Source organism: Streptomyces sp. NPDC048277 (genome assembly GCF_040652235.1).
Lineage (GTDB): Bacteria > Actinomycetota > Actinomycetes > Streptomycetales > Streptomycetaceae > Streptomyces.
This window is the reverse complement of the sequence record NZ_JBEZLQ010000033.1, coordinates 1-56291: the sequence shown is the minus strand read 5'-3', so window position 1 is coordinate 56291 and position 56291 is coordinate 1. Positions and strand designations below refer to the sequence as shown.

At 69.7% G+C, this 56291-nt stretch carries 54 protein-coding genes, 3 pseudogenes and 1 riboswitch (1 of these 58 running past the window's edge); of the genes and pseudogenes, 28 read left to right on the top strand and 29 right to left on the bottom strand.

Features of this window, described 5'->3' with window-relative positions; all coding sequences use genetic code 11:
• Positions 1–1712, bottom strand: partial view of a CHAT domain-containing protein gene (locus AB0D85_RS45015; RefSeq protein ID WP_362334764.1) — the beginning only. It extends 2680 nt beyond the left edge of the window; the window shows 1712 of its 4392 coding nt (coding positions 1–1712); its start codon is at positions 1710–1712; its stop codon lies beyond the left edge, outside the window.
• Between the two features lie 68 nt (positions 1713–1780).
• Here AB0D85_RS45015 and AB0D85_RS45010 point away from each other — a divergent pair, with 68 nt between their 5' ends.
• The 3 genes from AB0D85_RS45010 to AB0D85_RS45000 all read left to right on the top strand — a co-directional run bounded on the left by AB0D85_RS45010 (position 1781) and on the right by AB0D85_RS45000 (position 6267).
• Complete coding sequence (locus AB0D85_RS45010; RefSeq protein WP_362334761.1) at positions 1781–2170, top strand: hypothetical protein; 390 nt, start codon at positions 1781–1783, stop codon at positions 2168–2170.
• 5 nt (positions 2171–2175) lie between these two features.
• Positions 2176–3120 (top strand): hypothetical protein, encoded by a 945-nt coding sequence (locus AB0D85_RS45005; RefSeq protein ID WP_362334758.1) that lies wholly within the window; start codon positions 2176–2178, stop codon positions 3118–3120.
• Positions 3121–3342: 222 nt separating this feature from the next.
• Complete coding sequence (locus AB0D85_RS45000; protein ID WP_362334934.1) at positions 3343–6267, top strand: BTAD domain-containing putative transcriptional regulator; 2925 nt, start codon at positions 3343–3345, stop codon at positions 6265–6267.
• A gap of 131 nt (positions 6268–6398) precedes the next feature.
• Here the strand turns inward: AB0D85_RS45000 and AB0D85_RS44995 are convergent, their stop codons facing one another.
• On the bottom strand, positions 6399–7199 hold the full coding sequence (locus tag AB0D85_RS44995; RefSeq protein ID WP_362334755.1) for a PE-PPE domain-containing protein: 801 nt from the start codon (positions 7197–7199) through the stop codon (positions 6399–6401).
• Positions 7200–7437: 238 nt separating this feature from the next.
• Between AB0D85_RS44995 and AB0D85_RS44990 the strand changes: the two genes are divergently transcribed.
• A complete protein-coding gene (locus AB0D85_RS44990; protein ID WP_362334752.1) occupies positions 7438–7881 on the top strand; it encodes a cytidine deaminase in 444 nt (147 codons plus the stop codon).
• A gap of 85 nt (positions 7882–7966) precedes the next feature.
• Here AB0D85_RS44990 and AB0D85_RS44985 read toward each other — a convergent pair whose 3' ends face one another.
• The 3 genes from AB0D85_RS44985 to AB0D85_RS44975 form a co-directional block, all read right to left on the bottom strand.
• Positions 7967–9739, bottom strand: a complete 1773-nt coding sequence (locus AB0D85_RS44985; protein WP_362334749.1) for a TerD family protein — start codon at positions 9737–9739, stop codon at positions 7967–7969.
• Between the two features lie 224 nt (positions 9740–9963).
• Positions 9964–10410 (bottom strand): DUF3761 domain-containing protein, encoded by a 447-nt coding sequence (locus AB0D85_RS44980; protein ID WP_362334746.1) that lies wholly within the window; start codon positions 10408–10410, stop codon positions 9964–9966.
• A 299-nt stretch (positions 10411–10709) separates the two neighbouring features.
• The gene (locus tag AB0D85_RS44975; RefSeq protein WP_362334743.1) at positions 10710–10955 is read right to left on the bottom strand and encodes a hypothetical protein; all 246 of its coding nucleotides are present in this window, start codon (positions 10953–10955) and stop codon (positions 10710–10712) included.
• 462 nt (positions 10956–11417) lie between these two features.
• On the opposite strand from AB0D85_RS44975, the gene AB0D85_RS44970 reads away from it, so the two are divergent.
• On the top strand, positions 11418–11783 hold the full coding sequence (locus AB0D85_RS44970; protein WP_362334740.1) for a hypothetical protein: 366 nt from the start codon (positions 11418–11420) through the stop codon (positions 11781–11783).
• Positions 11784–11839: 56 nt separating this feature from the next.
• On the opposite strand, the gene AB0D85_RS44965 is transcribed toward AB0D85_RS44970, so the two are convergent.
• Positions 11840–12124: a phosphotransferase gene (locus tag AB0D85_RS44965; protein WP_362334737.1), complete on the bottom strand. Its 285-nt coding sequence runs from the start codon at positions 12122–12124 to the stop codon at positions 11840–11842.
• A gap of 114 nt (positions 12125–12238) precedes the next feature.
• Positions 12239–12416, top strand: a riboswitch (M-box (ykoK) riboswitch).
• A 289-nt stretch (positions 12417–12705) separates the two neighbouring features.
• On the opposite strand from AB0D85_RS44965, the gene AB0D85_RS44960 reads away from it, so the two are divergent.
• Together AB0D85_RS44960 and AB0D85_RS44955 are read left to right on the top strand one after the other, a co-directional pair.
• Positions 12706–14073, top strand: coding sequence for a CBS domain-containing protein (locus AB0D85_RS44960; RefSeq protein ID WP_362334734.1), 1368 nt, complete (start codon positions 12706–12708; stop codon positions 14071–14073).
• Positions 14070–15365, top strand: coding sequence for a divalent metal cation transporter (locus tag AB0D85_RS44955; protein ID WP_362334730.1), 1296 nt, complete (start codon positions 14070–14072; stop codon positions 15363–15365). Before AB0D85_RS44960 ends, AB0D85_RS44955 begins: the two co-directional genes overlap by 4 nt.
• A gap of 42 nt (positions 15366–15407) precedes the next feature.
• On the opposite strand, the gene AB0D85_RS44950 is transcribed toward AB0D85_RS44955, so the two are convergent.
• The 6 genes from AB0D85_RS44950 to AB0D85_RS44925 form a co-directional block, all read right to left on the bottom strand.
• Positions 15408–16634: a glycoside hydrolase family 43 protein gene (locus tag AB0D85_RS44950; protein ID WP_362334727.1), complete on the bottom strand. Its 1227-nt coding sequence runs from the start codon at positions 16632–16634 to the stop codon at positions 15408–15410.
• A 38-nt stretch (positions 16635–16672) separates the two neighbouring features.
• Positions 16673–18769 (bottom strand): hypothetical protein, encoded by a 2097-nt coding sequence (locus AB0D85_RS44945; protein WP_362334725.1) that lies wholly within the window; start codon positions 18767–18769, stop codon positions 16673–16675.
• A 31-nt stretch (positions 18770–18800) separates the two neighbouring features.
• Positions 18801–21251, bottom strand: coding sequence for a glycoside hydrolase family 2 TIM barrel-domain containing protein (locus tag AB0D85_RS44940; protein ID WP_362334722.1), 2451 nt, complete (start codon positions 21249–21251; stop codon positions 18801–18803).
• A 34-nt stretch (positions 21252–21285) separates the two neighbouring features.
• The gene (locus tag AB0D85_RS44935) at positions 21286–22764 is read right to left on the bottom strand and encodes an MFS transporter (protein WP_362334719.1); all 1479 of its coding nucleotides are present in this window, start codon (positions 22762–22764) and stop codon (positions 21286–21288) included.
• 201 nt (positions 22765–22965) lie between these two features.
• Positions 22966–23946: a LacI family DNA-binding transcriptional regulator gene (locus AB0D85_RS44930; protein ID WP_362334715.1), complete on the bottom strand. Its 981-nt coding sequence runs from the start codon at positions 23944–23946 to the stop codon at positions 22966–22968.
• A 146-nt stretch (positions 23947–24092) separates the two neighbouring features.
• Entirely contained in the window at positions 24093–26393 is a 2301-nt protein-coding gene (locus AB0D85_RS44925; protein ID WP_362334711.1) for a glycoside hydrolase family 3 C-terminal domain-containing protein, read from the bottom strand.
• A 586-nt stretch (positions 26394–26979) separates the two neighbouring features.
• Between AB0D85_RS44925 and AB0D85_RS44920 the strand changes: the two genes are divergently transcribed.
• From AB0D85_RS44920 to AB0D85_RS44910, 3 genes and pseudogenes are all read left to right on the top strand, one after another.
• Entirely contained in the window at positions 26980–27483 is a 504-nt protein-coding gene (locus AB0D85_RS44920) for a hypothetical protein (RefSeq protein ID WP_362334708.1), read from the top strand.
• Between the two features lie 33 nt (positions 27484–27516).
• Positions 27517–28223 (top strand): annotated as a pseudogene (locus tag AB0D85_RS44915) (transposase).
• A 369-nt stretch (positions 28224–28592) separates the two neighbouring features.
• Entirely contained in the window at positions 28593–29114 is a 522-nt protein-coding gene (locus AB0D85_RS44910) for an SMI1/KNR4 family protein (RefSeq protein WP_362334705.1), read from the top strand.
• A 246-nt stretch (positions 29115–29360) separates the two neighbouring features.
• Here the strand turns inward: AB0D85_RS44910 and AB0D85_RS44905 are convergent, their stop codons facing one another.
• The 4 genes from AB0D85_RS44905 to AB0D85_RS44890 form a co-directional block, all read right to left on the bottom strand.
• Entirely contained in the window at positions 29361–30176 is an 816-nt protein-coding gene (locus AB0D85_RS44905; protein WP_362334931.1) for a class I SAM-dependent methyltransferase, read from the bottom strand.
• Between the two features lie 223 nt (positions 30177–30399).
• Positions 30400–31056: an ATP-binding protein gene (locus tag AB0D85_RS44900; protein ID WP_362334702.1), complete on the bottom strand. Its 657-nt coding sequence runs from the start codon at positions 31054–31056 to the stop codon at positions 30400–30402.
• Between the two features lie 94 nt (positions 31057–31150).
• Positions 31151–31891: a hypothetical protein gene (locus AB0D85_RS44895; protein ID WP_362334699.1), complete on the bottom strand. Its 741-nt coding sequence runs from the start codon at positions 31889–31891 to the stop codon at positions 31151–31153.
• Between the two features lie 177 nt (positions 31892–32068).
• A complete protein-coding gene (locus tag AB0D85_RS44890; RefSeq protein ID WP_362334696.1) occupies positions 32069–32584 on the bottom strand; it encodes an SMI1/KNR4 family protein in 516 nt (171 codons plus the stop codon).
• 124 nt (positions 32585–32708) lie between these two features.
• Between AB0D85_RS44890 and AB0D85_RS44885 the strand changes: the two genes are divergently transcribed.
• The 8 genes from AB0D85_RS44885 (at position 32709) to istB (ending at position 38818) form a co-directional block, all read left to right on the top strand.
• The gene (locus AB0D85_RS44885) at positions 32709–32891 is read left to right on the top strand and encodes a hypothetical protein (protein ID WP_362334693.1); all 183 of its coding nucleotides are present in this window, start codon (positions 32709–32711) and stop codon (positions 32889–32891) included.
• Positions 32892–33053: 162 nt separating this feature from the next.
• Positions 33054–33926, top strand: a complete 873-nt coding sequence (locus AB0D85_RS44880; protein WP_362334689.1) for a hypothetical protein — start codon at positions 33054–33056, stop codon at positions 33924–33926.
• A gap of 117 nt (positions 33927–34043) precedes the next feature.
• Positions 34044–35117 (top strand): tyrosine-type recombinase/integrase, encoded by a 1074-nt coding sequence (locus AB0D85_RS44875; protein WP_362334686.1) that lies wholly within the window; start codon positions 34044–34046, stop codon positions 35115–35117.
• Positions 35114–35434: a helix-turn-helix transcriptional regulator gene (locus AB0D85_RS44870; protein WP_362334683.1), complete on the top strand. Its 321-nt coding sequence runs from the start codon at positions 35114–35116 to the stop codon at positions 35432–35434. The genes AB0D85_RS44875 and AB0D85_RS44870 overlap by 4 nt, the downstream gene beginning before the upstream one ends.
• Positions 35431–35955, top strand: a complete 525-nt coding sequence (locus tag AB0D85_RS44865) for a hypothetical protein (RefSeq protein WP_362334680.1) — start codon at positions 35431–35433, stop codon at positions 35953–35955. Before AB0D85_RS44870 ends, AB0D85_RS44865 begins: the two co-directional genes overlap by 4 nt.
• Positions 35956–36532: 577 nt before the next feature.
• Positions 36533–36979 (top strand): hypothetical protein, encoded by a 447-nt coding sequence (locus AB0D85_RS44860; protein ID WP_362334677.1) that lies wholly within the window; start codon positions 36533–36535, stop codon positions 36977–36979.
• Positions 36864–37997: a hypothetical protein gene (locus AB0D85_RS44855; protein ID WP_362334673.1), complete on the top strand. Its 1134-nt coding sequence runs from the start codon at positions 36864–36866 to the stop codon at positions 37995–37997. Before AB0D85_RS44860 ends, AB0D85_RS44855 begins: the two co-directional genes overlap by 116 nt.
• Complete coding sequence (istB, locus tag AB0D85_RS44850) at positions 37994–38818, top strand: IS21-like element helper ATPase IstB (protein ID WP_362334669.1); 825 nt, start codon at positions 37994–37996, stop codon at positions 38816–38818. Before AB0D85_RS44855 ends, istB begins: the two co-directional genes overlap by 4 nt.
• A 95-nt stretch (positions 38819–38913) precedes the next feature.
• On the opposite strand, the gene AB0D85_RS44845 is transcribed toward istB, so the two are convergent.
• From AB0D85_RS44845 to AB0D85_RS44835, 3 genes are all read right to left on the bottom strand, one after another.
• Entirely contained in the window at positions 38914–39282 is a 369-nt protein-coding gene (locus tag AB0D85_RS44845; protein ID WP_362334666.1) for a hypothetical protein, read from the bottom strand.
• Between the two features lie 119 nt (positions 39283–39401).
• Positions 39402–39833: an iron-sulfur cluster insertion protein ErpA gene (locus tag AB0D85_RS44840; protein ID WP_362334663.1), complete on the bottom strand. Its 432-nt coding sequence runs from the start codon at positions 39831–39833 to the stop codon at positions 39402–39404.
• A gap of 524 nt (positions 39834–40357) precedes the next feature.
• A complete protein-coding gene (locus tag AB0D85_RS44835; protein ID WP_362334660.1) occupies positions 40358–40897 on the bottom strand; it encodes a site-specific integrase in 540 nt (179 codons plus the stop codon).
• 151 nt (positions 40898–41048) lie between these two features.
• Between AB0D85_RS44835 and AB0D85_RS44830 the strand changes: the two genes are divergently transcribed.
• The gene (locus AB0D85_RS44830) at positions 41049–41531 is read left to right on the top strand and encodes a hypothetical protein (protein WP_362334657.1); all 483 of its coding nucleotides are present in this window, start codon (positions 41049–41051) and stop codon (positions 41529–41531) included.
• Here AB0D85_RS44830 and AB0D85_RS44825 read toward each other — a convergent pair.
• Both AB0D85_RS44825 and AB0D85_RS44820 read right to left on the bottom strand, forming a co-directional pair.
• A pseudogene (locus tag AB0D85_RS44825) lies at positions 41436–41627 on the bottom strand (RidA family protein); the annotation flags it as partial. The gene AB0D85_RS44830 and the pseudogene AB0D85_RS44825 sit on opposite strands and share 96 nt — an antisense overlap.
• 43 nt (positions 41628–41670) lie before the next feature.
• The gene (locus AB0D85_RS44820; protein WP_362334654.1) at positions 41671–42921 is read right to left on the bottom strand and encodes a MalY/PatB family protein; all 1251 of its coding nucleotides are present in this window, start codon (positions 42919–42921) and stop codon (positions 41671–41673) included.
• An 81-nt stretch (positions 42922–43002) separates the two neighbouring features.
• On the opposite strand from AB0D85_RS44820, the gene AB0D85_RS44815 reads away from it, so the two are divergent.
• Positions 43003–43515 (top strand): Lrp/AsnC family transcriptional regulator, encoded by a 513-nt coding sequence (locus AB0D85_RS44815; protein ID WP_362334651.1) that lies wholly within the window; start codon positions 43003–43005, stop codon positions 43513–43515.
• A 1-nt stretch (position 43516) separates the two neighbouring features.
• Here AB0D85_RS44815 and AB0D85_RS44810 read toward each other — a convergent pair whose 3' ends face one another.
• From AB0D85_RS44810 to AB0D85_RS44780, 7 genes and pseudogenes are all read right to left on the bottom strand, one after another.
• Positions 43517–43837: a sulfurtransferase TusA family protein gene (locus tag AB0D85_RS44810; RefSeq protein WP_362334648.1), complete on the bottom strand. Its 321-nt coding sequence runs from the start codon at positions 43835–43837 to the stop codon at positions 43517–43519.
• A 37-nt stretch (positions 43838–43874) separates the two neighbouring features.
• Positions 43875–44456, bottom strand: a pseudogene (locus tag AB0D85_RS44805) (carbonic anhydrase); the annotation flags it as partial.
• 12 nt (positions 44457–44468) lie between these two features.
• Positions 44469–44618, bottom strand: coding sequence for a carboxymuconolactone decarboxylase family protein (locus AB0D85_RS44800; protein WP_362334645.1), 150 nt, complete (start codon positions 44616–44618; stop codon positions 44469–44471).
• A gap of 107 nt (positions 44619–44725) precedes the next feature.
• Entirely contained in the window at positions 44726–45508 is a 783-nt protein-coding gene (locus tag AB0D85_RS44795; protein ID WP_362334642.1) for an SDR family oxidoreductase, read from the bottom strand.
• Positions 45509–45558: 50 nt separating this feature from the next.
• Complete coding sequence (locus AB0D85_RS44790; protein ID WP_362334639.1) at positions 45559–46092, bottom strand: DinB family protein; 534 nt, start codon at positions 46090–46092, stop codon at positions 45559–45561.
• Positions 46093–46173: 81 nt separating this feature from the next.
• A complete protein-coding gene (locus tag AB0D85_RS44785) occupies positions 46174–46455 on the bottom strand; it encodes a hypothetical protein (RefSeq protein WP_362334635.1) in 282 nt (93 codons plus the stop codon).
• Between the two features lie 123 nt (positions 46456–46578).
• Entirely contained in the window at positions 46579–47472 is an 894-nt protein-coding gene (locus tag AB0D85_RS44780) for a LysR family transcriptional regulator (protein WP_362334632.1), read from the bottom strand.
• Between the two features lie 125 nt (positions 47473–47597).
• Here AB0D85_RS44780 and AB0D85_RS44775 point away from each other — a divergent pair, with 125 nt between their 5' ends.
• From AB0D85_RS44775 to AB0D85_RS44760, 4 genes are all read left to right on the top strand, one after another.
• Complete coding sequence (locus AB0D85_RS44775; protein WP_362334629.1) at positions 47598–48626, top strand: alcohol dehydrogenase catalytic domain-containing protein; 1029 nt, start codon at positions 47598–47600, stop codon at positions 48624–48626.
• A gap of 143 nt (positions 48627–48769) precedes the next feature.
• Entirely contained in the window at positions 48770–49972 is a 1203-nt protein-coding gene (locus AB0D85_RS44770) for an FAD-dependent oxidoreductase (protein ID WP_362334626.1), read from the top strand.
• Positions 49973–50067: 95 nt separating this feature from the next.
• A complete protein-coding gene (locus tag AB0D85_RS44765; protein WP_362334622.1) occupies positions 50068–51390 on the top strand; it encodes an MFS transporter in 1323 nt (440 codons plus the stop codon).
• A 777-nt stretch (positions 51391–52167) separates the two neighbouring features.
• A complete protein-coding gene (locus AB0D85_RS44760; protein WP_362334620.1) occupies positions 52168–52656 on the top strand; it encodes a GNAT family N-acetyltransferase in 489 nt (162 codons plus the stop codon).
• Positions 52657–52911: 255 nt separating this feature from the next.
• Here the strand turns inward: AB0D85_RS44760 and AB0D85_RS44755 are convergent, their stop codons facing one another.
• Complete coding sequence (locus AB0D85_RS44755; RefSeq protein ID WP_362334617.1) at positions 52912–53331, bottom strand: hypothetical protein; 420 nt, start codon at positions 53329–53331, stop codon at positions 52912–52914.
• Between the two features lie 86 nt (positions 53332–53417).
• On the opposite strand from AB0D85_RS44755, the gene AB0D85_RS44750 reads away from it, so the two are divergent.
• From AB0D85_RS44750 to AB0D85_RS44735, 4 genes are all read left to right on the top strand, one after another.
• Positions 53418–54182 (top strand): helix-turn-helix domain-containing protein, encoded by a 765-nt coding sequence (locus tag AB0D85_RS44750; RefSeq protein WP_362334615.1) that lies wholly within the window; start codon positions 53418–53420, stop codon positions 54180–54182.
• Entirely contained in the window at positions 54179–54583 is a 405-nt protein-coding gene (locus AB0D85_RS44745; protein WP_362334613.1) for a hypothetical protein, read from the top strand. The genes AB0D85_RS44750 and AB0D85_RS44745 overlap by 4 nt, the downstream gene beginning before the upstream one ends.
• A 169-nt stretch (positions 54584–54752) precedes the next feature.
• Positions 54753–55304 (top strand): RICIN domain-containing protein, encoded by a 552-nt coding sequence (locus AB0D85_RS44740; RefSeq protein WP_362334610.1) that lies wholly within the window; start codon positions 54753–54755, stop codon positions 55302–55304.
• Between the two features lie 270 nt (positions 55305–55574).
• Positions 55575–56060, top strand: a complete 486-nt coding sequence (locus AB0D85_RS44735) for a ricin-type beta-trefoil lectin domain protein (protein WP_362334607.1) — start codon at positions 55575–55577, stop codon at positions 56058–56060.
• Positions 56061–56291 lie beyond the last annotated feature (231 nt).

The following is a 56291-nucleotide window of genomic DNA, read 5'->3' as shown; positions in this document are numbered from 1 at the left end:
GAGAGGTAGGGGCGGATCTGGTCGTCCTCGCCCGTGCCCGCGAGGAGCTCCCGGACGATCTCGATGTCGGCGTCGAGACTGCCGGCACCGTCCAGGCGGACATCGCCCATGCGGGTCAACCGCTCCACTGTCGCACGCAGTTCGCCGTCGGGGACGTCCCCCGTGGTGGCCGACATGACGGCGAGGGGCAGCGCGGCCTCGAACAGGCCCCGCCGCAGCAGGTCCGCCGCGAGGAACCCGGCCGGGGCAGCCGCCACCGCCTCCTCGGTCAGCTCCCCGGACTCCGCCGAGAGCAGCCCGGCCCGGTCCGGCGCAGTGTCGCGCAGTGCCTCGGCCCGCAGCCCGGTGAGCGCGGCCAGGACGGCGACGTAGGCGTGGCGGTTCGGCCGGTCCGCGGGGAGGGCGGCGAGTGTGGTGCGGTAGCGGGCGATCCGCTCGTCGGAGGCGTCGTCGGGTTCGAATCCGGCGGCCAGGTCGATGATTTCGAGGTCGATGTCGACCGGGCCGCCGGCGCGTGCGGCGCTCTCCCGGACCCGCTCCGCGAAGCTCCCGAGGATCGGCGCGACCCGTTCCAGAGCGGCCGGGTCCTCGCTCCGGCGCGCCTCGTCCAGCTGCCGGTAGGCGGCGAGCATGGCACGCTGGTCGTCGCTCAACGACCCGACGGAGTCCAGGAGTTCCATGGCCTCCACGGCCGCCGCCTCGTCCTCGCGCTCCGCCGCGAAGGCCATGAGCACCCGGCCGAGCGCGGTCGTCACCTCGGGATGCGCGGGGTGCCCGGCGGGGGTGGCCGCCAGGGCCGTACGCAGCCGTCGTACGGCGCAGGCGACCCGGCCCATGTCGTGCTCGGCGATGCCCGCCTCGGCGATGGCCGCGCCGACGACCAGGTCGCGTTCACCGGGCCAGGTGACGGGCTGGGCGTCGAGCATGCGCAGGAAGCGCAGCCCTTCGGCGGTCTCCGGGGTGAGCGCGCCGTCGGGCACCGCCGCGACCAGCCGTTCCACCACGTCGAGTCGAGGCGTACCGAGCAGCCGTGCGGCGTCGACCACCGTGCGCAGCGTGGCCGCGACGACGGCCCGCGCCCCGTCGGGGTCGAACATTCCCGGCTCGGCGGCGGCGAACCGCGTGCACACCTGCCTCCCGTACGTCGCGGCGGCGGCCAGCCCGTCCGGATCCGCCGCCGACTGGAAGCGGGTCAGGTGGAGGTCGTGGGCATGGACGGCCAACTCCACGAATCCCGCGTGGTCTTCGGCCTGTACGTACTCGAACGACGTGTCCGACCAGGCGATCGCGGCCTCAAGAGCGGCAGTCCGCTCCTCCTGCGACCCGTCACCGGCGACCTCGGCATGCGCCGCGCTCATCAGATACGCGAACCGTGCCTCGTGGGACGGATCGGCGGGGTCGAAGCCCTCCCGCAGGGCCTCGGGGAGCCCGGCACCCTCGGGCAGGCGCGGACACAGGAAGCCGAACGTGCCGAACACAAGGGTCAGGTTCTGCGCCGCGTCGGGGTCCTCGGCGCCCTGGTGACGGAACCAGAAGGTCCAGAAGACGGCCGCGACCGAGTCGAGATCGACCGGGTCCGCGGGCGCGGGCGCCGCCTCCCGCAGCAGGGCCAGTGCGTCGGCCACCGCGTCCTGATCGCGCAGGGGAGCGGGATCGCGGGCGTGCTGAGCCGTGACGAGACGTGCGGTGACTCGTTCCCGAAGCTCGGACATCGTTCTTTACATTAGTCTGACCTGCTGTCAGAGGGCAGTGGTTTTCGGGATGCTCAATGGAGGCCGCCGTGGGGGACGGTGCGAAAGCGCGCAGGGTGTACGAGGACGCCGTGGAATACCTGTGCCGCAATGTCGGGGAACTGCGCCCGCTGATCGCCTCCGCCGTCTGGGAGTCGGCCCTCCCGGTCGTACGGGACGCGGAACCGGCCGGCACCGAGTGGCGGGACGCCGTACGCGCCCTGCACGACGCGGTCGAGTCGGCCGGCATCCCGAACGGGCTCGGACTGCCCGCCACCATGGGCGTGGGCGACTGGCCCGGCGCCCCCACACCGCGGTCGACGGGCTGGGTCTGCCCCACCGGCCGCTGCGCCAGGGTCGAGCTACGGGACACAGCCGCCACCGAGACGCCGACCTGTGCGCTGGGCGGCGGCGACCCGATGCGCCTGGTGGGCGGCTGACGACGATGGGGCTCCTCGTCGAACTGCAGAAGCGGATACCCGACGGCTGGTTCCTACGGCGGCTGCTGCCCGCCGCGCTGTTCGTCGTGGTCGCGGTCGTCGGCGGCGGAGAGCTGGGCCACACCCACTGGAACGACATCGCCCTCGCCCGCGAACGGATCGCCGCCGCGCTCCGCATGAGCGGCGGCATGTCGTCGGACGCCGTCGCCTCGCTGGTGCTCTTCGCGGTGCCGGTGGTGGGGGCCGCGTTCGCGGTGCCGTACGCCGCGGCCGGGATCGGGGCGCTGGCGTCCGGGGCCTGGCCGTGGTGGCTGATGCCGGTGGGCCGGCGGCTGACGGCGTGGCGGATACGGCACTGGGCGGAGCCGGACGCGCTGGCCAGGGAGTCCGTACGGGCCCGTGCCGCGGGCCACGCCCTGCGCGCCGACCGGCTCGACGCGCGCGCCGCCCGTGACAGAACCGCCGGCCGGCCCGAGTCCCCGACCTGGTCGGGCGACCGGTTCCGGCTCACCGAGGCGAACATCAGAAGGGAGACGGGCGGCGACGTCGTACACGGCTGGACCGCACTGCTCCTCGGGGCCGCCGACTCACCCCGCGCCGCCCTGGCCGAGGCCCGCGATGCCTACGACGCGGCCTGCGAGTCCCTCGCCTGGAGCACGGCGTTCACGATCCTCGGCGCGTGGTGGTGGCCCGCGGCCCCGATCGGCGTCCTGCTCGGCCTGGCCTCCTGGCGTTCACTGCGGCACGCGGTACAGGCCCTGTGCCGCACGACGGAGGCGGCGTTCACCCTGCGGGAGCCGGGCGGGCCCGGCCAGTTGGGTCAGCCGGGCCAGTTGGGTCAGCCGGGTCAGCTGGGCCAGTCGGGTCCGTCGGGCGGGCCGGGCCAGCCGCGCGGGCCGGGTCCGTCGGGCGGGCCAGGCACGTCGGGTGAGCCGGCCACCCGGCCTTGACGTCGCTCCCCGGCTGACCTTCACGGCCCACCAGTCGGGTGGGCCCGGCCGCGCACGCCTCCATCGCCGTCCGACGGCCCGAACGGACGTGGCTCACGGACGACTTGGCACCCTCTGCCCATCCGTCCGGGCGGCGTGATGCCGTCGTACGCGTTCGGCGCGGATCTTGTGGCGGTCGCCGCAGGTGCGCGGAATCCCTCATAGGCTCCGCGCGTGCCGATCATGCGAGAGTTATCCACGGATGCACATCAACACCTCCGGTTCGCGCTGCTCGGCCCGCTCCAGGCGTGGCGCGGTGACACGTGTCTGGAGCTCGGGCGGATACGGGAACAGGCCCTCCTGGTCGCTCTGTTGCTACGACCGGGCAGGACGGTCAGCCGGCAGCAGCTGCTCGACGGCGTATGGGGTGCGGAGCCCCCTGGCACGGGCGACAAGGTGATCCCGGTCTATGTGCACCGGATACGCCGGAGCCTGGACGCACCGGGAAAGAGCTCGGCGGATTCCGTGATCGACACCGTCCGCGGCGGCTACCGCTTCGCCCCGGGCAGTGCGCGTGTGGACGTGGCGCGCTGGGAGGAGATCGCCGCCGAAGGGCGTGCGGCGAGGGAGGCCGGAGACCTGGACGCCGCGGTGGACGCGTGGTCCACGGCACTGGGACTGTTCCGCGGCGAGCCCTTGGCCGGAATCCCCGGACCGTTCGCGGAGTCGGAGCGGCTGCGGCTGGCCGAGCAGCGGCTCGGGCTGGTGCAGGACAAGGTGGACTGCCAGTTCCGGTCGGGACGACACACCGAGACGCTGGCCGAACTGTTCTCCCTGACCACGACCCACCCCAACAACGAGGCGCTGGCCGCCTTGCTCATGCGTGCCCTGCACGCCTGCCACCGGCAGGCCGACGCGCTGGACGTCTACACCGCGATGCGGCGTCGGCTGGTGGACGAGCAGGGAGTGGAGCCGGGCACCGCACTTCGACGGGTGCACGAGGCGGTCCTCCGCGGCGACGACACACCGGCACCGCGCACGCCACGGCCGGCTCGCCGGATGCGCCGAGTACGCCATGAACTCCCCGTCGAAATAGGCAACTTCATGGGACGGGACCGGGAGCTCGACCTTCTCGTCGCGCCCGCCGACACCCGGGTGGTGACCGTCCGGGCGGTGGACGGCATGGCCGGAGTCGGCAAGACCGCCCTGGCGGTGCGCGCGGCACGAGCGCTGCAGGACCGGTACCCCGACGGCTGCCTGTTCGCGGAGCTGCACGGGCACCGCGAGGACCGTGAGGAGGCGGGGTGGCAGCGGGTACTGCGCCGGCTGCTGCGGGTTGTCGGTGCCGGTGAGGGGGAGGACTCCGAGGATCCGGACGAGTTGGCCGCGTCATGGCGGGCGGCGACCGCTTCCCTTCGGCTGCTCCTCGTACTGGACGACGCCTCCCGCGCCGAGCAGGTACGGCCACTGCTGCCCGCTGGATGCGGCAGCCTGGTGTTGGTGACGAGCCGCCGGCGCCTGACGGGGCTGGACGCGGACCGCAGGGTCTCCCTGTCCCCTCTCGGCATCGACGAGGCGGCGGGACTGCTCACCCGTATCGTCGGCGGCGAGGGACACGACCGCGAGCGGGCGGCCGTCCGCGAACTGGCCACGCTGTGCGACCGGTTGCCGCTGGCGTTGCGTATCGTCGGGGCCCGGATCCAGGACCGCCCGCCCTGGGAGGTGGAAGCCCTGGTGGCGCGGCTGACCGACGACGAGCACCGGCTCGACGAGCTCGCCGTGGAGGACCGCAGCGTCGAAGCCGCGTTCCGGATCTCCTATGCCCAGCTCCCGGCCGTCGAGCAACGGGCCTTCCGCGCCCTGGGCGTGTCGCCCACCGTGCGGCTCGACCGGCTGACACTGGCCGCCCTGCTCGGCTCGGCGCCCGCCGACGCCGGGCACGCGCTGGAGAGCCTGGCCGACGCGAGCCTGGTACAACGGGTCACCGCCGACCGCTACCGGTTGCACGACCTGGTGGCGGACTACGCCCGCCGCGTCGCCGCCGCGTCCCCCGACGAGGTGGCGACGGCCCGCAGCGGAGTGTTCCTGCTGTACGTGGCCGCCGCCCGCCGCGCCAGCGACTGGGGCCCCTCGTCCTTCCCGACCGGCCCGCGGGGCACCGGATTCTTCGCGGACTGGGAGGAGGCCACGATCTGGCTGGACGCGGCGGGCGGCGAACTGGTCGACGTGATCGGCCAGGCGGTGGCCGCGGACCGGCTGGACGACGCCTGCTGGATCGCCGAGGGCCTGGTCGACTACCTCACCCGGCAGGGCCGGTTCCACGAGTGCCGCACCGCGCTGGAGACCGTGCTGCCGATGGTCGGTCAGGCCGCCGACCGCCGGATGGACTCCGCGCTGCGCACCGGCCTTGGCATTATGTACGGGCTGCAGGGCCGTTACCGGCAGGCCCGCACCTGGTTCACGGAGGCACTGGAGATCGGCCGCCGGGCCGACGACCCACGTGAGCAGGCCAGAGCCGCGGCCGGTCTCGGGACCTTCGCCAACCTGGAGGGGCGCATAGCCGAGTCCATGACCCATTTCGCCGAAGTCGCCCGCCTGGCCGGGCAGGCGCAACACGACGACTGGCTCACGGGCTCGGTCGCCACCCGTGTCGGCGACATCCACCACCAGCTCGGAGAGCACGACAAGGCGTACGACCGCTACCTGGAGGCGATCGCCCTCGCCGAGAAGACGGGCAGCCCCAGGCTCCACGGCAAGACGCTGCTCCGCCTCGGAAGCCTCCAACTCGACCTGGGCCGGCCCGCCGACGCCGTAGGCACCCTCGGCAAGGCCGAGGACCTGGCCCGGCGGCTCGGCGACGTCCCCCTCTACTCCGCCGTCCTCGGCAGGCTGGCCACAGCCGAGGCGGACCTGGGCAACCCGGAGGCGGCCGCCGAACTCCGCCGCCGCTCCCGCGCGGTACTCGACGAGCAGACCGGCACCGGGCCCGAGACCGCCGTACACCACCGCCTGCTCTGGCACGGCGCCGCGGCGGAGGACCTGGCCGGGGCACGCGACTTCTTCGACCGCGCTACGGCGCTGCCCGCGACGGATGCCAACCGCGCGAGGATCTCGCGCGCGTTGGACGACCTCGGCCGTCGGCGGGGTCCGGACGTGGGAGATGCGTAGGCCTGGTACGGAGTGAGTGGCGGCGGCCAGGTCCGGTCCGGGACGGAGGGGTGGTGGAGTGGTGGCGGTCCGGCCGAGATGTGTCCTCGGTCGGCCGGACCGCCGCTCCCCTCCGGGATCTGACAGGGCCCCTACCCGGGGGTCCCGTCAGAGTTCCGCCACTTGATCCCGTCACCGCCGTGCTCGGTGGCCAGGGTCTGGGTTATGACGTTGCCGGCCGTCGGGTACAGCGGGTGCAGCTTGAAGTAGCCACCCGCGTTCAGGAGGGACGCGTCGCAGATCGGGTCGCCGTGGATGCAGTACCGTGCGACCGGAATGCCGTTGAACTCCGCCGGACCTGCGCCCGCGGAAGTGAACCCGGGCACGCCCCAGCCCTTCGGGATCTGGGCCGCGAGACCGGTGCCGGGCTGCATCGGGTCGGCGTAGAGCATGCCGTCGACCTGGGAGAACGGGATGCCGGTGCCGCCGCCCGCGATGGTCTGGAGCACCTGGTCCGCGGCCTGTGCGCCCTGGGAGTAGCCGCTGATCGTGATGGTCGCGTCCGGGTGGTCGCGGTGGGTGTCCTCCGCCACCCTCAACGCCTCCTGGTAGCCCTGTTGCACGCTGGAGTCGTAGTTGGGGGCGGTGAGGGCTTCGGGGTGGAACTGCAGGGTGGTGAGGTCGAGGAGCGAGCCCGTGGTGCCGATGAACGGACCGGCGGTGGCCGGATAGCACACCAGGATCGCGGTGGAGCCGGGCGGGAGGGTCTTGTTCCCCTCGTTGTAGGAGGAGGTGGTGGTGGGACAGTCGGGAGTGGACGCCGTAGGACCGGTGCCGCCGATCTCGATGTAGTAGTGCTCCGCGTCGGCCGCGTGCGCCGCCGCGGGGAACGCGACGGCGGCGCCGGCCGTCAGCGCCGCCGCTATGGCCGCGGTGCGAACTGCTCGCGCCATCCTGCTTGTTGTCGACATTGCCTGAATCTCCCCCTGGGGTCGTGGATGTGCCCGGCAACGAACACAGCAGACGCTAGGCAGGGCCGTTCACATCGCGATGACATACCGATGACTGCGCTGGTGGCGCGGCTGTCGCGCACTGCTGCCGCGTCCGCTTCGACGACACGATCCTGCGCTGCTCCTCGACGACGATGAACGCGCGCGCAACGTCGCCCGACACAGCATGGAGGCAGACAAAATGACCACACATCCGCACCCCGTCGACCATGAACTCATCCAGGCCGCAGCCCAGGTCGCGCGCACTCGATGTCGCGGCGACAACCACACCATGGCGGCCGCGGGCCGCGCCCGGGACGGACAGATCGTCACCGCAGTGAACGCCTACCACTTCACCGGAGGCCCGTGTGCCGAGTTGGTCCTCATCGGCGCGGCGGCTGCCCAGGGCACTTATGAACTGGACACGATCGTTGCCGTCGGCGACCGCGACCGCGGGGTCGTTCCCCCGTGCGGCCGGTGTCGCCAAGTCCTTCTCGACTACTTCCCGTCTCTGAAGGTCATCGTCGGCGCAGGCGACCGCCTCCGGACCGTCTCCGTCACTGACCTGCTCCCCGAAAGCTACGTCTGGGCCGACCACCAACTCGACGCTGAACAAACCACGCCGACACCACGCAGCACGAGCTGACGCCAGGCAGCAACAGGGCGAAACGTCGCTTGGGGCGTTCCGCAGGCTGCGCAGCCCCGTTGCTCCCCGTCGGAGACCGTGGTGGCTATGTGACGTTGACGCCGTGAGCTCGGGCGAGTCCGTCGAGGCCGTCGGCCCAGCCCTGGCCGATGGCGCGGAGTTTCCAGATGTGCCGGCCGTTGGTGGTGTGTCGGTAGAACTCGGCGATGGCCATGGCGCGGACCTCGGGGTCGGCGGGTGGCTGGAAGGTCCAGGCGGCCCCGGTGACGCAGTCCATGTACAGGGCTGCGTGGCTGAGGGCGCCGCAGGCCAGGCCGGTGTCGACGTCCATGTTGACGGCGACTGTGACGCGCTGGATGTGGGCGGGCAGCGCGGTGAGGTGAAGGGAGGCGCGTTCGACGGTGTGGGGACCGTCGGGCTGCTTGCCCAGCAGACGGGCTGCGCCCTGCGCGGCAGCGGGCTGGTTGTAGAAGACGAAGTCCTCATCGCAGGTGACCCGGCCGTGGGCGTCGGTCAGGAAGAGCGTGAGGTCGGCGTCGGCGCCGGCGAAGCTGAAGGCGATGAGCAGCCCTTGGCAGGCCTCCTCGGGCAGCACCACGTTCTGTCCCGGCGCGAGCGCGAGCGCGGTCGCGGGGGCGCGGTTCGGTAGCACGGGGGTGTGGGGCGGCGCCGCAGGAGCGGGCGGGGGCGCCGTCAGGCATGTGGTCCGGGATTTCCACTCGGCCAAGGAATGGATCCGGTAGTGATCCGGTAGGGGAGCCGAGTACGCGTCAGGGGTGTTGGCGCGCAGGTCTCCGTCGAGGCCGGCCAGGCTCCCCTCGCCGGAACCGGCGTCGTCCTGGGCGTGGTCGAGAAGGCTTTGCAGGCCGGGCAGCCGACTGGTGTCCAGGGGTTTGACGGTGTTGGACAGGTTCCCGGAGGCGGTGGTGGTGACCGAACAGGCGACGTCCTGGCCGATGTCGAGGAACCGCAGCGCGTCGGTCGTCTCCCGCCAGGGGCCGGCTTCGATGGCCTGGCGCGGCCAGCGGCCGTAGGCCACGAATCCAAGACGCTGAGTGTTCGGCAGACGTGTGAGCACGGCCAGGTCAATGGCGGTGATCCCGGGCGCGACGGCGAAGGCTTCTTTGAGCGTGGCAACGATGTTCGACCCCATGGAGGTGAGCCACCACAGGGTGCGGTCCCGCTTGCTGAGGGTCTTGAGAGTGGGGCGCCCGCTGGGGGTGACTCCTGGCATCTGATCGGGCAGCGAGTCGATGTCCTGCTGCCGTATCACCACAGACAGGACAGCCCCGTCGACTCCCACCGCGCAGCCCGCGGCAGCGTTGTCGGAGAAGGCGTAGTTGACCGCCTCGCACACGGTCTCCTCGTCGTTGGCGACCAGGGCCTGCCACCATTGACCGGCCGCGGCGGTCAACTCGCCGTACACGGCGTGCAGTCGAGCCTCCTCGGCGGCCAGGTAGGCCGGGGCGTCCTCCTCGGCCCTGCGCCTGGCCGCGGCCCGCTCGGACCGGGCGAAGATCCCGAGCCCCGCGAGGTGATGGGCCTGTGCCTCTGCCAGGGCCCAGGCCAGGCTGAGCTGCGGGGGCCCGGGCACCACCGGTGGCGTGGCCGGGGTGAAGGACTGCAGGTGGACACTGGTCGTCTGCTGCCGCAGCTCCGTCAACCGGGCGATCGCCGCGTCCCGTTCCGCCTCCTGCTGGGCCCGCTCGGCCTGCCGACGAGCACGCTCCAACTGGGCCGCCGACGGGGCGACGGCCCGCGAGCGGGTCGTACTGGTGCGGCGGCGCCCTCCGCCCAGGGAACCGGAGGCAGAGAACGGGCCCGCGCCCGAAGCGACCCGCGTGCCGCCACTGCCCACGCTGACACGCGCAGCCCGGGGCCCCACGGAGGCGCGTACACCCCGGGTCGAGACCCGCACACTCATCCCCGGCACACCCACACGAAAGCCGAAACCCATGGTCCCTCTCCGCTCCTGCCTTCCTCACGCCAGGCACACTGCTCCCGACGTGACCACGCCGCTGCCCACTCGCGCGCGGGCTGCCCGACACGACTCATGAGGACTGGTGAGCCGACGGGCGCCTGCTACTTGTAGAAGACGGCGACACCGCCGTGATGGGAGCACGCGCCCTGGTGATGAGCGGCGTAGCTGTAGGTGCCGTCATTGCACAGGGCGGTGGCCCCTGCCGAATCGGCCGCGCCGCCGGAGCTCGACGAGCCACCCGATGACGAACCACCGCTGCCGCTGCCACTGCCCGAGGAGCCAGAACTCGACTCGTGCGTGGCCGCCGACGTCGGCTTGGCCGTCTTGGTCACGGTGACCGTGGGGGCAGGCGCCGCGGACTTCGTCACGGTGACCGTCGGGGCCGGCGCCGCCGACTTGATGGCGGTCGCCGTGACGGTGACCGAAGGGCGTGGCCCGGGACTGGCGGCGCTGGAACTGCCGCCACCGAACGCGGCACCGACCGTGAGCAGCACGAATCCGCCGACCCACACGCGCTTGCGCTTGTGCAGCGGACGTATGTCGGGCATACGGACAGGCTCAGGTGGACGGACAGCCCACGGCCCGGGCTGGTACTGGCTCACGCGATGATCCCCCCAAACGAACACCCGGACACGCGCCACGGGCAGGGGAGTACTTTACAAAACATCCCCACAATCTCCACAAGCCCCTTGGGCATCCTGAATGCCGGGTGATGACCGCGGTGACACTGCGGCGGCTGCCCAGGCCACCGCTGCCACAACTGCCGGCGCCGAGGCTGCCGGACCATCCGGCGCCGCGGACCAGCAGCTGGCCGGGGGAGCGGCGCTCAGCGAGCAGTGTGCCGACTTCAGCCGGTGTTCCCCGGCGCGGCGACACCGCCGGCGCTGCCGGGGATCGCGCGCTCCTGGGCACGAATCCTTGCGAGTTCGTCATAGAGCTGAGCCAAGGCTTCGGAGCGTTGGTCAGGAGGCAGGACGGCAACGCGGTCAACTCGATCGACGAGGCTGGTGTAGCGGGCCCGCATGCTGAGGTGCCAGCGCCAACGAGAACCGAAGTCGAGGGCACGCAGTAGTGCGATGAGGAACGTGGCCACGCCGGAGGCCGCGCGCGCCCATGGGGAGAAGCCGGACGGGAGGATGGTGGCGGCTGGTTGTCGCGGCCAGGGCGAGGCCCGTTCCCGCGTTGTGCCAGGCCGAGTCGATGCGCGCTGCGCGTGCATGCGGTCTTGCGGCCCTTTGCACCGTGGTACGAAGATTGCCCGCGGCCTGAACGAGCGCGCTTTCGTCGGCAGCAGTCATGCGGTCCCTCCCCGTGGACGGCGATGGATGTTGTGTCGGCAGTGGTCTCCGACATACCCAGTTCTGGCCTTACAGTGTCGGGCCGACTCGCCACCGAACTGCCCCCGGCGACCCTTGCCCGCACCCTCGGCGCCGACGTCACAGTCGCCGTCAAGTGACAGCGGGCCGCCGCCGACGACGGGAGCACCTACGCAACCGACGTCAGCCAGCGGCTGTCACGTCAGAACTTCGGAACCGACGAGAGGGAAGGCACGACGATGGGCACCTACGTGTCGATCAGAGGGTGGCTGGAGTGCGACGAGCCACAACTCGCCGCCATCCAGGAGATCATCGCCGCACACGACGACAGCCACTACACCAACGGATGGGGCTCACCCCGTCGGCACGTCAACTGGATCCACTACATCTTCTACGGCGCCGACATCCGTGAGTCGGCCCTCGACTGGTTCACCGACCAGATCCAAGCGATCGCCAAGATCCCCGCCTCCGACGCCGACGGAGACCTCGTCCGGGGCCTGTTCCTCGCCAGCCACGAAGTCGAGGGGATGACCGAATGGCAGGTCCGCGACGGTCAACTCTTCATCACACCGGCGCAGATCAGACACCGCTACCTTGACGATTAGCCCCAGGAATGGGACGAATTCCTCCGCCACTTCGAACGACGCAAGGTCGCCCCTGCTCACCGGTCCCGTCTGCCGGCGCGACGTGCGCCAGCCCGGTCAGGATGCCCCTCGGCGCGCCCGGCCAGGAAACCGCCGAGTGCCGCTGCCGACCCGAGGTCGTCGGGCTCCGATCGCGCCGCGATCGCGCCCGGGAGATACGGCACCACGCACCAGGACCACGGGTACTGAGCCGTAGGCCGCCCGACACGCACCGGTGCCGGCACAGGCAACGGCAGGCGGCAGGCGGCGGGCACGAGCACTGACCTTCGGGGTGCCGGAGAACTCCTGAATGCCGTACCCATATGCGGGCAGACCCGGCGCCCTCTTCAGTCACGGTGCCGTAGACCCCTGGTCAAGTGCCGGTCATGGATTGTGAGGGTGGGCCGACGGGGGAGTACCGTGGACGCGGATTTGATAAGACACCTCGTTCGGTGAGGCGTCTTCACGGACACAGGCCACTGATCCCACCCGTCGAGAGACGCTCCGGATCAGGACAGGTCTCCCCGGCCCAAGGGGTGACCCCAAGTGGCTTCCCCGTACCGCTACGGGGATTACGCCGTGGAGTGCCAAAGCTCTGACGAGTTGGGGTGTGCCGGGCGCAGTCGCCTGGTTCCCCCTGCCGTACGGCCGTGACCTCGTGCATGGCCGCGACCGGGAGGAGGCGAAATTGGACAGTAGTCCGGGCCATAGTCGGCCCCATTCCGTGTTGTCCTCGCCGTCCTTCCGCGGCCCGGGGCAGCCCGTCCTCTCCCACTGAGCCAACCCGCCCGGTCCCGTCGTAGGCCCGCCGGGCGTGGCGGACCCCCGTATGCCCGATTCCAGGGAGAGGCTGCTGTCCCGGCCGCCCGCTGCCCCGTCATCCCGGGGCAAGGGGGTGTTCACCATGTCCGTCAACACTCTGCTCATGTCCACCTCAGCCCGGCTGCGCGACCGCCGGGTCACCCTGGAGCGTCGCGCCACCGCCTCCAAAGCCGTCCGCACCTCACTCGTCTCGCTCGCCGGCCTGATCGGCGGCCCGGCCACCAACCAGGCCGGTGAAGAGGTCGGCCGGGTCGTCGACGTCGTGGCCCGGCTGTACGGCGAGGAGTCGTATCCGCCGGTCACCGGGCTGATCCTGCGCATCGGCCGACGCCACACCTTCCTCGCCGCCGACGCCGTCGGCAAGGTGCACGCCGGGCACGTACGACTGCGTACCGCCCGCGTCGACCTGCGCGACTTCGTCCGCCGCCCCGGCGAGGTGCTGCTGGCCCGCGACGTCCTGGACCACCAGCTCGTCGACGTGGACGGAGTGCAGGTCACCCGGGCCGCCGACCTCTACCTCGCACCCCTGGTGGACCGGGTGGTGCTGGTCGGCGTCGATGTCTCCCTGCCCACGCTGCTGCGCCGGCTCGGCCCGCGCCGCTGGCAGGCCCGCCCCACCCCGGAACGGGTGCTGGACTGGCAGGCGGTGGCCCCCTTCGCCGAACAGGCCACCGACGGCCCTCCCGAGGTACGGCTGCGCGCGTCCCGGACCGCGCTGCACCGGCTGCGCCCGGCCGACCTCGCCGACATCCTCGAAGACCTCGGCCGCAGCGAGCGCCAGCAGCTGCTGGACTGGCTGGAGCCGGAGCAGGCCGCAGACGCCCTGGAGGAGATGGAACCGGCCGAGCTGGAGAACCTGCTGCGCGAGGCCGCCCCCGAGCACGCCGCCCGGCTGGTCGACGAGATGGAACCGGACGAGGCCACCGACGCCCTGCGCGACCTCACCCCCGAGGAACGCGAGAACCTGCTGCGCCGGATGCCGACCGGCGAGGCGGCCGAACTGCGCCGCCTGCTGACCCACCGAGAGGGCACCGCGGGCGGCGCCATGACCACCCTGCTGGTCACCGCCCGCCGGGACGAGACCGTCGCCGAGGTACGAGGACGGCTCGCCGAACAGGCCGAGCACCGCACCGAGATCGACGCCGTCGCCGTCCTGGACGAGACGGGCCGGGTGGTCTGGGACATCCCCCTCTTCGACCTGGCCGTGGCGGAGGACACCACCCCGGTGGCCGACGTGGTGGCCTGGCTGGTCCAGTTCGGCCCGCCCGTGGTCGTAGCCCCCGACACCGCCCTGCCCGACGCCGCCGACCAGCTGGTCGCCGCCCGCGCCTCCTCCCTCCTGGTCGCGGACGAGAACGGCCGCCCGCTCGGCCGGATCCTCGCCGACGACCTGCTCGACGCGATGCTGCCCGAGCGCGGCCGCCTGCACTTCCGGAGGTTCCTCCAGTGACCCACGAGCCGGACACCATCACCGCCCCCACGGCTGCGGACACTCCGGCGGCGCGTCGCACCGGCTGGCGGCGCATCACCATGGTCGCGGCGGTCGCGGGCCCCGGCCTGGTCGCCGCGAACGCCGGGAACGACGCGGCGGGCATCGCCACCTACGCCTCGGCCGGCTCCCAGTTCGCCTACGGCACCCTCTTCTTCATGGTGCTGGTCACCATCGCCCTCGTGATGGTCCAGGAGATGGCCGTCCGCCTCGGCGCCTACACCGGCAAGGGCCTGGGCGCCCTGATCCGCGAGCAGTTCAGCCTGCGCCTGACCGCCCTCGCGGTCTTCTGCCTCCTGCTGGCCAACACCGGCCTGGTCGTCTCGGAGTTCGCGGGCATCGGCGCCGCCTTCGAACTCCTCGGCGTACCCAAGTGGGCCGTGATCCCGCCCGCCGCGATCCTGCTCTGGGCGCTCGTCCTCTTCGGCTCCTACCACTGGGCCGAACGCATCTTCCTCATCATGTCGCTGGCGTTCTTCGCCTACCCGGTCGCGATGATCCTCGGCCACCCGCACTGGGGTGACGTCGGCCACCACCTGATCGTCCCGCACGTCGAGCCCAGCAAGGACTTCATCCTGCTCGCGGTCGCGTTGATCGGGACGACGGTCAGCCCGTACATGCAGTTCTACGCCGCCGCGGGCGTCGTCGACCGGGGCGCCAAGCCCGCCGACTACCCCCTCATCCGCGCCGACGCGATCCTGGGCGCGGTCTTCGCCTGCGTCATCAGCCTGACGATCATCATCGCCACGGCGTCCGCCATCGGCGGCACCGGCCCGCTCAACTCCGCGGCCCAGGCCGCCGAGGCCCTCAAACCCGTCGCCGGCCAGAACGCCGAACTCCTCTTCGCCCTCGGCCTGATCGGCGCCTCCGCCCTGGCCGGCGCCGTGGTGCCCCTCTCCGCCAGCTACGCCATCGGGGAAGCCGCCGGCGTCGAACGCTCGGTCTCCCGCAGCTTCCGCGACGCACCCCTGTTCCTGGGCCTGTTCACCGCCCAGATCGTGCTCGGCGCCACCGTCGCCATGACCCCGGTCGACGTCATCCAGCTCCTCATCGGCACCCAGGTCCTCCAGGGCCTGATCAGCCCGATCGTCCTCGTCTACCTGCTGGTCCTGACCAACCGCCGCTCGGTCCTCGGCAGCGCCGCCAACAGCCCGCGCTACCGCGTCGCCGCCACCGCCGTGGTCGTGGGCGTCGCCGGCATGTCCACCATCCTGCTGGTCCAGACAGTGCTCGGCTGGTTCGGCCTGGCTTGAACCACCGAGGACCCACGCTGCCCCAGGCACTCAGCAGCACCATCAGCCAGATGTAGGAGCCTTCCGCCTGTCGGGAGTAGCCGGAACCCGCCGTTTCAGTGCCGGCGATGTCGGGGTGTCCTCGATCGTGATCGTGGTGTCGTGCTCCACGAGACGTCGTACGACGGCCCGTTCGTCGGGGGTGTTGTTGGGCTGGTGCAGGGTGAGGGCCAGGGACCCGTCGGCGAGCCGGAAGACCATTCCGTGGCCGCCGTCCGTCGGCCACAGGGCGTGCTCGTCCTGCGTCCACGGGCCGGTGATCCGTCCGGAGGCGGAGTGGGCGGGGCCCATCGCGTAGCCCTGCTCACCGTGACTGGACCAGAGCATGACGAGGTGGCCGCTGCTGAGGCGGAAGAGGAACGGCCCGTCCGTCACGTAGGCCGGGAACCGCTCCGACACCCCGGGCAGGGGGCGGGTCCAGGGGGCGTCGGACGCGTTGAAGAGGAAAACGGGTGTTCCGGTGGTGTGCCGCAGGTCCTCGCTGAGGCGCTGCGCGAAGACCGCCCCGTCGTGGATCTGGGTCCACTCGTGGCAGTACACGATCCAGGGCGCGCCGGACTCGTCGACGTGCAGGGTGCCGTCGAGGCACTGCCACTTGCGTGGGGTGACGGCTCCCTCGCTCCAGGGGCTGAACGGCCCTTGGGGCGTGTCGCCCACGAGGATCTGTGTGCCGCGGTAGCCGTCCGGAGCGGTGAAGGTGGCGAACATGTACCAGCGGTCCCGGTACTCGTGGACCTCCGGGGCCCAGAAGGAGCCCTCGCTCCAGAACCCGGCGGGCGGCCTGAACGCGGCGAACGGGCCTTCCCAGTGCAGGAGGTCGGTGCTGCGGTAGGTGTCGAAGCCGATACCGGGGCCGTCCCAGATGTTCGGGTCGGTGCTGCCGTAGAGGTGGTAGGTGGAGGTGGCCCGGTCGTGCAGGACGAACGGGTCGCGGATCTGGATCCGGTCGAGTGTCAGGCCCCGTCGCACGGGTTCCGGGACGGCCGTGGCCGGCTCCTCCCCGGTCACGAGCCGCCCGCCGTTTACCGAGCGGACCAGTCCGTCCACCAGGGGCTGCGAGATCTTGCCCTGGCTGAGTTCCACGAGCCGGTCCAGGGAGAACACCCGGGCCGGTCCGAGATGGGAGACGTCCTGGCCCAGCCGGGTGAGCAGTTCCCGGATCAGGGGGCCGCCGGTGGGGTCCTCCAGCCAGTCGCCCAGGGTGCTCCGGCCGGTCAGTGCTGTGCTCACGCGTCGTTCCTTGTCTGGGAGTTGGGGATACGCCCGGCTCACGGCCACGGAACGAAGCCCTCGTGCCGTACCGACCACCCCTCCGCGGGGAAGCCGGGACACGGGCCGTCCGCTCCGTCCCAGCCGGCCGCCATGAGGGAGACGGCCGTGAGGAGGGAGCCGTTGGAGGGGAGGTAGACCGGCAGGAGGCTGCCGATCTGGGGGGTGTGCCCGGTGGGGAGGTAGTGGTTCTTCGGGGTCTGCATGAGCAGGGCGTCCACGGCGAGGTCGGGGCGGCCGACGCGGGTCGCGGTCATCGCCATCACCGGGAAGTCCCAGCCCCAGGCGCTGTTCCACTCCCAGTCGTCCAGGACGTCCTGGAGCGTCGCGGTCATGACCGCCGGGTCGACGAGCGGGGTCTCCGGGACGAAGCCGAGGGCGCACAGCAGCGCGGGGTGGTCGTCGCGGCGCAGATACGGCTCGGTGGCGACGGCCGTGTACACGCCGTCGCGCCGGTGGGGGAGGGCCAGCCCGTCCTGGACGCGCTGCCACTGCTTGTCCCGTTCGCGTCCGGCCCGCTCGCGCCAGCGCTGGGCGATCTCCAACCCCCACCACCAGTAGGCGAGTTCGAAGGTCGGGTCCTCGGTGGTCGTCGCGTCGTAGAACTCCTGGGCGGGGACCAGCGGCGCCGGCAGGTGGTAGGTGCCGTCGCGTTCCTCGACGAAGGAGGCCATGAACGCGGCGGTGTCCTCTACGAGTTCGGCGAAACGCGACACCAGGTCGCTCTCGGGGCGGGCCCGGTGCAGCAGTTCGAGGAGGTAGAGGGGGTGGGGCTGCTGCCAGAGCAGGAACACCCCGATGTCCGAGGGGCTTTCGCGGCCGTCGGGGCCGGTCTGCTTGGGCCAGCGTGCCCCCTCGTAGCGTTGACGGCGGGCGGTGGCACGGGCCTCGGGAAGGATGGACAGGTACCAGTCGAGGCTGCGTTCGAGGAGTTCGGGGCGGCCCCAGGCGGCGAAGTGGGCCGCGTGCCACCAGTGCATCTCCAAGTGGTGCTTGCCGTGCCAGGAGTTGGTGATCAGCCCGGTCTCCTGCGGCGGCAGGGTGCCGGAGCAGTTGACCGCCGTGAGGTACTGCGAGAGCACCACCCGTCGCTCCAGCTCGGCGGCGCGCGGATCGGTGCTGCCGGTGAGGTCGATCGCGGCGCCGGAGGTCCAGAAGTCCTCCCACCATGCGGCCGAGCCCGCCGCGAGTGCGGTGAAGTCGCCTTCAGCGGACGGGACTTCGCCCTCGGGGGAGAAGGATGCGACGAGTTCGAGCGTGTCCGAGTCCGTGGTCAGCAGGTATTCGTGCGGGTTCTCCGTCGGTCGTACGACACCGGCCGACCAGGTGAGCCGGACGGTGTACGTGGTGTCGTCGAGGGTCCGGCGCAGGACGCACCCGGTGCCGGTGACCTGGTCGAGCTCGGTGCGGTGGCGCTCCGGCGAAGTCCAGTCGCTCGTCTGGAAGAAGCCGTCACTCGCGTAGGGGAAGCGGATCACCACGCCGGCCAGGCCGTCGGCGAGCAGTTCGGACTCGATCCGGAAGGCGACGCGGGCCCGGTGCGGGTCGGCGACGGTGGTGACCGCCGTCTCGTGGTCGGCGTAGGTGAAGCGGCTGCTGATCGTCCCGGTCCACAGGTCCAGGCACTGTTCGGTGTCCCGCAGGGCGTCGGGGCCGGTCTCGGGCTCGGCACCGGGGGCGGGGCGCAGCAGGAGGCCGACATGGCCGAGGTCGAGGCGTTGCGGGTTGGCGCTGAGCCAGGCTCCGGGGCGCATCTCCTCGGGCAGGTCGCCGCCCATCATCGCGGCGATCCCGAACCTGTCGGGGTAACTCACCTTCCCCCGGGCCGTGTTGTGCTCGGACATGGCGTCCGGGAGGGTGAAGCCCTCGGGGTTGGGCATGGCGTGCCAGCCCCAGGTGCTCATCGTCGCGGTGTTCACGGCGAGCCGGCGTTCCGCCATCGCGGCGCCCTGGTCGTGGTACGCCGGGAACGACTGCATGCCGGTGATGTCGCACGAGTAGGCGAAGTCGCCATTGCCGACGGTGAGGACGTGGGCGGCGTTCGACTCGGTCAGCCGGACGGTGTGCCGGCGGACCAGCGATTTCCTGTCGATCAACGGGTTTTCCTTATGCGACGGTGCTTGGGCTTCATTCGACGGTGATGATGGCTTCGACCGGCTCACAGCCCGGGGCGGTCGCCAGGACGCGGATCTTCCCGGTGCCGGTGGGTCGTACGACGGCCAGGGCGCGGCCCTCGTAGGTGCGCCGTTCGCTCGCGCCGAAGCGTTCCTCCGACGCGGGGGCGGCACTGCCGAAGCCGACCAGTTCCCCGGAGCCGGAGACCTCGACGGAGACCGGGCGGTCGGCGGCGGTGTGCAGGGTGCCGTCGGCGTCGGCGAGGGCGAAGGTGACGTAGGCGAGGTCGCCGCCGCTCGCCTGGATGACCGGACGGTCGGCCTCGGCGGTCAGCCGTACAGGACCGTTGGCCCACCGGAGGCTGGTGCGACCGGTCTCGACGCCGTCCCGGTAGGCGACGGCGACCAGCTCCCCGGGGACGTACACGACCTCGAACTCGGTACGGAAGCGGTGCTCCGCGCCGACCGGCCGACGGCCGAAGGAGTTGCCGTTGCCGAGGAGTTCGACCTCGTCGGCGTCGGAGTACACCTCGACGGTGATCGGTTTGCCCTCCCAGCCGGGCCAGGTCCAGCTCGCGATCGAGTCGCTCCAGGCCCAGGGGCCGCCGATGGGAGTCAGGCCGTGGTTCTCGGGGCGTCGGACGGCGATGTAGGGCTCGGTGCGCAGGCCGAAGACGATCTCGCGGTAGTAGGAGGCGGGCCGCCGGTGTCCGGTGATGTCGAGGTCGCCGCAGCCCGCGAGGAGGTGGGGGAAGGGGGCGGTGTGTTCGGGGCGCGGGTTCTCCGGCGTCGCGAACTGGGGGCGGCCGATGCCCACTTCGCCGAGGTAGTCCCAGCCGGTCCAGGTGAAGTCGCCGATGACGTGCCCGTGTTCCCGCACCAGCTTCCAGTTGCCGTCGATGCGGGTGGGGAAGGTCTCGGTGCCCAGGATGATCCGGTTCGGGAACAGTTCACGGTCGAGGGCGTAGCGGGCCTCGGCGTAGTTCATCCCGGCGACGTCCAGGACGGCGAAGGACTCGGCGGTGCGCCGGGTGACCAGGTCGGAGGCGCTGACGTAGTTGATCATGTCGCCCGCGTCGGCCATCTGGGAGTTGATTCCCCCGCCCGCCGCGGAGTCCTGGTTCTGCTGTGCACGCAGGGCGGCCAGTTCGGACATCACGGCGAGGAAGCCGTTGACGGCGTTGGTGACATAGCGCGTGGAATCGAGGGAACGGACCTTCTCGGCGAGTCTGCGTCCCCATGCGGCGCCGACCGCCGACCCGGTCTCGGGGATCTCGTTGCCGATCGAGTACATGATGACGCTGGGGTGGTTGTAGTCCTTGGCGACCATCGCCTCGACATCGCGCTCCCACCACTCGGGGAAGTGCAGGCTGTAGTCGAAGCCGTTCTTGGCGGACGTCCACACGTCGAAGGTCTCGTCGACCACGAGCATGCCGAGGCGGTCACATGCGTCGAGCATGGCCCGGCTCATCGGGTTGTGGGACATCCGGATCGCGTTGAAGCCGGCGTCCTTCAGGAGCTGCACCCGCCGCTCCTCGGCGCGGGCGTAAGTGGCCGCACCGAGCGGGCCGTTGTCGTGGTGGACGCACGCCCCGCGCAGTTTGACCGTACGGCCGTTGAGTCGCAGCCCCTGCTCGGGGTCGAGGCGGAGCGAGCGGATCCCGAACGCCGTGCCGTCGCTGTCCACCGGTTCGCCCTCGAAGCTCAACGCGACCTGGCAGCCGTACAGCCGGGGGCTGTCCACGTCCCACAGGCCCGGCTCCCGCACGTACAGACGGGAACGGACGACGGCGTCCTCGCCCGGCAGCACGGTGACCTTGGTGGCGTCGCCGGTCACGGTGTTCCCCGAGGAGTCGCGCAGGTTCACCGCGACGTCCAGGGTGCGGATCGCGATCGAGTCGTTGCACACCCGGGTGGCGACCTCGACCACCGCCCGCTCGCCCTCGACGTCGAGCGTGGTGACGCGGATGCCGTCCGGGACGATGCGCACCAGGTCGCCGGTGAGCATCCAGACGGGGCGGTAGACGCCGGCGCCGGTGTACCAGCGGGAGTCCTGGTGGGCGCGGGCCTCGACGCGGATCTCGTTGTCGGCGCCGTAGCGCAGGAAGGGGTCCGCGTCGACGATGAACTGTGAGTATCCGTAGGGACGTTGACCGGCGTAGTCGCCGTTGATGTGGACGGTGGCATCCCGGTAGACGCCCTCGAACTCGAACTGGACGCGTCTGCCGCGCAGGTCCTCCGGGACGAAGAACGTCTTGCGGTACTCGAAGACGCCACCGGGGAAGTAGGCGCCCGCACCTCCCTCCATGGTCACCTCGCCGTCCGGGGCGACCCGGTCCTGGCCGATCATCGCGTCGTGCGGGAGCGTGACCGGCTCGAACGGGGCCACGGGGCCGGACAGTTCGGCGAAGGGGTTGACCTTGCGCCGGGTCTGCCAGTCGTCGTTGAAGGAGGTGCGGATCATTGCCTGCCTTTGGTGTGTTCGGGAGAGGGGAGGTTCAGGCCGCCTGGCCTGCTTCGACCGCGTGGCCCGCTTCGGCCGCGTCGACGCGGTGGGCCTTGGGGATGAGCGCCACCAGCACGGCACCGAGGGCGCACGCTCCGGCGACCAGCAGGAAGCCGTTCGTGAAGCCGCCGTCGAGGTAGAACTGCGTGCCCTTCATGACGACGCCGTCCTGGGCCATCACCGTGAAGACCAGCTGGCTGACGATCACCTGGATCACGCTCTGGACCAGCCACTGGGAGCCGTTGGCGAGGGCCTGCTCCTCGGGTGCCACCGACTCGATGACCATGATCGGCAGCACGGAGACCACGAGGCCCATGCCCGGACCGGAGATCACGCCCAGAAGAACGAAGTGCCAGACCTCCGTGTGGAGTTGGGAGGCGACGGCGTATCCGGCGGTGGTCAGGGCGCCACCGACGGCGAGCAGGATCCGGGTGTCGACACGACGGGCGAGCCAACCGGTGAGGACCGCCGTGGCGATCACCAGGACGCTGATCGGTGACTGGACGGTGGCGCTCTTGGTGACGGACCAGCCCAGGCCGTCGGACATCGTCGGGATGTGCGGCATGAGGGTCAGGAGCATGGTGACGGTGCCGACGGCGAAGGTGGCGCCGGCGCCCACCGAGGTGGCCAGGAAGACGGTCCAGACCCGGCGGCGCCTGATCAGTGGCAGCGGGAGCAGCGGGTCGGCGGCGCGGGACTCGTAGGGGAGGAACAGCAGCACCGCGAGGGCGCCGAGGCCGATCCAGGTCAGGGTCCTGCCGCTGGACCAGCCCCAGGCGGAGCCCTCACCGATGCCGTAGACGATCGAGCTGAGCCCGCCGCCGAGCAGCAGTCCGCCGATCCAGTCCATCCGGCGGGCCGCTTCCCGGACCGGGCTCTCGGGCACGCACAGCAGCTGGAGCAGCAGGCACACGGTGGTGGAGGCGACGATGAACCACAGGGCGCCACGGAAGCCGTGGTGGTCGATCAGCCAGGCCGACAGGAACGGCCCGCCGAGGCCCACCAGGCCGATGCTGGCGGCCAGGACGCCGCTGGCCGTGCCGACCAGTCGGCGCGGGAAGATGTCGCGGGCCAGGGCGTAGGCGATGAACACCGTGGCCCCGTAGGCGCCGGCGAGGACGCGTCCGGCGATCAGCGTCGAGTAGTCGGTGGCGAAGGCGGCGATCGCGTCGCCGAGCAGACCGACGGCGGTGGCGACGACCAGGACGCGCTTCTTGCCGTACATCGCGGCGGCCTTCATGGCGAACGGCGTCAGGAAGGTGCCGAGCAGTGCGGAGCCCAGCGTGAACCACGCGATCTGCGTGGTGCGGAAGTGGACGGCCACCTCGGCCTGCGAGTTTCCGGCGAGCAGCCCCGCGACGGGGTTCAGCGCGACGGTCCACAGCAGGGCGACGAGCGCGAGGAGATGCCGGGAGGAGAAGCCTGTCTTCTCGGCCTGTGCGGTGCCGAGGGAGGTCTCGGTGGATGACATGGGGTGCCTTTCGCGGCTCTGTGAAACGTTTCAGTCGGAGCGTGACGGCTCGCTGTCGATGGGGAGTGGGGAAGGGGGTTCGGATTCTTTCGATCACTTTGGGTTAGTGATGCGCATCAGTGACGCGCGAAAGTAGAAAACATCAGTGCGCCCACGGCGGCAAGATGCCGGAAGGTAACGAGCTGATAACGCCGGTCGGTGTCAGGAGGAGAGGCGCTGGACCAGCCGCAGACTGGCACCGGGTCCGCCCAGGACCATGCGCCGGCCGGTCAGACCGGCCGCCACGGCCTCCGCACGGTGCTTGCCCGCCTCCTGGAGGTCGAAGTAGACCGTGGAGAGCGGGGGCGCCGCGAAGCGGGCCATGGGGATGTCGTCGGCCCCGACGATCGCGAGGTCGTCCGGCGCGGTCAGCTCCATCTGGCGCATGGCGGCGAGCAGGGCGATGGCGTGCTCGTCGTTGAACGCGCACACCCCGGTGACCTCCTCGTCCTGCCACCGCCTCACCACACGGGCCAGCGGGGCGATCTCCAGGTCGGCGGCGCCGAGCGCGAGCGGCGGCGCGATGCCCGCGTCCGCGCACGCCTCGGCCACGCCCTGGAGGCGTTCCTCGCCCATACGGCGGAATCGCGCGGGCGAGGGCAGCAGATAGCCGATCCGGCGGTGACCGCGGCCGATCAGATGCTCGGCCTGCATGCGGCCCAGCGGCGGCATGGCGGACAGGTGGGCGTCGGTCGGCGGCAGCACGACCCGCACCCCGAGTCCGTGCAGGGCCTCGACGGTCGCCTCGTCGAAGCCCTCGAACCCGAGCACCGCCGAGGCGCCGACGGTGGCGCACACGTCCGGCAAGGGTCGGCCGCGCTCGGCCTCCAGGTGGGTGACCAGGGTCAGGCCGTGCTCGGCGAGGGCGACGGTCAGCTCCTCCACGAAGCGGCTGATGCTCGGGCCGATGGGCAGATCGGGAATGGACAGCAGCACGATGTCGCTGCGGCCGGCGGCCAGCGCGCGGGCGGAGGCGTGCGGCCGGTACTGGAGACGTTCGGCGGCGGCCAGCACCCGCTTCCTGGTCTCCTCCGGGATCGTCTGCCCGGGCCGGTTGTTGAGCACGTAGCTGACGGTGGTGCGCGAGACACCGGCCGCCTCGGCGACATCGGCGCTGGTGATCCGTTTCGCGGGGCGTGTCATGACCCTCTGATCCGTCCGAACCGTCGGCGCGCCGGCGCGCGCGTCCCGCCCCTCGCGCCCTGCCCGCCACCTGCCGAGGTGTCGGCAGGCACCCCGATGATACGCGTCCCGCGACTCCGTCACTGACGCGCATCAGTCCAGGCGGCTCAGCGGCGGCCGACGACACGGGTGCGCTCCATCAGGCGCTCCAGCGTCCGGTCCAGGGCGCCGCCCTCGACCAGGCCCACGACCCTCTTCATCGGTACGTCCCGCACCGCCTGGAGCAGCTCCGGCCGGTCGCCCAGCTTGGAGCCCTGGTCCTCGGGGAGCGCGGCGGTCAGCTCCTGGAGGAGGGTGGAGCCGATGACGGGGTGGGCGATCCACTCGCCGAAGGTGGACTCCAGGGTCAGCTCCTGGGCCACGACGTCTCCGGCGAGGGAGACGGACGCCTCGGCGATCACTGTGGCCGCGTTCTCGCCGATCTGGACGAGGTACTCGCCGGGCGCGACCGCCCAGCCGCCGTCCTGGACGTCGTAGTGGGCGAAGGCGCGGCGGCCGAGGTCAAGGCCGATCGTCCGCGACTCGCCGGGTGCGAGGTGGACCTTGGTGAAGGCGCGCAGCTCGCGCGCGGGCCGTCGCACCGGTCCCGCCTTGGTGGCCACGTAGACCTGCACGACGTGCTTGCCCGCGCGGGCGCCGGTGTTGGTGACGGTGAGCGAGACGCGGGCCGAGTCGTCGCCGGTGGTCTCCACGGCCAGGTCGCCGACCGTGAAGGTGGTGTAGGACAGGCCGTGCCCGAACGGGTAGCGCACGGGTGCGCCCGTCGTCCCGTACCAGCGGTAGCCCACCATGACGCCCTCCCCGTAGCGGACATGGCCCTGCTCGCCGGGGAAGTTCACGAAGCTCGGGTTGTCCTCCAGGCGCAGCGGAATCGTCTCCGCGAGGCGGCCCGACGGGCTGGCCTCGCCGAACAGCAGGTCGGCGATCGCACCCCCGCCGCCCTGCCCGAGCAGAAACCCTTCCAGGATCGCGTCGACCTCGTCGTGCCAGCCCTCCAGCGAGACGATGCCGCCGTTGGACAGCACCACGACCGTACGGGCCGCCGCCGCGGCGACGGCACGGATCAGTTCGACCTGTACGGCCGGGAGGCGCAGGTCGTCCCGGTCGAACCCCTCGGACTCCGCGCTCTCCGCGAGCCCGGCGAAGACGACGGCCACGTCCGAGGAACGGGCGACGGCCACCGCGGCCTCCCGCAGCGCCACGGCGTCACCGGAACCGTCCGGCGTGAAGCCGGGCGCGAACTCCACCGTGCTGCCTTGCGCGGCGGCCAACTCCCGGATCGCGTCCAGCGCGTTGTCGAGCCGGGTCGGGTTGAGATGCGAGCTGCCGCCCGCCTGATAGCGTGGAGCGGCCGCGAACTCACCGACGACAGCGATCCGTTGAGCGGATGTGAGGGGCAGGGTGCTGTCGTCGTTCCTCAGCAGGACGGCGCACTCGGCCGCCAGTTCGCGGGCCAGCCGGTGGTGGGCGTCGGCGTCGAACCCGTCGAGCTCGTCGGATTTGTTGGTCTTGTCGGGCTCGTCGGACTTTTCGCCCGCGAGACCGGCCAGGGCCAGAATCCGTCGTACGGCCATGTCGACCACGCATTCGTCCAGCTCGCCGTCGCGCACGGCGTCCACGATGCGTCGGGCGTTCTCGGGGGAGGGACCGGGCATCTCCAGGTCCAGCCCCGCGCGCACGGACGCCACCGGGTCGTGGACCGCGCCCCAGTCGGACACCACCGCACCGGTGAACCCCCACTCCTCGCGCAGCACCTCGGTCAGCAGCCACCGGTTCTGCGCGGCGTGCACGCCGTTGACCTGGTTGTAGGCGGCCATCACCGTGGCCGGGGCGGCCTCGGTCACGATGTGCTCGAAGGCCGGCAGATAGATCTCGCGCAGCGTGCGCTCGTCGACGTCGGCGCTGACCCGCATCCGGTCGGTCTCCTGGTTGTTGACCGCGAAGTGTTTCAGCGAGGCGCCCACCCCCTGCTCCTGCTGGCCGCGCACGTGCGCCGCACCGAGGTGCCCGGACAGCAACGGGTCCTCGGAGTAGTACTCGAAGTTGCGCCCGCACAGCGGCGACCGCTTGATGTTCACACCGGGGCCGAGGACGACGTGGACGCCGAGCGCGCGGGCCTCGCGCCCGACCGCGGCCCCGATGCGGCGGGCGACCTCCGGGTCCCAGCTGCTGCCCACGGCCACCGCGGGCGGGAAGCAGGTGGAGGGCAGGCTCTCGTAGATCCCCATGTGGTCGAACTCCCCGACCTGGCGGCGGACTCCGTGCGGACCGTCGGTCAGGACGACGGAGGGGAGACCGACGTCCTCCAGCGGGTGAGTGGACCAGAAGTCCTGTCCCGACAGCAGTGCGGCTTTCTGCTCCAGGGACAGACGGGACAGGTCGATCTCAGGCATGTCGATCTCAGGCATGCGTGCATCCTTCGAGGTCATGGTGGCCGGGCCCCGGCGCGGATTGCGATGGCGGCTCTACTGACGCGCGTCAGTGGCGCGCGTCCGTGGACCCTAACCGGAGAACCGACGGTGAACAAGGCTGCCGGGCGGAGCTGGGCGGAGAGTCATCCGTGGGCCGTAGCCGAGGCTCCTCCCGCAGGAGGACGTGGGCGCGCCGGCTCGTGCAGGGACACTAGGGGGAGCGGCTCGGCCAGCGCGGGCCGGGGCGGCGGAAGCAGCAGCGGCAGCCAGGGCGGCGGCAACGGCTGCGGCCGTCGCCCTGGCCGCCGCGCGGCGATCCGCGCCCATGCCATCAAGATCACCGCGCCCACCGCCAAGTCGACCTTGAAGGCCCACTCGGGCTCGGCTGCTCAGGACTGTCCTGCAAATGCGTCTGGTATCGCTCCTGTGGCTCGTGATCGGCTGGGCGATCGAGGTGGTGATTCCGCAGGAGTCTGCCCCTGCTTCCTGGTCTGCCTCGGGCTGACCAGTTGGAAGCACTCGCCTCAGCAGCCGCCATCGGCTTCGATAGTCTGCGCCAGTGTCTGATGCTTCACTGAGATTCGTGATCGACGCCGATCACGGGCAGTTCTACGTCCAGGACCTTGACCCCTACGACGTGTGGATCGCCGAACACGCGACGGACCCGGACCTGGCACCCGCCGGCTGGACGAAAGAAGCGGTCTACGTCCATCGCATCGGCGTTGAACCGCACTCGATCTCCGTCGGCACAGCTCGGGACGACATGGTCGAGTCGCTGATCACCGTTCACACCTCCGCGCCGACGACGGATCCGACGGCCGAGCACATCGTGGAGACCGACCTTGACGCGCCAACCGGTCAGCTCACCATGTCCAGCCCTGGGACCGATCCCGGCGACGGGCCGAGCCTGACTGTTCCCGCTGGATTGCTACGTGTTCGGGTCTCCTACGTTCCAGCCGGACCACCGCCGTCCGACAGCAATGGCGGCCCCGGCGACCACTTCCTGTATCAGGTAGATCTCTGGCCATCCGACCGGGCTCGTGGACTTGTCATCGTCAAGCAGGGGCCAGAAATCTGGGCAGGATAGGTTCTCGTCAGAACGCTGACACCTGGGGGATCCATGTGAGGCTTCCGCCGTTTCGGCACGTTGGTGGCACAACTGCGGCACGAAGGAGCTGAGGCGGTCCGCGGAGGCCGGCCGTGGAGCCTGCCGCTGGAGGACCGGGTACTGCTGGTCGCGGCTTACAGGCGGACCAACTTGACGCTGCGGCAGCCCGTACCGCTGTTCGGCGCCTCAAAATCCGCGGCTGACCGCATCATCAGCCACCTCGGCCCCCTGCTCGCGCTCAAGCCCCGCAGGCGGTTCCGCAAGGGCACCGTGCTCATTGTGGACGGAACCCTGGTCCCCACCCGCGACCACACGGTGGCCGAGCAGTCGAAGAACTATCGCTACCTCACCAACCACCAGGTCGCCATCGACGCCGACACCCGGCTCGTCGTCGTGGTCGGCCGACCGTTGCCCGGAAACCGCAACGACTGCAAGGCGTGGGCACTGTCCGGAGCCAAGGACGCCGTCGGCCGCACCACCGCAAGTGCGGGCAGAACGACCTGCCCGCCTGGAAGCAAGAGCACAACACCTCCCACCGCCAGGCCAGCGCCCGTGTCGAGCACGCCTTCGCCCGCATGAAGACCTGCAAGATCCTCTGCGACTACCGCTTGAAGGACAACTGCGTCCATCACGCGATGAGTGGAATTGCCCGCCTGCACAACCTCGCCCTTGGCGGCCGTCTGTGTGTCCACCGGTGGCTGTGCCGGAGACGACGATGACGACGGGCGCAGGAGTGCGTGCGATGCCATCGCATTCTTCGCCAAGAGTGATCGCAGGTCGCGGACTGGAGCCGGCGGTTGGCCGAAGTGCCCCGAATGCGAGCCGTCCGTCGAGCCGGACGGAATGGGAGAGAACAGAGCAGGAGGCGGAGGGCCGTAGGCCGGCCACCTGATAGGTTATCGGGGCGAGGGTGCTGGTAAGGATGTCCGCAACTTGGTGGCTTTGAATGCCAAACCGAATGCTCGGATGGCGAGCAAGGCGGAAGCCTTGGGATGGAAGACCCTGTACGGGAACAACGGCCTGTTCATTTCGGTCGTACCCATGTACGGACCCCGGCATCGGCTCGACATGCCAGAAGGGGGCAAGTGATGGCAATGCTTGCAGAGATCCGAGCCTTGTTGGGTGAACCCGGATTCAACTGGACAGATCCGGCACCGTGGAGCGAAATGGTCAGGGAGTTCGGAATCGAATTCCCGGCGGACTTTCGCGAGATCGTGGATGCCTACGGTTCGGTCCAGATCAACAATCAACTGTATCTTGAGCACCCCGCCAGCCATCTTCTGCACAATCTGAGGGAATCCATCCGGGGTGATCTCGAGCTTTTCCGCGAGGAAGACATGGTGGAGTACCTGCCGAGTCCGGCAGGGGCGAACCCCGGTGAGCTGATGCCGGTGGCGTCGGCCACGACGGGGGAATGGGTTTTCCTCCGTGTTCCCGACAGCCCCTCCTCGCCCTGGCGCGTCTTGGTCCAGGAGCTTGACAGCCCGGCCTGGGTGCTCCATGAGATGACATTCGGTGAGTGGTTGCTGGCTTACCTCAGGGGTGAGGACGTGACGGTGTGTTCTCGCAACTTCGCGCCCGATCGCCCGTTCTTCGAACCGCTGAGCTGAACCGTGATACGGGTCGGGTGAGTGCCTTGCCGCACTGGCACCGACGTACCTGAAGGCTTCTGATCGTTCCCACCGCCCGCGCCAGTGTCGCACGTCGACACCGCCACCTGGCTTCGTAACTGACATGCGACACCGTTTATCACCGAGTCCGGGCAGCACTTGATGATCACAGGGCCAGAGAATGTCGATGAGAACTGACACCGGTCAGGTACTTACGTCCTCGGTGGGGAACCGGGACGCGGCGCTCTACCGGCGGACCGCTGAGATCAGTCCGCCGGGTCGCTCCTCGCGCTGCGGCGGGGTGCTGATCGGGCGGCCGTAGGCGGCAGCGCGCTCGCGCAGGGTGTGGCTGTCGGCCTCCCAGCCGTGCCCGGCCAGCCAGCCCACCGGGTCGTCGGGCATCTCCGAGACCCACATGGACGCCGCCGATCCTGGCACGGCGTCCGCGCCGAAGCGCTCGATCACGCCGCGCGAGCCCAACGTCAGCCCCATCCGACTGCCTGCCGCCGACTGCGCGCTGATCCGGGCCAGCAGCAGTTCCACCGCGTCCTCGGGCAGATAGATCAGCAGTCCTTCGGCGATCCACACGGTCGGCACCGCCGGGTCGTGCCCCGCGGCGGCCAGCGCGCCCGGCCAGTCCTCACGCAGATCCACCGCGACGGTGATCCGCTCGCAGCGTGCGACGGCCCGCTCCTGCCGCAGCACCGACGCCTTGAAATCCAGTGGGGCGGAAGTGTCGACCTCGAAGAGCCGGGTGCCCTCGGGCCAGTCCATCCGGAAGGCCCGGCTGTCCATGCCGGCGCCGAGCAGCACGACCTGCCGGACCCCGGACGCGGAGGCCTGCTGCAACAGGTCGTCGAGGAACTTGGTCCTGATGACGATGGAGAACGACACAGCCAGCCGGCGGCGGCGCGCGGCCTCGTCATCGGGCAGCGGCGGCGAGGAGGGCCACAGGCCGCCGGCGGCAGCGAAGGCCTGTGCCAGTGGGTCACGGAACAGCGCGTTCTCCCGCTCGGTCTCCAGCGCCCGCACCCGGGCCACCCCCACCGCCGTGGCCCACACTCCCGACGGCTGCACCCGCTCCTGCTCATCAGTCACCGCGTCAGCCTAGATGATCGATTCCAAGGAGAGCTGATGAGTGGAGCCAGATTCATGCGCGGCCAGCCGGTCATGCGCGCACACTCGCCGCACTGGTCATGACGGGCAAGAACAGGCGCCTTCCCCTTGACGGCTTCCTGAGCCGACAAATGCGGCTCCCGCCGATGAAGGGCTTGGTGGTGCGACGTCAGCCGGAGGCGTCGTGTGCGGTGACCCGGGCCTGGGTAAGGGCCAGGCGGTAGGATTCGGTGCCGGTTTGGGTGAGATTGCCGCCGAAGGCGAGCCGGTCGACGATGGCCGCGCAGAGCCGGGGGTCGGTGAAGGTTTTGGTCCAGCCGCTGAAACTCTCGTTCGAGGCGATGGCGACGCCGTTCTTCTCCTCGCGTTCGGTCAGAATGCGGCCGTGGCGGGCGATGGTCTTGGTCAGTACCTTCTTGTCTGCGGCCTCGACCAGCTCGTTGACGAATCCGATGGCGAGTGCGTAGCGGACCCGGCAGCCGGCCATCGCGGCTTCGGTGCCCAGCGCGATCAGCAGGCGCGAATTGCCGGTGCCCGAGTCACCGATCAGGCAGAGCGGCAGACCCTTCTTGACCCACTCGCAGGTCGCCAGGGTGTGGATGACCGCCGGATCCACGCTGGGGTTCGCCTCGAAGTCGAAGGCCCGCAGCGATTTCTCGCGTGGGAACTGGGCGGCTTTGGTCCGCCGTTCCGGACGGCGGCGGGCTCTATCGTCGCACTCGGCCATCAGCAGTTCGGCGAGGAAACCGCGATACGACATCTGGTCACGAGCGGCGGCTTCGGCCAGTTCGGGGAACTGGGCCCGAATGGTCGGCAGCCGCAGCATCCGGCATGCCTGGTCGACTGGTCGTAGGCCGCGACCGAGGGCAGCGGCCGGTTGTCGGGCGGCAGGTGGGCCAGGCGCCGTTCGGTCAGGAACGTCACACTCGCCCGGTCCGGCTCTGGATCTGCCGTCGTGGCCGGCGCATCGTCGGACTCGGCCCGGCCTTGCGGGCTTCCAGCGCGACCGTGTCCGCGGTCAGGGCGCCTGCCCGCAGCGCGGCGGCGAGTCCGGTCACGAGGTACTCGTGATGAAGATGCCGTCCCAGCAGCAGGACCTCGAACAAAGCACGGGTGCCGTCCCGGTCGCCGTGGGCCTTGCAGGCGGCCGCCCACCAGGCGTCATGGACGGGGGTGAACTTGCCTGCGGAGCGGGCCTGTTCCAGCGCGGTCGCACCGGGAAAGGCGCCAGGCTTGCGGACCAGGGCCTCCAGGTAGCGGTCCAGTTCCAGGCGGGTCTGGCCCTTGGCGATGAGCCGCTCGTGCCGGGCGACTTCCTTGCGGCCGTCGTAGACGACGACTTCGGAGGCGTGCAGCATCACCCGAACGGTGCGGCCGATCAGTCCCACCGGCACCGAGTACCGGTGCGTGCGGACACTGACCTGCGCGTATCTGTCCACCCGGAGACTGAACGGCCGCCCGGTCTCGAACGGTTCGTCGGGCAGCGGCTGCAGCAGCAGACGTTCGACGGCGAAGTGGTCGCCGATCGTCCTGGGCCGCGACCGGATGCGGCGGTCATCGTTCTCGACGTCCCACCGTTCCACCATCGCGTTGAGCTCGGCGAGGGAGCCGACTTCCGGGACAGGGACGAGGTGGTTCCGGCGGAACCAGCCGATCTCCATAGTGCGAACGGAACGCGGTCCACCGCTAGTTCTCCACCCGCGCTCTCGACAGGCCCAGCACCCGGGCGACCGCGGCCCGCAGGTTGTCGTAGCGCACCTTGCCGCAGGGGACGCCTCTAATATGCGGGTGTCGCTGTCAACCCCAACGTGAACGTCTTGCGGAGTGGGGGCGGTCGATCAGAAGGCCTCGAAGCTGGGGAGAGCAGGACCGATGTTGCCGTCCTCGTCCATGAATTCGAGCCGTTCCACGAATGCCAGGATGAAGTCGGTGAACGGGCCGTCGAAGACCTCGCATCCCTCTTCGTGGGCCATGGTGATGATCTTCCAGTGGTCCGGGTCCGGATCGCAGGGCAGGAAGAAGTGCTCGTCGCCGCCGTAGTCGTAGCCCCATGAGATCAGGCCACCAGCCTCGGGGTGGAACGGATGCGGGAAGTCATCGGGGCGACGCGCGCGGGACTCGGTGAAGCTCTCGTGGATGCGAACCATGCGATCCAGCAGCGGGCTGGAACCATGAGGGTGGAAGACCACGAGTTCCTCGGCGATCACCCCGGTGCCGTAGGCGTCCATGAATGCCTTGAAGTCGCTGGGCAAGGGCGAGCCGATGTAGCTCTCGACCGCGGTCCAATCGTCCGCCGACCACCGGCGCGGGGTCGGCGCGCCGAGGAACTCCTTCAGCTCTTCCAGCTCCGCCATGCGTGTCCTGCCCGATCGTCGTGATTGGTCGCGCCTAACCTAACCGGATCAAGCCGTCTTGTGGGCCGGAGGGGTGCCTCTCACAAGCCCTCCGCTTGAGGAGCCTGGGGCGCCGTCAGCCAGCTTGTTCGTCGAGGCGCCCGAGAAGTCCGGTGAAGATCTGCTCGCGAGCGACCTGCCCGTTGGCTGCCGCGTCGTCCGCTGGCGTTCGTGCGTGGGGCGGAACTCGATCGTGGTGACGAAGAAGGTGCAGGACTCGCAGACCGACTCGAAGTGGCAGTCCATCTCGACGGGGCGGGCGCAGTAGCCGTTGCCGAGCATCCGGCGGTGCATTTCCCGGCGGAGCTTGGCCATTGCTGTTTGTGACAGGTTTCGTTGGCCCCACTCCGGCACTCTGGTCTGGCCCCAGTTGATCGGCATTTGATTTGGCCCCACCTGTGCTGCTCTGAGGCGACATGCCATCGTCCGAGTGAATGGTCTGCGCTGTCTGCCCGATCCCGACAGGGTGTGTCCGGCGTTCACGGTCATGTCGGAGGCCGTGCTGTTGGGCATGGCCGTGTCGGGAGGCCAGGGTGCGTGTTTCGCGTGTCGAGCTGTTCGAACAGATCCGTCGGGATGTCCGTCTCGATCCGTCGATCTCGCTGCGGGCCTGGCGGCGAAGTACGGCGTTCACCGCCGAACCGTCCGGCAGGCCATGGCCTCCGCGGTCCCGCCGCCGCGCAAGTCCGGCCAACGGCAGTTCCGCATCCTGGACCCGGCCACCGGGTGGATCGACACGATGCTCCGGGCCGATCTGAGGGCCCCGAGGAAGCAGAAACACACCGTCGAACGGATCCAGAAGCGCCTGGCCGAGGAGCACGACTTCGACCTGGCGTCGTATTCCACTCTGCGTAACTACGTTCCCAAACGGCGGCCGGAGATCGTGGCAGAGGACCGTGAGGGCCGCCAGCATCTGGAGGGAATGGTGCCCCAAGAACACCTGCCCGGAGAGGAAGCCGAGGTCGACTTCGCGGACGGGTGGGTGCGGGTGGCTGTCGAGGTGGTCAAGTGCCATCTGTTCACGCTGCGGCTGTCGCATTCGGGCAAGGCCATCCACCGGGTGTTCGCCTCGCAGGCCCAGGAGTCGTTCCTGGAAGGCCATGCGGAGGCATTCCGGGTGCTGGGCGGTGTCCCGACCAGACACATCCGTTACGACAACCTCAAGCCCGCGGTCCGGCAGGTCTGCACCGGCCGCAACCGGGTGGAATCGGAGCGGCGGACCACCTTCCGCTCGCACTATGTCCATGTTCCCGTGGGTTCCCGCAGCCTGCCGACCACATCGGTGGCTTCGGCGGCTGTCTGATCTGGGTCTTCCCCTGCTCTGGACTCAATCGGGTGATTACTGCTTGTTCCTCGGGAATCCCGAAGTCTCTTCGGCTGTCATGGCGGAGTCGCCGGATAGCTGAAGGGGAGGAACGGGATGGCCCTGGCCGTCGTGCGCGATTTGCGGCCGGAGCTTCGGCTGGAGAGTGCCGAGGAGATCGCCGCCTTCGAGCAGGATCTGCTGGCCGAGTTTGTCCTCGCGCGGGCGTCCGCCGGTGTTCAGGACGGCACCATCCGCGGTGATGTCGGGCCCGACCTCGCTCTGCGTGAGTGGTTCGGCCGGCCGTTGTGGGAGATGGACCCGCAGGATCTTGACCGGTACTTCGGCCGGCACCGCCGTGACTCGGCCTCGGGCACCAAGGTCCGCCAGGCCGCGGCCTTCGCGGTGTTCTTCGAGTTCCTCGAACTGCGGCACAAGGCCGCCATCCACACGGCCACCGGTCACGTCGTCGAGTCCCCGCTGGATGAGATCAACCGGCCCCGCGGCGGCACGTCGGCGAGACTGCGGATCCCGCCGCCGGAGGCCGAGATCGCCACGCTGTTCGGCGGTTGGCGGCAGGACATGGAGGACGTGCGCAAGTACGCTCCGGCCGCCCGGAACTACACCGCCTCGCGGCTGGCCAGCCTCATCGGGCCTCGGATCTCGGTGTTGTGCCTGCTGCGGATCGGTGATGTCCGCTGGGATCTGGGCCGGTTCGGCAAGGTGCTGCTGAAGGGCAAGGGCAGCCAGGGCCGGGGCAAGAAGGAACGGCTCGTCCCGCTGATCAACGGCTCCCGCGACCTGCTGGAGTGGTGGGTCACCGGACCGCGCTGGGAGTTCGACGACAAGGTCAACGACCCCAGGGCCCCGCTGTTTCCGTCCGAGCGTCAGAATGGCGACGGCTCCAGCAGGCCGGTGACCGACGACGCCCTGAGGACCGGGCTGGCCGAGTCGGTCGCCCGGCACCTGCCGCACGAGGCCGGCCAGCTCACACCGCACGTGCTGCGGCACTTCGCCGCCTCCGACCTCTACCGCAACGGCATGGACGTCGTTGCCATCCAGGAGATCCTCGGACATGAATGGCTCAACACGACCATGATCTACGTGCACGTCGAGAAGTCCCACGTCGAAGACGCCTGGATCCGCGCGGGCCAGCGGGCCGCCGCCCGGTTCGGAGGTGGCCGCCGATGAAGTGGAACTTGCGGATGGTCGCCGCCCAGCGCGACGTCTGGAAAGCCTCCGAACTCCAGCGGATGCTCGCAGACGCCGGACTGGTCATCTCCGCAGGCAAGATGTCCCACCTGTGGTCCGGCCGGCCGCTGACTGTCCGCCTCGACGACCTCGACATCATCTGCGAGGTCCTGGAGTGCACCCCCGCCGACCTCCTCATCCCGGAGAAGCCAGCTGCCCGCCAGCCGACCACGGCGGCGGAGACCGAGCGGCAGGTCGTCGGCGGGACTCCCGTCACCCATCAGCGGCGGCCGGGACGGTCGGGGCCGCCGCTATGAGTCCGGCCGCCCGGCGGTCACGGCCCTGGGCGACCCGCAGCTGCCGGGACTGCATGGGCTGGGGCTGGTTCGACCGCCCTCGCTGCAAGGCATGCCGGTGCTTCGTCGCGAAAGCGACCGGAGATCACTGCGACATCTGCCGACGCGACGTCGCGGCGATCGACGGCGTCTGCCGGCTCTGCCGCCGCCAGGCCGGCCTGATCGCCGGACCGGACAACAAGGTCCGCGTCGACCTGGCGGTCGCCGCCCGCACCGGGCACCAGCTGTTCATCGTCGGCACCCTGCGGCCCCGCGGCGGACCGCCACCCCGGCAGGTCCCACCGAAGCCGCTGGTGTCGAGACTGCATCCGGCCCCGCCTCGCTGGACGGAGCTGACGCTCTTCGACCTGCCCCGCGACCTCCGTGGGGTCAGCAGCAAACAGCCCTTGCTGGATTCGGAGTTGGCTGCGTTCCTCATGAGCAGGGCCGGACGGATCGCGGAACTGCGAGGCTGGCCGCCTCGCACGGTCGGCTCGGTGTGACGCGGCATCCGGATCCTTTGCGCGGTCCACCGGCCCGGCGAGCCGATCAGAGCTTCGACCATCGCCCAGCTCACCCACAGCGCGGTGCCGGCCAACCACGTCCCGGAGGTGTTCGAGGGGCTGGAAGTCTTCCTCGACGACCGGCCTGACTCACTCGATGCGTGGTGCCAGAAGCAACTTGCCTTCCTGGCCCCGGACGTCCGGGCCGAGTTGGACACCTGGATCAGCATCCTGCGGCATGGGACCAGCCGTCGCAGGCCACGAGCCCGGTCCATGGTCACCACCCTGGTCCGGCTCGTCCTGCCGTTCCTGACCGAGTACGGCGGAAAGTACACAACCCTGGGGCAGACCACACGGGAGGACCTCACCAGCTGGCTGACTCACCGTCCCCACCGGGCCTACGACGCCAGTGCCCTGCGGTCGCTGTTCAGCACGCTCAAGGCTGGGCGGCTGATCTTCGCCAACCCGATGCGGGGCATCAACGGCGGCAAGCTGACCACGACGATCCCCGTCTCGCTCACCGTGGAGGAGGTGGAGGCCGTCGCTCCAGGCCGCCCTACGGGATCCGGCCCTGCGGGTGGTCGTCGCCCTGTCCGGGGTCCATGCACTGCAGTCCCAGCAGATCCGCACGATGCTCATGGACCAGGTGGACCTGACCGGACACCGCCTGGACCCCGAGGGACTGAACCGTCCGCTGGACGAGTACACCGCCGAGGCGATCACCAACTACCTCGACTACCGGCACCACCGCTGGCCGAACAGCACCAACCCACACCTGCTGATCAGCCGAAACACGGCCACGACCACGGCGCCGGTGGGCACGTTCTGGATGGACAGACTCGTCAAGCAGCTGCCCATCGGCCTCGACCGGCTGAGGCAGGACCGCATCCTGGAGGAGGCCCTGGCCAATGGCGCCGACCCCCTCCACCTCGCGCACGTCTTCTCCCTCGGCGCCAAGGCCAGCCTCCGCTACACGACCGCTGTCGCCGTCTCACCCGCCGAAGAGAACTCGCGAACCCGTTGAACTGCAGGGGCCTTGGAGGCCAACTTCCCTACCGGACCCGTGGGTTCGTCCCGGGCACCCTTCAGACATCGCGAACTCACGGAAGATCGGGTTCGATGCCTTCTACTGCATTCCTGGTGAGGAAGGCGCCCATGAGAAGGGCGGGGTTGGACAGGAAGGCGGACGTTTCCGCTGGGCCCACCTGGTCCCGGTCCCCGACGTCCCCTCGCTGGAGGAACTCAACTCCCGCATCGCCATCATCGACGAGGCGGAGGAAGAGCGGATCCTGCGGGGGAAGCTGACCTCGGTCGGCTTCAACTTCCGCATCGAGGCCGAAGAGCTGGCCCCGCTGCCGGCCGAGGACTTCGAGTGCGGCATCACGCTGACTCCGAAGGTCGACCGGACCAGCCGGTTCACCGTCCGCCAGTCCCACTGCTCGGTGCCCGCCCGTTTCATCGGCGAGAGGGTACGCGTTCTGCTGCGGGGCAGCGGACTGCTGGTCTTCGAGCGCCGGAACATCGTCGCCCGGCACCCGCGGCTGACCAAACGCTACGGATATCGCGACGTGCTGGACCACTACCTGGAGATCCTCCTGGTCAAGCCCGGCGCCATGGCCGGGTCGACCGCGCTGGCCGCCGCACGGACCGAGGGCTCCTTCACCGCCGTCCATGAGGCGTTCTGGGCGGCCGCCCTGAAGACCCACGGGGACGCGGCCGGCACCCGGGCCCTGATCGAGGTCCTGCTGCTGCACCGCCGCATGCCCGCCGAAGCGGTCCGGGCCGGGATGTCGGCCGCGATCAAAGCCGGATCGATCAGCCCGGACGTGGTGGCCATCGAGGCACGCAAGGCCGAATCCGCCGCCCGGGACCCAGAGCCGGAGGACGACGGGAACGATCCTCCGCCCTGGGCGGACATCCCCGGCGGGCAGCTGCTGACGCTTCCCACCCGTCGGCCCGAACTGCCCGAGGACAACCGTCCCCCGCCGTCGGTGGACATCTATGACCAGCTCCTGACCCGCCATCCGAAAGGTTCCGCATGAACGACAGCACCGCCCTCTTCGACGTCGGTGAGCGAGTCCCGAGTCCCCGCAAGGACACCTCCGCCGCCGGCGCCGTCGAGACCGTGATCGACGAAGCCTGCCGGGCCCTTCACCTGCCCACGATCCGCTCACGCTGGGAGGAGATCGCGGCGACGGCACTGAAGGAGCGTTCCAGCTACAAGGACTTCCTGGCCGACCTGCTGGAAGCCGAGTGTCTCCAGCGCGAGGAGCGGAAGAAGACCCGGCTGGTCAGGGAGGCGAACTTCCCCCGCCCCAAGCGGCTGGAGGACTTCGAGTTCGAGAAGAACCCGAACGTCACCCCCGAGCAGGTCAGCACGCTGGCCGACCCGGCCTGGGCGAAGGCCGGCCTGCCGCTCTGCCTGATCGGCGACTCCGGCACCGGCAAGTCGCACCTGCTGATCGGCATCGGGACCGCGATCGCCGAGGCCGGTATGCGAGTCCGCTACACGACCACGGCGAACCTGGTCAACGAGCTCGCCGAGGCAGCGGACGAGAAGAAGCTCGGCCGGACTCTGGCCCGCTACGGACGCGTTGACCTGCTCTGTCTGGACGAGTTCGGCTATCTCGACCTGGACAAGGCCGGAGCGAAGCTGCTGTTCCAGGTGTTCACCGAACGCGAGGAACGACGAGCCATCGCCATCGCCTCGAACGCACCGTTCTCGGAGTGGAAGCAGACGTTCACCGACCCGCAGCTCTGCGCGGCGATCGTGGACCGGGTGACCTTCAACGCTCACATCGTCGAGACCGGCACCGACAGCTTCCGCTTCAAGAAGACCCAGGAGAAGCACCGCAAGTCCTGACCTGTCATGTCCGAGCTGGACATGACAGGTTAGATGCGGGTGTGTGAACAGCCGCTGTGTATCTGACGGGTCCCGGCCTCAGCGCCCGGGACCCGTCACGCGGAGTGGGGCCCCGGGTCAGAAGGGTGCCTATGGGCCCATGAGCCGAGTGCTCGCCGGGCTAACGTCACGCCGACGCTGACGCCCGCTCCACGGCATGTTGCCGTGGTTGTGCAGATTCCCCGTGTCTCGTCGAGAGAGCCGCCCAGCAGTCGGCTCGCAGCCAGCCAACGAAACGTGCTCGCGGCCAGCTCCCTGTCCGCAGGTGACAGATCACCGGCGTCGAGGCGGCCCTGGCACCAGACGGCCCATTCCACGTCGTCGGTCACCAGCGCGTGCGCCGCGTCGAAGTCTTCGGGACTGAACGCGAGCAAAGCTTCGAGCGGGCAGGTGAACAGCAGGGTCAGGGCCAGAACGTCGTTCACGGCACGGTACTCGAACGATGCCTGTGGCCAGGGCTCCTGGCTGTCTGCGAGCAGCCGGCTAGCGCCGTCCTGCGCGCACAGCCAGGCCAACGGCACCTCGTCTGAGTGGCCTCGCGGGCTCACTGGAACGAGTCGCCGCAGGCGCAGGAGCCACTCGCGTTCGGGTTTTCGATCACGAATCCCGACTTCTGCAGCGTGTCCAGGTAATCGATGCTCGCCCCTTGCAGATAAGGGCCGCTCAACGGGTCGATCACCATCGCGAAGCGGTCGAACCAGACCACGGACATCTTGTCAGTGGCCAGAGCGTCGCGTTGAGCCGCCGTGGCCGGGTCGTCCTCCTCGGCGAACCCTTCGTCATCCCGCTCTGCCAGCATCTTTGCCAGGGCCTTTGCATATTTGTCGGTGAAGAACAGCTGGTAGCGCATCCCCGAACAGCCACCCGGCTGCACCGAGACCTGCAGCGCAAGCCCGGGCTCCTCCCGCCGCAGCAGATCCGCGACCTTGACCACGGCCGCCTCTGTGAGCTCGACCGCATACGTCGTCTCCGGCACTACACCCTCCCATCAGCCTGGACCCGGGACTCGGGCTCCGCCAGCACTACGACGGACAGTGGGCTGAGGTTCACCTCGCGTGTCCAGGCATGACCTGATCCGGCCAGGTCGCCCTACGAGGTGGGCAGCCGCGGCACCCGACCCAGCTGCAGACGAAGGACGTGACACAGCTCCTGACGCTGACCCGCACTCCGAAAAACCGAGGCCGACGCCCCTCACAGGGCGCCGGCCTCGGCCTGGTTGGGCCCGAACCGTTCTCCGCCGGTCGTGCCAATGCCCGCCCTCGACGTCCACCACGGATCGGAGAATCCGACGGTCCCGTATCGAACACGGGTCGAGATCCTGTGGTCCGTCGGGCTGTCGGGGCCCATCGTCCAGTCCGGATCCGATGCCCTTCACGCTACCGCTCCACCCCCTCCCCACGGCCAGGGAACCCACTCGATCGGGGTGGGGCCAAAACAACGTGTCGGCGCCAGGTTGACGACCCTCCCCGGGGCACCACAACAACCAAGGTGGGGCCAACTTCAGTGCCAGAGTGGGGCCAATTGAAGTTGCCACAAACAGCCATTGCTGTTCCCTCGGCATCGGCCGGCAGCTGGCACGTAAACACGTGTCATGGACAGCGACCGGTGTCCAAGGAGTGCGGCGATGGCTTGCAGGGGCATGCCCCGGTTGATCGCCTGGGTGACCGAGGTGCCCGCGTCGGCCTCGCCCGGGCGACCGTGGTCGGTGAACAGCAGGCTCGAGCGCAGGCCCTCGGGCTGCTGCAGCAGCCAGTCGTCCAGCAGCGTCTTCAGCTGCGGATGCAAGGGGATGTAGCGGCCGGTGTGCATCTTGCCGACCGGGACGCGGAGCCAGTAGGCGGAGCCGATCTGCACGACCGCGTCGATGGTGGGGCCGAGCATCTCGCTGCGGCGCATCCCGGTGCGGGCGATGATCTCGATGGCTGGCCGGGCGAACGGATCGGGGTCCTGGCGGGCGGCGGCCAGCAGTTTGGCGGCCGCGGCGTCGTCGAGGAATCGGGGCAGTGGCTCGTCGGCGACCGGGAAGTCGCTGTCGAACACCAACTGGCGGGGCGGCCGGTCGGCGGCGTCCCACTCGCCCAGGCGGCGGAAGAAGCCGCGGAGTTTGCTGAGGCGGTCGAGGACGGCGTGCCGGTGCAGGGGGCCGCCGTGGGCGGCCGGCCGCTCCAGTGGCCACTGGCGGTAGCTTTACGTGCCGTCGCTTGAGCTCGGCGACGCGGGTGACGTCCGTGTCTTCGGCGGCGACCAGGAGGGCGAACTCGCGCAGCGTCAGGTCGGCGTTCTTCACGGTGCCCAGCCACATGGTGCCGGCTATCTGCTGCAGATAGTGCTGCATGGTGTCCGCCGTCCCGGCCGGGACACGGGCCCACTCCTGGGCCCGGAGGTCGGCGTGGTCCGGGGAGCGTCCGCGAGGGAGCTGGTCGGTCAACTCGCAGTGGAACAGGGCCGCTTCCAGGTTGAACAGGGCGGTCGGCAGGGCCTTCACGCCGCGGTTGGGGATACGGCGAGCGGCCTCCGGCAGCAGCCGCTCGATCCGGTCGAGGTCGCCGAGGGCGGCTTTCGCCTGGGCGAGGACATTGGCCGCGCACCAGCGCGCGGCGAGTTGTCCGGTGGCGACGTCCAGATCCCGGCCGAGCCGCCCGACGGCCGCCAACGCCCCGTCGCGAAGCGGTAGTTGACCGGAGGCGTGCAGCAGGTTGCCCGACCCGGTGTACGGCACGTAGTTCGCGCCGGATCCGGCCGGCTCCGGCAGTGGCACGCCGAGTTCCATCAGGCCGGTCTCGACGGCAGATGTCATGCGGCGCCTCCCGTGCTCACGGGCCCTCGACGGCCGTGAGCAGCCGTCGTACGGCTTCGTCGACCGTGGAGCGGGGGCAGCCCAGGTTCACCCGCATGTAGCCGTGGCCCTCGGTGCCGAACTTCTGGCCCTTGTCCAGCCACAGGCGCGCCTTGGTGAGCATGAACTTGTCCAGGGACGCGGCGTCCAGGCCGAGGTTCCGGCAGTCCATCCAGGCCAGGTAGAGGGAGTCGGCCGGCAGGACGCGGATCTTGGAGGTGGCGGTGTTGACCGCCTGGGCGAAGTGGGCGTGGTTGCCGCGCAGGTAGGTGAGCTGTTCCTCCAGCCACGGCTCACCGTGCGCATAGGCGGCTTCGGCGGCGACCATGCCGAGCACGTTGACGAACGGGAACAGGTTGCGCTCGTACTGTCGGGCCAGTTCTTCGCGCAGCCTTCGGTCGGGGACGAAGACGTTGGCGCTCTGCAGGCCGGGGAGGTTGAAGGTCTTGCTGGGAGCCGTGCAGGTGATGCTGTTCTGCGCGAACTCCCTGCCGAGCGAGGCGAACGGGATGTGCTTCTTGTCCGGGTTGATGATGAGGTCCTGGTGGATCTCGTCGGAGATGACGAGGACGCCGTGCCGGGCGCATATCTCGCCCATGGTCCTCAGCTCGTCCTCGCTCCAGACGTTGCCGGTCGGGTTGTGGGGGTGGCTGAGGATGAACAGCTTGGTGTCCGGGCGGATGGCGGCCTCGAAGGTCCGGGCGTCGAACCGGTAGCCGTCCTCGGTCCGTTCCAGCAGGGCGTACGCGAGATGGCGTCCGTTGAGCAGGACGTCGTCGTGGAAGTGTGCGTACACGGGCGGCTGGATCAGTACTGAGTCGCCGGGTGCGGAGAACGCCTGCACCGCGGTCTTCAGCGTGGTGATGATGCCGGCGGTCTGGAGCACCCACTCCCGGGGTGTCTCCCAGCCGAACCGGCGGGCCTGCCAGCCGGTCACGGCGTCCAGGTAGCTGTCGGTCGCGCCTCCGGGATATCCGAAGACGCCGTGGTCCACGGCCTCGTGGAGCGCGTCTATCACGACCTGGGGCGCCTTGAAGTCGGTGTCGGCGACCCACATCGGGAGCGGGTCGGCCGCTATCTCATCCGGAGTGAGGAAGTCCTTGGCGAAGGACCACTTCATGGAGTTCGAGCTCGCACGGTCGACGGCCTCGTCGAAGACCGAACCCTGTGAGCCGCTGCCGCTGTCGTCTGCTTGATTCGTGCCGAGAAGGGTGATTTCGGATGCCATGGCGTGATGCTAGCCAGGATGGGTGGCGAAAAGTTCGCGAAGTTTGCCGAAAATCCTGCTTGCAGCGCTAACATTTGAACTATGGATGCCGTTGACCGCCAGATTGTTGCCATCCTGCAGGCTGAGGGGCGGATTACACTCACAGATCTGGCTGACCGGGTCCGACTCAGCGTCTCCAGGTGCCAGCGGCGAGTCCGGGAGCTGGAGGCGGACGGTGTCATTCGCGGATACAGCGCTCTCGTCGACGGTGGGTCCGTGGGATACGGCTTCGAGGTCCTGCTGTTCGCCACGCTCAGCCGCCCGGACGCGGTGGACGAATTCGACGAGGCGCTGGCGGAGATTCCCGAAGTCATCGAGGCCCAGCGGCTGTTCGGCGAACCCGACTACCTGATCCGCGTGGTCAGTGCCGACCTGCCGTCCTACCAGCGTCTCTACGAGACCGTCCTCGTCCACCTTCCCGGCGTACGCGGCCTCAACTCGACCATCGTCATGAAACAGGTGGTCAGCCCTCGCCCGTTCCCCGGCCGGCCACCGCGCGAGTTGTCGGCCAGAGGAGGCACCGCGCGATCGGCTTCCAGGAACGCGAGCACATGACCTACTCGTCCTCCGGTTCCGGCGAGCGCGGCTGCGCCCGGTGCCATGGCGCGTCGGGGCGGGTGGGGTGCGCGTCGGCGGTGAGCCGGAGCGCGTGGACCGGCTGTTCGCCCGGGACGGGACCGAGGTAGGTGTGGCCGGTCAGGTGGCACCAGGCGGGCAGGTCGAGTGCTGCTGCGGGGTCGGTGGCGATGACGTGCACAACAGTGCCCGGCGGTGCGCCCTCGATCTGCCCGCGGAGGCGGAGCAGCAGGGTGACGCAGAGCAGGCCGGTGCCGTCGACGGTCAGGTCGGCTTCGGCGGGCAGGGACGGTTGAATCATCGGCTGCCGGTGGCCGGGCTGGTCGAGGGGTGCACGGTGCCGGGGCCGAGGGCAGGTCCAGGCCGTGGGCGGTGATCAGGCGGGCGTTGCCCTCGGCCAGGCGGTAGGACAGGCCGACGACCGCCGTGCGTCCGGCGGCGACCTGGTCGGCCAGCTCCCGGGACCGCTCCATGAGGAAGTCGGCGGTGAGCCGGACATGCGTGTCGACGAAACCGTCGTCCCCGCTCACGCCGGCTGCCTGAGCGGCCAGCACGCTGGGCGTCACCCGCTCTATGACATCCCGCAGAAATCCGCGGGCGGTCCTGCCGTCCCCGACAGCCGCACGGGTCGCCGCGACCGCACCGCAGGCGTCGTGGCCGAGGACCTCAGGCCCCGCCGCGGGTCCGGCGGTGCGCACCACGAACAGGTCTCCCAGCCTCTGATCGAAAATGATCTCGGCGGCCAGCCGGGAGTCGGAGCAGCCGAGCAGCACGGCGAACGGGCGCTGGACGGACGCCAGGCCGGTACGGCGGGCGGCATCCTGGTGAGGGTGCTGAGGCGTGCCCGCGGCGAAACGCCGGTTGCCTGCAAGGAGCAGGTCCAGGGCTTCGCGCGGGGTGGCGGGGGCGGTGTGGCTCATGATCGTGGGCCGCTACCTTGCCGTATTCGCCTCGGCCTGTTCGATCATGGTGGTCTCCGCCAGTTCTTCCTGGGTCGCCCCCTCGGCATGCGCGGCCTTGGTGTGCGTCTCGATGCACAAGGCGCACTGCGTGGTCAGCGCTACGGCCAGGGAGAAGGCCATGAGCGCCTCGAACGCCTCTGGGGCACCGGCGCCGGATGCTCTCGGCGTACTGGCGGTCGTCGTGGTGGGACACGTGTGCTCCTGTGATGCCCGCCAGTGGGCGTGGGTCAGTTGCGTCCGGCCATGACGCCGCCGTCGATGTCCCACACGGCGCCCGTGACCCAGTCGGTCTGATCGGACAGGAGGAAGGCCACGGTGGCGGCGACGTCGTCGGGCGTGCCGGTGCGGCCGAGGGGATGGAAGGTGTTGAAGCCGTCGAGCGCGGAGTCGACGTCGGCCTTGGGGATGAACTCCTCGTAGATGGGGGTGCGTACGACGGCGGGGGCGACGGCGTTGACGCGGATGCCGTGAGGGGCGAGTTCCATCGCGAGGTGCTGGGTGAGGGAGTGCAGTGCGGCCTTGGCCATCGAGTACGCCGACGAGGGCGTGGCGGCGACGGCCTGGTGCGCCCACATGGAGCCGATGTTGACGACGGCTCCCTTCGCGCCGCGGGCGATCATGTTTCCGGCGACGGTCTGGGTGAGGAAGAAGAAGGCCCGGTTGATGGCCTGGTAGCGGTCGTAGTCGTCGGCCGTGTGTTGCAGGAAGGACTTGGGAGCGAAGACGCCGGCCGCGTTGACGAGGAGGGTGGCGTCGGCGTGCTCCTCGGTGAGGATGCTGCGCAGGCGGTCGACGGCCACGGGGTCGGCCAGATCGGCCGCCAGTCCGGTGGCCCTGCCGTGGGTGGACAGGGTGGCCGCCGCCTCGTCGGCGCCGGCCTGTGTGCGGCCGGTGACGACGGCGGTGCCACCGGCGTCGAGGACGTGGCGGGCGACGGCGTGGCCCATGCCGCTGGTGCCGCCGATGACGACGACCTTCTGACCGGTGAAGTCGGGGGTGGTGCTGGACATGTGGTGCTCTCTTGTTTCGGTGCGTGCCCGGACAGGACGTCCGGCGCTCGTCACATGCAGGGGTTGAGGACGAGGTAGCCGTCGATGCGGCTGAGCCGGTCCGAGGCGGGATCGTGGGGGAGGGCGTGGCCGAGGCTGTCGGCACGGACCTCGCTGATCCACTGGTCGTGCTGGTACTCGTGGTTGATGAGAGCCGTCAGCAAGTAGGCGCCGACGATGGTCAGTTGGTCCGGGGCGCCGACTTTTCCGGCGGCGATGTCGCCGATGCGGGCGTGGACGCGTTCGGCGACGGTGTCGCGGAACACGGTGAGCCGTTCGACCGTGGGCAGGGTGCCGCGGAACTTCTCCGGGTTCGCGGAGTCCATGAGTCCGTCCAGTTCGGGATCCGGGCTGGGCTCGGCCGCGGTCAGGTTGCGGATCATGAAGTGGGCGACATGGGCCTGGTGGCCCAGGTGCCAGCCGATGGCGCTGGAGTTCTCGTGCGGGCGCCAGGTCACCTCGTCCGGGGTGAGGTCCCTCCACAGGTCGTCGGTGTAGGCGCGGGCACGGTCGTACTCGCGCAGGAGTTCCTGGAGTTCGTACATGTCTCCGCCTGTCGGTGGTCGGGGGAGGAAAGCAGTGGCCGGGCCGAGGCCGACGGGTGCCGGCGACGACGCGGGGACGGTTCAGACCGTGTCGTAGACCCGTACCTCGGGGGCTGCCTTGAGCAGGGGGGACAGGCCGCCGACGACATCGTGGTTGAACAGGTCGCTCGTCAGGTATGCCGTGGCATCGGCCACGGTCCGGAAACCGTGCAGGACCTGGACGTCCTCGTCGCGGACGAGGAGTTCCTTGCTGGTGGCGCCAGGGACGGTCGTCAGGAACGGCTGCTTGTACTTCTCGTAGACACCGGCGGCGGCGACGCGGTTGGCCGGGTCCACCTGAAGCGTGATTTCAAGATATGCCATGGTTATGCCTCACTCGGTCGACAAGGAAGTGGCAGGCGGCGTTCTCCGCTGCATGACCGCCAAGTTAGGCATTCGGTGCGGGGTCCGGTAGGGGACCGTGATGAATCAATGTATAAGCGCCCCCTATGGCTGGCGAGCTGCCGCGAGGCTGTCGGCCAGTCGGCGGAGGTCCGCGTTGAGAGGGGAGTCGGCGCTCCACACCGCTTCGAAGGAGATCTGCACCTCGCGGCCCTGGTCCATCAGCGGCCGGTGCGGGACGTCGGGGGAGGTGAGCCTGGAGCGGGGGACCATGGCCGAGCCCAGGCCCAGCTTCGTCCAGTCCTGCAGGACCTGGTAGCTGGCGGCTTCCCCCGCATAGGTGTGCAGGGGCATCTCGTGTGCCTGGAAGAGCTGCGTGGTGAAGGTGGTGAGGCCGCAGGCGTCCGGAACGAGGATGAACTGTTCCTTGCCGGCCTCTTCGAGTTCGAGCGGAGCGTCCTCCGCGGATTCGGGGCTGACGACGACGATCGGCTCGACGTCGATGACCCGGTGCTCGAAGCGCGGCATCGCGGCGACGGCCGGGATCAGGATGATGTCGAGCTCACCGGCCACCAGGCATTCCCGCAGGTCCTGCATGTTCGCCTCGCGCAGTACGAGGTCGCGCGGCGCGGGAAGCTCGCAGACCATGCTGAACGCCCGGGCGACCAGATGGGAACCGATCAGCGGTGAGAGGCCCATGCGGATCTTCTGCTCGCCGGGGTCGGTCAGCCGCCTGGCCTCTGCCGCGACGGCGTCGAGCGCCACCAGCGCGTGCTCGATCAGGGGCAGGATCCGGGCGCCGAAGGCCGTCTGGGTCACCCCGCGCGGCGACCGGTCGAACAGCCTGTCGCCGAGGCGCTCCTCCAGCTTGGCGATGCCGTTGGACAGCGCCGGCTGGGTGACGCCGTAGGCGCGTGCCGCGGCGCTGAACGACTTGGTCTCGGCCACTGCCTGCGCATACCGGAGCCCCTCCGGGTTCAGGCGATCGTTCATAGCCATGCCTTATAGCTCCATTCGCCGACGTCCCCTACCGTGCCACTTTTCCTCTGCCTACGTTGGGGCTCTGGCTGTTCAGCATAGGCAGCAGCTATATGGATCGCCGTATGCAAAAGGGAAAAGGCATCATGTCAGACACCGCTGTGGCCATGGTCGTGACCGAGCCCCGAGGCCCTGTTCACCCCTCCGTGGTCGAGACGGCATCGCCCACGGGCACATGGGTCCGGGTGGCCGTCACGGCGAGCGGCGTGTGCAACGCCGACATCGCCACGGCCGCGGCCGGCGGTCCGGGCGCAGTCTTCCCGGTCACTCCGGGGCACGAGGTCGCCGGCGTCATCGCCGAGCTGGGCGACCAGGTCCGGGACTGGTCGGTCGGGGATCGCGTGGCCGTCGGCTGGTTCGGCGGCAGCTGCGGGCACTGCTCCTTCTGCCGGGCGGGCGACGTCGTCCACTGCCCCCGGCGTAAGGTGCCCGGCCTGTCCTACCCGGGCGGCTGGGCCCAGAGCGTCACCGTGCCCGCCGACGCCCTGGCGCGCATCCCCGACGGGCTCGACCTCTTCGACGCGGCCCCGTTCGGGTGCGCGGGCGTGACCACCTTCAACGCCGTGCGCAAGGCCGGCATCCGCGCGGGCGGTCGCGTCGCGGTCTTCGGACTCGGCGGCCTGGGGCACCTCGCCGTGCAGTTCGCGGCGAAGCTCGGCTACGAGACCGTCGCCATCGCCCGGGGCGGCGACCGCGAGACGCTCGCCCGCGACCTCGGCGCCCATCACTACGTCGACAGCAACGCCCAGGCGCCCGGGGCCGCCCTGAAGGAACTCGGCGGCGCGGACCTCATCGTCCACACCGCCTCCTCCACCGCACCCGTGCCGGAGCTCCTCACCGGGCTCAACGTGCACGGCCGGCTCACCCTCGTCGGCGTCGACGCCGGATCCCTGACCGTGCCGGCGGCCCAGCTCGTCATGTACGGCCACACTCTCACCGGACATCTGACCGGCAGCGCGCGCGAGACGGAGGAGGCGATGCGGTTCGCCGTCACCAACAACGTGCGCCCCATGATCGAGCGCATGCCGCTGGAGCAGGCCGGAGACGCCGTGACCCGGCTGCGATCCGGGGCGCCCCGCTTCCGCATCGTCCTGGACACCGCCGCCGCCGAGTGACGGCCTTTCGGCCCGCCCGTGCACCACCGCGGCGCATGGGCGGCCCATGCGCCGGTGCCGTTGATCGGCACAACCGGAAGCCAACTGCCGTGGCACCGCCCGACCAGGCCCTTGCGCGGCCCGAACAGAGAAGGAAACCACGCATGTCCCATGGGGACAGCCACGACGTGATCGTGGTCGGCGCCGGAGCCTCCGGCCTGGCCGCGGCCACCGCCCTGTACGCCGCCGGTCTCGACACGGTCTGCCTGGAGGCCCGCGACCGTATCGGCGGACGCCTGCTGTCAGCCCCCACCTCGTACCCCGACCTGGCCCTCGACCTGGGGGCCACCTGGTTCTGGGACGGAGAGGAACAGGTGCGGCAACTGGCCGCCCGCAGCGGCATCGAGACCTTCGAGCAGCATCTCGCGGGCGACACCGTCCTGCACGAGACCACAGGCACCCACCGCCTGGCCGGCAACCGGATCGATGTCCCTTCCCGCCGGTTCGCCGCGGGCGCCCAGAGCCTCGCCGCCGCGCTCGCGGCGGCACTGCCCGACGGGCGGCTGCGCCTGAACACACCCGTCAGCGCGATCCATCCCCACCGCCGGGGCGGGCTCGTCCTGGACACCCCGGCCGGAACGCTGCACGCCGAGCACGTCGTCCTGGCCCTGCCGCCCGCCCTGTCGCTGGAGTCCATCGAATTCGGTGACAGCCTCCCCGACGACCTCAGGAGCCTCGCCGGGACCACACCGGTGTGGATGGGCGCCGTGGCCAAGGTCGTCGCCCAGTACCCGTCCGCCTTCTGGCGGGAGGCAGGGCTGGCCGGTGCGGCGTTGAGCAGGACGGGCCCGCTCCAGGAGATTCACGACATGTCGGGGCCCGGCGGCAGTCCGGCCGCGCTCTTCGGGTTCGCGCACGCCCGTGCCGTCGGCCCCGGGTTCGAGAAGGCCGTCACCGCCCAGCTCGCGCAGTGCTTCGGGCCCGCCGCGGCGACTCCCGACGCCCTGTACGTGCAGAACTGGAGCGCCGAGCGGTGGACGGCCCCGTCCACCGTCCAGCACCTCGCCGACTACTCCCTCTTCGGCCATCCCCTGTACCGGCAGCCGGCGCTGGACGGCCGACTGCACTGGGCGTCGACCGAGACGGCGACCGCCCACGCCGGACACATCGAAGGAGCCCTCGCCTCGGCAGAGCGAGCGGCACGAGCCGTACTGGCGGCGGCGACCGGCGACGCGAACGCGAGCGGCGCCGACGCCGGCGTCGCCACCGCAGACCGTTGGACACTCGACCTGTCTGGCCTGGAGTCGGCGCAGTTCAAAGCCGGTCGCCTCGCCGACGTGCGAGCGGAGAGCATCCGGAAACCCTGAACGCCGTCCGCACGCAGGTGCGCGACGAGTTCTTCGTGCCTTCGAGTCAACGGTCGCCTCTTTGACCTCAATCACCCCAGAAGGAGTACGGATACGTGACCGCTGCACCAGATACACGCACGGTGCCATGGCAGGCCGAGGCACGGGTACAGGCCGTTCAGAAGCGTACGGTCCGGCTCTTGGCGGCAGCGCAGATCGTCGGCGGCGTCGGTGTCGGCGTATCGGTCTCGATCGGTTCCCTGCTCGCTGAATCCGTCGCTCGAAGCGAGACCTACGCCGGTCTGGCGCGCACAGCCACGACGGCCGGCGCCGCCCTCGTCGGCATCCCCCTCGCCCTCCTCGCGCAACGGCGAGGACGCCGGGTCGCCTTGAGCACCGGTTGGTTCACAGCCGCTGTCGGCGGAGTCGTCCTCATAGCCTCGGCCGTGGAAAAGTCGATACCCCTGCTCATCGTGGGAATGCTGCTGTTCGGCGTGGGAAGCGCGACGAACCAGCAGAGCCGCTACGCGGCCGCCGACCTGGCCGCACCGCACCGGCGGGCCCAGGCCCTGTCCATCGTGGTGTGGTCGACGACCGTCGGTTCCGTGATCGGGCCGAATCTCGCCGATCCAGGCGCCGGCGTGGCATCGGTAATGCATCTGCCCCGACTGGCAGGGGCGTTCGTGCTGGCCGCGACCTCCATGGCGCTGGCTTCGGCACTGCTGTGGGCTTGGCTGCGCCCCGACCCGCTCCTGCTCGCCCGCCAACGACTGGACGCGGAGGAGCAGCGGGGAACCGGCACGCGCGCGGGGGCGCCCTCGGGCAAGGGAGTGCCGGAAACGCGAGTGTCTCAGCGCGGCACGTTTCGAGAGGGCTTGCGCCATCTCCGCCATGCGCCGCGCGCGGCATTCGCGTTCATGACCATCGTCGTGGCGAACACGGTCATGGGCGCGGTCATGACGATGACCCCTGTCAGCATGGCCGAAGAGGGAGCCACTCTCACCCTTGTCGGCTTCACCATAAGCGGCCACCTGCTGGGAATGTACGCCTTCTCACCCGTCATCGGCTGGCTTGCCGACAGGTTCGGGCACCTGCCTACCGCGGTTGCCGGGCAGGCCGTCTTCATCGCCTCCGCACTGCTGTCCGGGCTGAGCCACGGCTCGGTCGCCATGATGATGACAGGACTGTTCCTCCTCGGACTGGGCTGGTCGTTCAGCCTGGTGGCCGGCTCCGCGATGCTCAGCGACGCCACGCCCGCGGCACTTCGGCCGGGAGTGCAGGGGACGACGGACACCGCGATGAACGTCGTCGCGGCGGTGGGCGCCGGCCTGGCCGGACCCCTCATGCACACCATCGGTTTCGGCGGGTTGAACGCCGTCGCCGGAGCCTTGGTCCTGCCCGTGATCGTCTTCTGGCTCTTCCTCGTCCGAGCCCGTTGAACAGCGCCCGCACGGCGCACCTCGGTATTGACGCCCGTTTGACGCTGTAAAGGCTGTCCTACCTTTCAAGACGTGGGTCTGATCCGATCACTCGTACGATCGGAGGGCCCGGGGGCTTCGGGTATGGCTGTAAAGGCTGAGCCGTTTGATGGCTTACGGGACTTGGCCGCCCGGAGCTCCGCGACGACTTGACCGCCAATTGGGAGACGCGACTCGATCGCTGCTGTAGGACAACGCTGGCGAGGTCGTCTGCGGGATCGATGCACGACGAGCTGGCGGAGGTGGCCGTGCCTGAGATCTGGGCCGGTGCAGACATCGGCAAGACGCATCACCACTGCGTGGTGATCAACGCGGAGGGTGAGCGGCTGCTGTCGCGCCGGACCCGATGCGATCGGCTGCGGACTCCGAGATGCCGAACAGCGGGGCGAGTTGACTCAGGGGCAGGTGCAGTTGCGGGACAACCCTTCGGGCCCCAACATGCCGTCTGTAGAGCCTGGGGGCGTATCCGTGCGCGGTGGCTCAGATCCTGGTTCGTGGACTTTCAGCCGGACAACGCTGAACTGCTGGGCGCGTGGGCGTGGGCGTGGGCGGCGCAGTGAAGCTGGGATTCACTGGAGCGGTTCGGCTTGTGATCCTCGCCCACGCCGTCCGGCTGAACCCGCGCCCGACAGCGCCGATCCACCAGGTAACCAACCGACCGGTCGTCGGCCTGGGCGCGGCCGTGACGGGCCGTAAAATCGGTGGTGTCTGTCGCAGACCACCGTTAGCGTTCCGAGGGTGGAGATCGAGGTCAGAGAAGTCCCCGTCGGCGCTCTTGAAAGCGACCCGGTGCGCGCATTGATCGACGAACTCGGGCAGACCGACTGGGTGCGGTTCTCCGCCGACTTCCATCTGAGTTCACACCTGTTCGCCGCGGTCCCGCAGGGCGGCCGTCCCATCGGATTCTGCCGCTATGTGGTGCAGCCCATCGGCCCGGACACAGGCTGCCCACCGGTCACCATCGACGGGCAGGTCGCGACGGAGGCGAAGATCCTTGCCTTCGGTGTGCAGGGGGCGTGGCGCCGAAGGGGTGTGGGTACGGCCTTGCAGCGAGCGGTCATCGACGCGGCGGGCGCGAAAGGGTGCCACCAGGTCAGGTCGCACAGCGCCGGCGAGAACGCGGGGAATCACCGACTCAAGCTCCGGCTCGGCTTCGCCGTGCACCCGATCGTGCGCGATGACGACCACAAAGGTTGCTACTTCCTGCTTCCGCTGCCCCGTTCGTAGATGCCCTCGCTACGCTGAGTACAGACACTGCTGCCAGCAGGACTGCCCCTGCGTGAGCAGCGCTGCCGGTAGATGTCGACAGCGGTGCTTCAGGTGGCGTCGATGGGGACCCGGCCGGTGTCGACCAGTTGGACCGTCGCGGTGACCGGCCGCCGCCCATGCGAGCGGGTCAGCGACGTGCTGGTCGACCACGTGTACCACTTCGCGCGAGGCTGGGTCCGTGTTGTGCTGCGAGCGCTGCCAGATCAGGTGGTATCAGGCGCTGGGCACACCGGCGAGTCTTAGTGGTCCGGTCCGGAAGTCCTTCGGGGGTTGACGGTGGTAATCGGGGTTGTGGTCGGTGTCTGGTCCGATGCTGGCGGCGGCGAGGTGGAGTCGGCAGGCGCAGTCGAGTACTTCTGCGGGGGTGCCCGTGGGGCTGCCGGTGGGCAGCAGGGAGTCCTCATAGCGGTCGCTTCCGGCGTGGTACAGGGCGAAGCCCCACCTGCCGACCGCGCCGACGTAGCGCAGTCGCATCAGTTTGCCCCGTTCGCCGCCGGCCAGTTCGGCCTCAACGTAGGCGAAGGATCCGCGGTGGCGGACGGGCAGCTGCTCCAGCCGCGGCCAGACGGTGCGGGCGCGTTCACCGAGACGCGCCTCCAGGGAGAGCCGGGTGTGTTCCGAGGGCGTGGGCATGGCGGCCATCCTGCCTGAGGGGCGGTTGCCGGATGCGGCAGGCTTCGGCCTGTCGTGATCTACTCCTGCCGATCGGCCTGCCCGCCTTGACCGTTGCCGTTGCACGCCCGATAGTCCCGCGCGCCGCCGAACGCGAGCGTCTGAAACTGATGGTCTACGGCCACAAGACCGAGTACCGGCTGCGAATGCGTGCGCAGGTGGTGCTGCACGCCGCGCGCGGCCGCTCCAACGCGCGTATCGCCCGCGAGACCGGGCTGCACCTGGACACGGTCCGCTGCCGGCGCGGCCGGTTCGCCGAGCACGGTCTCGCCGGCCTGTCCGACCGCGAGCGGTCAGGGCGGCCGTCGTCGTTCACTGCACTGCAGGTGGCTCAGGTCAAGGCCCTGGCCTGCCGGCTGCCCGCCGAGACCGGGGTGCCGCTGTCGCGCTGGTCGTGCCCGGAACTGGCGCGCGAGGTCGTCGCCCGGGCGATTGCCGGCTCGGTCTCCGCCTCCACCGTGCGCCGCTGGCTGGCCGACGACGCGCTCAAGCCCTGGCAGCACCGCTCCGGGATCTTCATCACCGACCCCGGCTTCCGCCTCAAGGCCGAGCGGGTGCCCGGCTTGTACGCCCGCACCTGGCAGGGCACCGAGCTCGGCGACGACGAGTACGTCATCAGCACCGATGAGAAGACCTCCATCCAGGCCCGCTGCCGCTGCCACCCCACCCTCGCCCCCGGCCGGGCCCGCGCCATGCGCGTCAACCACACCTACGGCCGCGGCGGAGCGGTGGCCTACCTCGCGCCTACGACGTCCACGCCGCGAAAGTGTCCGGCCGCACCGAACCACGCACCGGCATCGCCTCGTTCATGAACCTGGTCACCCAGGCCATGACCCGCGAGCCTTACGCCAGCGCGAAGCGTGTGTTCTGGATCGCCGACAACGGCTCCTCCCACCGCGGCAAGAAGGCCGCGGACCGGCTGACCGCAGCCTTCCCGAACGCGGTCATGGTCCACACCCCCGTGCACGCCTCCTGGCCGAACCAGGTGGAGATCTACTTCTCCGTCGTCGAGCGCAAGGTCGTCTCACCCAACGACTTCACCGACCTCACCGAAGTCGGGGAGCGGCTCCGAGCCCTCGAAGACCGCTACAACGCCTCGACACAGCCGTTCCAGTGGAAGTTCGCTACCTCCGACCTGGACGATCTGCTGGCCAGACTCGACCGGCACACCACCGATCACCAGGAAGAATCCTCCGCCGGGCCAGCGACATGATCAACCCCGAAGGACTTCCGGACCGGACCACTCAGCTGTGGGTGCAGCAGCACGTGGACACGAAGGCAACAGCCATGTCTCGAAGGGCAGTTGTTGATTCTTTGAGGGTTTTAACAGCGGGAGGCATGCAATGCTGCCGACGCGAGGAAAAGGCGAAGAGGAGTCAGGCATGGTGAACACGGAAGAGCCGAAGGCGGATGCCGCGGGTAACGCGCAGACCCCCACCCGGACTTCGGTCCGCAGGCGTTTCGCTCGTCGCGGATGGGGGGCGGCTCTCGTTGCCGCGCTGTCCCTAGTGGTCTCACTGATGAGCACGACCCCCGCGTCCGCTTACGTCGGGTCGAACTTCCTGCGCAACTGGCACACCGGGCGCTGCATGGACCTCACCGGCGGATACCTGCACACGTCCGACTGCTCCGAGTCCAATGTTTTCCAGATCTGGGAGCCAATTTACCTCGGTCACCAGGACTATGACATAGTCGCTCTGAGGAACCAGGGAACCAGTACCTGCCTGAGCGTGGAGGACGGGGGTTATCTGGGGCACCCCTCGTGCAGCACTACCAGCTCGCACCAGCAATTCGATGCCAGGGGGACGGGCTGGGACAGGGTTCAGTTCTTCAGCCGTTACTGGTTTACCTGTGTAGACAGCAATGATCTCGGAAACATGTACACCCTTGGGTGCAACGACGGTGAGTACCAGCAGTGGAAGCTGGGCTACTGAATCTTTCCCACTAGGCGTCCGTCGCTCGCTGTGATCGCGACGCTTGCGCTGCGGCCCGCACGGTCCCCAAGTCCGGGCAGGCGTATGGTGCTTGGCAAGAATCCTGCATGAATGTGAAGCCGTAGGCCGCCACGGCACCTGTACAGCAACTACCCTCGCCACGCTGCCGCACCCTTTGAACGTTTGAGAATGTGGCGGTTCGATGAATCATCGACATTATGCCGGCCTCCCGTACGTCATTCATCCCTCCACGAGCAAGGGGAATAATACGTGAAACGGACATTCAGGCGGACGCTTCAGGTCGCGCTGACGACATTCATTGCCGCAGCCACCATGGGGGTGTTCGCGACGAGCGCATACGCCGGCGATAACACCTGGATCACCGACAAGGACGGGAGGTGCATCACCATCACCGGTGGAGGCAACCTATATGGTGCTCGGTGCGGCTGGGGTAACCAGGGACAGTTGTGGGATCGGGTCGGGTCCCAAATCAAGCACGCTTACTCGAATCAGTGCCTCGATAGCGATAAAGGCCCCTGGGGGTACGGCAATGTTTACTGGGGGGAATGCAATGGCGGAAATTACCAGAACTGGGACTACTTCGACGAGGACGGTGGCTGGGTTCACGTACAGGACCGGGAGACCAAACTTTGGCTGAATTGGAACATCGACTCGTCGGCGAATTATACGCTGTGGACGGCTCCTGAAAATACCCGCTATGGCAGCACATTTTGGAATTTCTACGGTGGCGAGTAGTCGTCGCGCACGGCTTCAGCCTCGATCCACTGCGTGAATTCTGATCACGGGTGTCGGGCGGGTTCCTGATGTTTCTTCGGGATGCGGGCAGCGGTGAGTGAGTCTTTCCCCGCAAGCGCCGGCCGCCCTCTGTGAGCGCGATGTTTCCGCTACGGCCCGTGCGGTCCCCAAGTCCGGGCAGGCGTAAGGCCCCTGGTAGGAACGATCTTGCGACGGATTGTTCTGACCGAG

Bases quoted from the DNA above. Each gene is read 5' to 3' on its own strand.
- AB0D85_RS44740 (WP_362334610.1), top strand. From the start codon at position 54,753: ATGGTGAACACGGAAGAGCCGAAGGCGGATGCCGCGGGTAACGCGCAG.
- AB0D85_RS44900 (WP_362334702.1), bottom strand. From the start codon at position 31,056: ATGCTGCGGCTGCCGACCATTCGGGCCCAGTTCCCCGAACTGGCCGAA.
- AB0D85_RS44970 (WP_362334740.1), top strand. From the start codon at position 11,418: ATGGGCACCTACGTGTCGATCAGAGGGTGGCTGGAGTGCGACGAGCCA.
- AB0D85_RS44875 (WP_362334686.1), top strand. From the start codon at position 34,044: ATGGCCCTGGCCGTCGTGCGCGATTTGCGGCCGGAGCTTCGGCTGGAG.
- AB0D85_RS44925 (WP_362334711.1), bottom strand. From the start codon at position 26,393: ATGCCTGAGATCGACATGCCTGAGATCGACCTGTCCCGTCTGTCCCTG.
- AB0D85_RS44995 (WP_362334755.1), bottom strand. From the start codon at position 7,199: ATGGCGCGAGCAGTTCGCACCGCGGCCATAGCGGCGGCGCTGACGGCC.
- AB0D85_RS44795 (WP_362334642.1), bottom strand. From the start codon at position 45,508: ATGTCCAGCACCACCCCCGACTTCACCGGTCAGAAGGTCGTCGTCATC.
- AB0D85_RS44785 (WP_362334635.1), bottom strand. From the start codon at position 46,455: ATGGCATATCTTGAAATCACGCTTCAGGTGGACCCGGCCAACCGCGTC.
- istB (WP_362334669.1), top strand. From the start codon at position 37,994: ATGAACGACAGCACCGCCCTCTTCGACGTCGGTGAGCGAGTCCCGAGT.
- AB0D85_RS44990 (WP_362334752.1), top strand. From the start codon at position 7,438: ATGACCACACATCCGCACCCCGTCGACCATGAACTCATCCAGGCCGCA.
- AB0D85_RS44745 (WP_362334613.1), top strand. From the start codon at position 54,179: ATGAACCTGGTCACCCAGGCCATGACCCGCGAGCCTTACGCCAGCGCG.
- AB0D85_RS44780 (WP_362334632.1), bottom strand. From the start codon at position 47,472: ATGGCTATGAACGATCGCCTGAACCCGGAGGGGCTCCGGTATGCGCAG.
- AB0D85_RS44815 (WP_362334651.1), top strand. From the start codon at position 43,003: ATGGATGCCGTTGACCGCCAGATTGTTGCCATCCTGCAGGCTGAGGGG.
- AB0D85_RS44810 (WP_362334648.1), bottom strand. From the start codon at position 43,837: ATGATTCAACCGTCCCTGCCCGCCGAAGCCGACCTGACCGTCGACGGC.
- AB0D85_RS44800 (WP_362334645.1), bottom strand. From the start codon at position 44,618: ATGGCCTTCTCCCTGGCCGTAGCGCTGACCACGCAGTGCGCCTTGTGC.
- AB0D85_RS44755 (WP_362334617.1), bottom strand. From the start codon at position 53,331: ATGCCCACGCCCTCGGAACACACCCGGCTCTCCCTGGAGGCGCGTCTC.
- AB0D85_RS44930 (WP_362334715.1), bottom strand. From the start codon at position 23,946: ATGACACGCCCCGCGAAACGGATCACCAGCGCCGATGTCGCCGAGGCG.
- AB0D85_RS44820 (WP_362334654.1), bottom strand. From the start codon at position 42,921: ATGGCATCCGAAATCACCCTTCTCGGCACGAATCAAGCAGACGACAGC.
- AB0D85_RS44965 (WP_362334737.1), bottom strand. From the start codon at position 12,124: ATGGGTACGGCATTCAGGAGTTCTCCGGCACCCCGAAGGTCAGTGCTC.
- AB0D85_RS44775 (WP_362334629.1), top strand. From the start codon at position 47,598: ATGTCAGACACCGCTGTGGCCATGGTCGTGACCGAGCCCCGAGGCCCT.
- AB0D85_RS44895 (WP_362334699.1), bottom strand. From the start codon at position 31,891: ATGGAGATCGGCTGGTTCCGCCGGAACCACCTCGTCCCTGTCCCGGAA.
- AB0D85_RS44910 (WP_362334705.1), top strand. From the start codon at position 28,593: ATGGCAATGCTTGCAGAGATCCGAGCCTTGTTGGGTGAACCCGGATTC.
- AB0D85_RS44870 (WP_362334683.1), top strand. From the start codon at position 35,114: ATGAAGTGGAACTTGCGGATGGTCGCCGCCCAGCGCGACGTCTGGAAA.
- AB0D85_RS44865 (WP_362334680.1), top strand. From the start codon at position 35,431: ATGAGTCCGGCCGCCCGGCGGTCACGGCCCTGGGCGACCCGCAGCTGC.
- AB0D85_RS44935 (WP_362334719.1), bottom strand. From the start codon at position 22,764: ATGTCATCCACCGAGACCTCCCTCGGCACCGCACAGGCCGAGAAGACA.
- AB0D85_RS44940 (WP_362334722.1), bottom strand. From the start codon at position 21,251: ATGATCCGCACCTCCTTCAACGACGACTGGCAGACCCGGCGCAAGGTC.
- AB0D85_RS44770 (WP_362334626.1), top strand. From the start codon at position 48,770: ATGTCCCATGGGGACAGCCACGACGTGATCGTGGTCGGCGCCGGAGCC.
- AB0D85_RS44855 (WP_362334673.1), top strand. From the start codon at position 36,864: ATGGCGCCGACCCCCTCCACCTCGCGCACGTCTTCTCCCTCGGCGCCA.
- AB0D85_RS44790 (WP_362334639.1), bottom strand. From the start codon at position 46,092: ATGTACGAACTCCAGGAACTCCTGCGCGAGTACGACCGTGCCCGCGCC.
- AB0D85_RS44960 (WP_362334734.1), top strand. From the start codon at position 12,706: ATGTCCGTCAACACTCTGCTCATGTCCACCTCAGCCCGGCTGCGCGAC.
- AB0D85_RS44980 (WP_362334746.1), bottom strand. From the start codon at position 10,410: ATGCCCGACATACGTCCGCTGCACAAGCGCAAGCGCGTGTGGGTCGGC.
- AB0D85_RS45005 (WP_362334758.1), top strand. From the start codon at position 2,176: ATGGGGCTCCTCGTCGAACTGCAGAAGCGGATACCCGACGGCTGGTTC.
- AB0D85_RS44890 (WP_362334696.1), bottom strand. From the start codon at position 32,584: ATGGCGGAGCTGGAAGAGCTGAAGGAGTTCCTCGGCGCGCCGACCCCG.
- AB0D85_RS45000 (WP_362334934.1), top strand. From the start codon at position 3,343: ATGCGAGAGTTATCCACGGATGCACATCAACACCTCCGGTTCGCGCTG.